Below are 57,671 nucleotides of genomic sequence, written 5' to 3'. Positions count from 1 at the left end.
GGCCACTTGTTGTCGACGATGCGCCATACAAATCCCGATTGAAACACCTTCTTACTCAGCTCTGACAGCAACTCGGCATCCGTATACTCGGCAATCTGATCCTGGGATAACACCTCAGGCAGGCGAGCGGCCAAGCCTGTTTCGCCACCTTTGCGCTCACAGGCGCGCTGGTAAATACTGTCGAACGATTCTAATCGCGCCATAGTGTAAGCAGCTCCTTAAATGCTTGTTGAATACAGATTACGTGCCATGCAGCCATGTCGATCACCCGCCAAACGGCTCGAGACGACCCCAGCCAACTTTGACATATTGGTTACCATGAACAATAAATAACCCATATATGGGTTTATTTTTACAACATTAGTAAACAATAACCAGAGATGATTGCAATTGGCTTGCACTTAGACCGGTGAGAGGCCGTTGAGGTTAATTATGGACGCATCACAACTCTATCGTATGTTGGTCTTTGCCAGTGTGGTCGAGCAGGGCTCCTTGACCCGCGCCGCAGAGTCGCTCAACATTAGCCGCTCCATGGTGAGTCAACACCTAAAGAAACTGGAGCACAGATGCCAGTCGCGTCTTTTAAACAGAACCACCCGCAGCCTTTCGCTCACCCAGGAGGGCCAATCATTTTACCGTTACTGCGCGGAGCTACTCAAACTCGCCAAGCAGGCAGAAACCTCGCTGCAGCCAGCAGATGCGGAGCTGCAAGGCAGCATCACCCTCGCCGTCCCCCAGGCGCTAGGCGATGGAGTGATAGCCCCCATCATCAAGGTGTTTCACCAGCATTATCCCAAGGTGCATCTCTCCCTACTGATTCAGGACAGACAGCTGGACCTCACCGAGCATCAGATAGATGTAGCGATTCAGATAGGCGCCGCCAGTCAGCCCAGTGTCAACGAGACCAGGCTGGACCGCTTCGATGAGTATCTGGTAGCGAGCCCAGACTATGTTGCGCACCATGGCGCACTTGTGCATCCGGACAATCTCAGCCATCATCATTGGATAGGCCTGGCGGGCGACAGGCTCCCCAGACATTGGCAGTTTGAAAACAGCGAAGGCGAGCGTGTCCGCCTGCAGCTTAGCCCTTTCATCAACTGCAACAGCCTACAGGGAACCCTGAGCCTGGTGATGCAGGGGCTGGGCGTTGCCTTGCTGCCCTCCCCCTTGATAAGCCAGCACCTTGCCAATGGCCAGCTGGTACAGCTACTGCCAGACTATCATCTGGGACGAGGCGCCCTCTACCTAGTACATCCCTATCTTGAGGTGATTCCGCCAAGAGTCAGGGCACTTATCGAACTGCTGACCGAGCGACTCACACCGACGGCATAAAACGAGCTAAAAGCAGGCCAGATGCGGGATTTCGGACTAAGATTAGCTTATTGGTTCTGGGCAAATGGGAGGTGCATTTGATGGAACTCTTCTATCATCCCCTGTCACGATATTCCCAAAAAGTCTTGATCGCCCTCTACGAGAAACAGGCCAACTTCTATCCCAGGGTGATAGAGCTGAGCGATCCCTTTTCCCGCAACGAATTTAAGCAGCAGTATCCCTTGGGGAAATTACCCCTGCTCAAGACGCGCACCGGCGAGCTCTTGCCCGAATCCAGCATCATCATCGACTATGTAGACCATGAATTTGCCACCGGCACCCGGCTGCTGCCGCAGGATTACTCTCAGCGCCTACAGGTGCGCCTGTACGATCGTCTCATCGACAACGACCTGAACAATCCCCTCTATCTACTGGAACAGATGGATGCCCGCGAAGAGGACAATCCGATTAAGGCGAGACAGTTAGAGAAGGAGATCATGCTGCTACTGAATGAGTTGAACGACAAGTTGCAGCGGCATCACTGGCTCTGCGGCGATGCCTTTACCATGGCGGATTGCGCCCTGATCCCTTGCCTGATCCACGCCAGAAATCGCTTCAAGCTGTACCAGCTGGATCCCATCGATAGATACCTGAATCAGGCCAACACCCGAGGCGCCTGGATCCAGGTACAGGAAGAGATAGAACTCACCCGCGCCGCAGTGCAGGCCGGATTCCGCCCCATCCCCTAAAAAAGTTAAGCTGGCAGGTTGCGCTCTTTCTTCAGCGTGAGGAAGGCTTTCCACTTCTCGATTTCCGGCGGTAGGCAAGGTTCGGGACCTTCGAAGCCCGCCTCCTTGAGCATCTCCTTAATCGGTACCTGCTTGCGGTTGTTCACGAACACGCCGCGCACATGCACGATACAGTGAAGGGTGTCGCCGCTGACGAAGCGCTGCTCGACATAGAAGTATTTCTCGTCCCACCCCACCACTCGACTCTGAATGTCGAATTTACACAGGGGTTTAATGTCGCGAATATAGGTGAACTCGGCGGCGTTGACGATCGGCAACCACTTGAGTTTCAAGAAGCGTTTCAGCAGCCCCATCTCGGCCAACATGTAGGTACGGGCCAGATCCATCAGGGCGGGATAGCGGGAGTTAGTCAGGTGCAGGTTAATGTCGCAATCCAGCGGCAAGGCGCGATAGCTAATGGTACTCGTGCCCAGAAAATCGATACGACGACAATGGCGTACCCGCCAAAACATCAACCAAAACAAACGAAAATAGAGGTTCATCTCACCCGGCTCCCTTAAATGAAGGGCAAAGGCTACCAGAGGTCAGACCAGGTGACAAGCAAGATCGCGCCGAGGCAAGGGCTGTTGCCAGGGCGCGATGAATAGAGAGTAGAGGCTAATCCTTGAGGGTTAACAGATGCTCGGCATATAACTTAACGTCTTCCCAGTCGGTGTAATCGATCACCGCCTTAGGATCGGTTGGGCCGTCGGTAATCTTCATGATCAGCTGGATCATCCACCTGTCATACCAACGCCAGGAGGGGTAATCCACCTTGCCGGCAATCACCTTAACGTCCTTCGGCTTCCAGGGAGAGAGCTCGATAAACTTCTGCAGATACTTGTTGTTTTCGGGGATCCGTTTCTCGGGATTACGGGCCACCACGTTGACGCTGAAGAAGCTGTTGGGCTTAGCCGCCAGCTCTACCTGATAGCGGGTGACAAATTCGAACACAGACTTATGGTAGCTGCCATAGAGCACGCAGGCGCCCACGGCAACATAGTCGTATTTTTCCCAATCGATATGCTCAAACTCGCCAATACGCAGGGCGTCGCAACTATGCCCTTGAGTGTCCAAGTGCGCCGCCATCGCCTGGGCAATCTTGGCCGTATGACCACCGCGAGAATAGTAAACAATTAGTACTGAAGCCATAAGCGACTCATCTGTATCGGAAAAGAGAGCCACATTGTTGCAGCAAAGTGCGGGAGAAACCCCAAATTGGATCACAATTTAGTTAAGGTTTTTGTGAAATACACCACCAATTGGATATTTAACTCGGGGTAAAATAACTACAAAATCATGAGCAATCCTAAAAGGACACAGGTCGGCTCCCATTGAGTTACCCAGGCTGGCTGAGTATCATTGCTTTCACTTCCCCATTTAATTAGAATAATCTAATTAATAGAATACAAGAGAGTTGCCGTATGCAAAAAGATATTGATGTAGATGCAATGGTCACCAATGCCCAGAGCGCAGCCAAGTGGCTTAAGGCAATAGCCAATCCCTATAGATTGATGATCTTGTGCCAGCTACTCGACAATGAACTGAGCGTGACACAGCTAAATGAAAACGTGCCTCTGAGCCAGTCTGCGTTGTCACAACACCTGGCGGTATTGCGCGCCGAAGATCTAGTGGCGACCCGCAAGAGCTCACAGATCGTATACTACACACTGAAAAACGAACAGGTCACCGAGGTGATCTCAATTCTCTACAAGCGTTACTGCGTATAATTCCTGCGAAGATGAAAGCCTTTAACGCTCGCTAAAGGCTTTCGCAAACTCCTGCACCTTATCCCAATCGGTAAATTCATAGGTACCCGAGGTATCTGTGGGGCCCTTAGTGATCCACATGATGAAACGGATCATGAACTTATCGAAGAAACGGTACTTGGGATAATCGATCTTACCCGCAAAGACACCCAGCTGCTGAGGCTGCCACAGCGACAGCTGCAGAAACTTCTTCATGTAAGGGTTAGTCTCGGGCGTATTCTTCTCCGGCTTTCTCGCCACCACGTTCACGGTAAAGAAGGCGTTCTTCTTGCCGTTTAACACGGCTCTGTGACGGTTCACATACTGGAACAGTTCGGGTCTGTGTTTGCCGTAACGAATGCTCGCCCCTATGATGACCTTGTCAAAATAGGAGAGATTGACAGACTGGGCCTCTTCCAGGCTGACCATGGTCACCAGCTGAGTATCCGACTTGCACTGCTCGGCAATCTGATCACAGATGGCTTTCGTCTGACCGTCTACGGTCGAATAGATAATTAGGGTACGACTCATTAATTCTTCCAAAAAGTCGGTGTAAACAACACCAATAAGGTAAACACTTCCAATCGGCCGAATAGCATGGCCACCACCAACACCCACTTCTCGCCATCGCCAATGCTGGCATAGTTACTGGCCACCTCACCTAGCCCAGGCCCCAGGTTATTCAAACAGGCCGCAGTCGCGCTGAAGGCGGTGATATTATCCATGCCCAGCGCCATCAGGATCAACATGCAAACCACAAAAACGAGGGCGTAAGCAGAGAAGAAGCCCCATACCGCATCTATGATGCGATCCGGCAGCGCCTTACCATTGATACGGATGGAGAACATGCCCCTGGGGTGCACCAGGCGTTTCAATTCACGGGAGCCCTGCAGCAGCAGCAAGATCATCCGCATCACCTTGATGCCGCCGGCGGTAGAGCCGCCACAGCCACCGATGAAGCTGGAGAAGATCAGCAGCATAGGCAGGAACAGCGGCCACATATGGAAGCTTTCGGTACCGAAGCCCGCCGTGGTGGAGATAGAGACCGCCTGGAACAGGGCGAAGTCGAAAGTCTCCTCGGCACTGTCATAGATGCCGGTATGGTACAGGGTTGCGAAACAGATCAGCGTCAGCGCCAGCTGGATCACGATAAGCGCCTTAAATTCGGCGTCTCTCAGGTAGACCTTGAGGTTGATGCCGCGGCGGGTAAAGGCCGCAAAGTGCAGGCTGAAGTTCAGCGCCGCAATCAACAAAAACACCACACACACCATGTTGATCGCCGTGCTATCGAAATAGCCCATACTGGCATCATGGGTAGAGAAGCCGCCGATGGCGATGGTTGAGAAAGAGTGACAGATGGCATCGAACACATCCATGCCGGCGACCCAGTAGGCGAAGGCACAGGCGATGGTCAGCGCCAGATAGATATACCAGAGCGCCTTGGCGGTCTCCGCGATTCGCGGCGTCATCTTACTGTCTTTCACCGGCCCGGGGATCTCCGCACGGTAGAGCTGCATCCCCCCAATCCCGAGCACGGGCAGAATGGCTACCGCCAGGACGATGATCCCCATGCCGCCGAGCCACTGCAATAGGTGGCGATAGAAGAGGATCGCCTTGGGCAGGCTATCGAGCCCCACCAGCACGGTCGCCCCTGTAGTGGTGAGCGCCGAGAAGGACTCAAAGAAGCTGTCGGTGAGCGAGAGGTCCGGCTGACTGGAGAAGATAAAAGGCACGGCACCTATGGAGCCCAGCACGCCCCAGAAGAGCACCACCAGCATGAAGCCCTCTCGGGTACGCAGGTCCTTCTTGTGGCGCCTGTTGGGATACCAGAGCACGAAGCCGAGTAACAAGCTGAGGAAGAAGGCCTGCAGAAAGGCGGTGCCCCCGCCATCTTTGTAGATCACGGCAACCAGCGCTGGCGGCAGAAGCGACAAAGAAAACAGCCCCATGAGTAGGCCTGTAATTCTTATAATGGTTCTATATTGCATTAGGGCGTTTTTATTATTCCGTTAGCGAAGACGCACTGGCGCATTCTCGCATAGTTTATCCCGGCAGTTGTATAAAATTTATTGGCGCTTTGTAACCTGAGGCAAAAAGCCCTTTGCGAACATGTTAGCCCACTCTCGCTTCCGCTTGGGCATCAGTCAGAAAACTCCGCCTTGAGGCGTCCCTGACTCAGGGTCGCGAGTTCCTGATTGAAACGCCTCTGAGTCGCCTTGGGCATCTCGAAGCTCAGGCTCACCCTGTCGGTAAACACCTTATCGACAACCAACCCCTCACAGAGCTCAAGAAAGTGCTCCACATCTTTGAGCTGATGATAGTCGCACGCCAGTCGCCCCGGATAACGGATCTGCTTTATCTCGGTCTCCAGCTGCGCCAGCCCCTGTTTGATGCCAGAGCTATAGGCGCGCACCAGGCCACCAACACCTAACTTAGTACCACCAAAATAGCGCACCACGACGGCGCCTATCTCACCAATTTCGGCACCTTGCAGGCTGGCCAGCATGGGACGCCCGGCGCTGCCGGACGGCTCACCATCATCACTGCTGCCCATGGCCACATTGTTGTCCGGTGCACCGGCGATAAAAGCGTAGCAATAGTGATTAGCCCCCGGATACTCGGCCTTAACGTTAGTAAGCGCACACTTCAGCGCATCTTCAGATGGACAGTGAAATAGAAAAGAGATAAAGCGACTATGCTTTATCTCTTCCTCTATAGTGACCGGCTTGACCGGAATGGGATAACTCTCGCTCAAAAACGCCTTACCTGTTAACCGTGCAGACCCAGATCGCGAGTCATATTCTCGTTGTGATCGCTATGGACGATCACATTGTCTTCGATACGAATACCACCGAAGGGGCGCACCTGATCCACCATCCGCCAGTTAACCCAATCGGCGCGACCATCCTGTTTCAGCTCATTGAGCAGGCTGTCGATGATGTAAAGCCCTGGCTCTATGGTCAGCACCTGGTTCGCCGCCAAGGTGCGAGTACAACGCAGGAAGGGATGCGCCTCCGGCGGCGCGATATGGGTGCCGCGCTCGTCGTGGAGGAAGCCGCCCATATCATGTACCTGTAGGCCCAACATATGCCCCAGACCATGGGGGAAGAAGGCGCTGGTGATACCCTGCTCTATTAGCCCCTGTGGATCGCCTTGCACCAGCTTGAAGTCCAGCAGCAGCTGCGCCAGCTTCTGGTGCGTCGCCAGATGCAGATCCACATACTTCACGCCCGGACGCATCATCTCTATGATGGCCAGCTGTAACTTGTCCATGGCGGCGATCAGATCGCCGAACAGGTTCTTCTCGAAAGCATAGGTACGGGTAATGTCCGAGGCATAGCCATGGAAGCTACCACCGGCATCGATAAGAAACGAGAGTCGCTGCTTGGGCGACACATGCTCCAGCGCCGTGTAGTGCAAGATTGAGGCGTTTTGATTCAGTGCGATGATGTTGCCGTAGGGCACATCGTTCTCGCCCATATCGGTCGCAGCCAGATAAGCTTGCTGGATCTCAAACTCGCTCGCGCCCGCATAGAAGGCACTCTTGGCCGCCACATGACCCCGCACACCGATCTCACTCGCCCGGCGCATGCAGGCCAACTCATAGGCAGTCTTGCTGGCTCTGTGATAATGCAGGTAGCTCATCACCGCCTCGGGGTTACGGCTACCGAAGCCCAGCACATCGGCGACATCCAGATGCTCGCCAATATAGGCCCACTCCTGCAACTTGCCCGGCAGCAGATCTGCCACCTTATCGGCCTTGGTCAGCACCTTGATCTCTATCTCGGTCGTCCAAAAATCCTCTGGAAGATCGGCTACCTTATGCCAAAAATCCACCGGACGATAGAAGATGAGTTGCGGCTTGTCGCGGCCATTGACGATCAGCCAGCAGTGGGGATTATCGATAACCGGAAGCCAGGCCTTGAAGTGCGGATTGACCTTAAAGGGGTAATCCAGATCATCGAGAAACTGACGATGGGGCTGACCCGAATGAATCACTAAGCCGGCCAACTGCTCTCTTGCGGTGATCTCGGCAACGCGCCGGTTCAGTTCAATAATATGGGCGGGATAGAGGGTGGCTAAGTTTTCCATAATAAGCTTCCTGTTATTCTTCTGTGGCCCTAGGTTGCACCCCATTCTTTTGGATGAAAAACGCGATCCCGAGGCCCTATTTTTAGCACAGCGACTATGATCTAGTGAGTCTAACATAAGGGCAAAAATCCCCCTAATCGAACAAAATTAAACAAGTGTTTAAATTGGGTGTTGAAATTTATCTGATTTAGACGCACACTGAGCAGCAACTGGTCAAATGATGGCCTGCTGTAAGATAGAGATTTTTACCTACGCTATAAGATTCTAATAGTGGGTGGCGCTCTTTAAGCAATAAGGAAGCAAGCAATGATCTACCAAAGTCCTACGATTCAAGTGGAATTACTTGAAGACAATATCGCTCGGCTCTGTTTTAACGCCGAGGGCTCAGTCAATAAGTTTGATCGAGAAACCCTCAACTCCCTTAACGACGCACTCGATGCCCTAGCACAAACCCAAGGGGTTAAGGGCCTGATGCTCACCTCAGGCAAAGATGCCTTTATCGTAGGCGCCGACATCACAGAATTCCTGGGACTTTTTGCACAAGACGACAGCGTGCTACAGGGCTGGCTGGAAGATGCCAACAAGGTGTTTAACAAGCTCGAAGATCTGCCCTTCCCAACCATCTCGGCCATCAAGGGCTTCGCCCTGGGCGGCGGCTGCGAAACCATCCTAGCCACTGACCTGCGTATCGCCGACACCTCGGCGCGCATCGGCCTGCCAGAGACTAAGCTGGGCATCATCCCTGGCTTTGGCGGTACTGTGCGACTACCTCGCGTGATAGGTGCCGACAACGCACTTGAGTGGATCACCACAGGTAAAGATCAGCGCCCAGAAGCCGCCCTCAAGGTTGGCGCCATCGACGCCGTAGTTGCTCCAGAATTGCTGGAAACGGCGGCGCGCCAGATGCTGCAAGATGCCATCAGCGAGAAGATTGACTGGCAAGCCCGTCGTCAGCGCAAGCTGTCGCCGCTGACCCTGCCTAAGCTGGAAGCCATGATGTCATTTGCCACCGCCAAGGGCATGGTATTCAAGGTTGCCGGTAAACACTATCCTGCACCTATGGCTGTTGTCGAAGTGATCGAGAAGGCGGCTACCAGCGAGCGCGTCGAGGCACTACAGGTAGAACATCAGGCCTTCATCAAGCTGGCCAAGACAGACGTAGCCAAGGCGCTTATCGGTATCTTCCTTAACGACCAACTAGTTAAAGGCAAGGCCAAGAAGGCTGCCAAACAGGCACAAGCGGTTAACTCCGCCGCCGTGCTGGGCGCAGGCATCATGGGTGGCGGTATCGCCTACCAGAGCGCCAGCAAGGGCACGCCTATCGTAATGAAAGATATCAATCAGGCGGCACTGGATCTTGGTCTCAACGAGGCAGCCAAGCTGCTCACGGCGCAGATCAATCGTGGTCGCTCGACACCGGCCAAGATGGCGGACGTGCTCAACAACATCACGGCAACTCTGGACTACAACGCGCTCAAGCAAGCCGATGTCGTGGTCGAAGCCGTGGTAGAACATCCTAAGGTGAAGGCGACCGTACTGGCAGAAGTCGAACAGGTCGTGGGCGAAGATGCCATCATAACCTCTAACACCTCCACCATCTCAATCAATCTGCTGGCCAAGAGCCTGCAGAAACCAGAGCGCTTCTGTGGCATGCACTTCTTCAACCCGGTACACAAGATGCCACTGGTTGAGGTCATTCGCGGCGAGCATAGCTCAGAAGAGACTGTTGCCTCTGTCGTGGCTTACGCCGCCAAGATGGGCAAGACGCCTATCGTGGTCAACGACTGCCCGGGCTTCTTTGTTAACCGTGTACTCTTCCCCTACTTCGCCGGTTTCAGCGGCCTGCTAGAAGATGGCGCAGACTTTGCTGCCATCGACAAGGTGATGGAAAAGCAGTTCGGTTGGCCTATGGGCCCCGCCTATCTACTTGACGTAGTTGGTCTGGACACGGGTCATCACGCCCAGGCCGTGATGGCCGAAGGCTTCCCTGACAGAATGGCGAAAGAAGGCAAAGACGCCATCGACGTCATGTTTGAGGCCGAACGTTTCGGTCAAAAGAATGGAAAAGGCTTCTACCAATATTCGGTGGATCGTCGCGGCAAGCCGAAGAAAGAGGTCGACCCGCGCAGCTATGAGCTACTGGGCAACGCCTTCGGTGAGCAGAAGGAGTTCAGCAGCGACGAGATCATCGCCCGCACAATGATCCCTATGATCATCGAAACGGTTCGTTGTCTGGAAGAAGGCATCATAGCCACGCCAGCCGAAGCCGATATGGGACTCGTTTATGGACTCGGTTTCCCTCCATTCAGAGGAGGTGTGTTCCGCTACCTGGACACCTTAGGTGTCGCTAACTTCGTCGCCCTTGCTGACCAGTACGCCCACCTGGGTGGCCTGTATCAGGTAACCGACAAGATGCGTGAACTGGCTGCCACCAACGGCAGTTACTACCCAGCCTAATCACCCGGAAGGAATAGAATAATGAAACAAGCAGTTATTGTAGATTGCATCCGTACTCCCATGGGCCGCTCTAAGGCTGGGGTATTCAGAAACGTGCGCGCCGAGTCGCTCTCTGCCGAGCTGATGAAGGCCCTGTTGGTTCGCAATCCTCAACTCGATCCTAATACCATTGAAGACGTGATCTGGGGTTGTGTACAACAGACGCTGGAACAGGGCTTCAACATCGCACGTAACGCAGCGCTACTGGCGGGCATTCCGAAGCAGGCCGGAGCGGTGACGGTAAACCGTCTATGTGGGTCTTCCATGGAAGCCATTCATCAGGCGGCTCGTGCTATCATGACTGGCATGGGCGATACCTTTATCGTCGGCGGTGTCGAACACATGGGCCACGTGCCGATGAACCATGGGGTCGACTTCCACCCAGGCCTGGCCACCAATGTTGCCAAGGCCTCGGGCATGATGGGCCTCACCGCCGAGATGCTTGGTAAGATGCACGGAATCACACGCCAACAGCAAGATGAGTTTGCGGTACGTTCACACCAACGTGCCCACGCGGCAACAGTCGAAGGCCGCTTTGCCAACGAGATCCATGCTATCGAGGGTCATGACGCCAACGGCGCACTGATCAAGGTAATGCATGATGAGGTGATTCGTCCTGAGACCTCGCTGGAGTCGCTGGCGACCCTGCGTCCGGTATTCGACCCAGCCAACGGTACTGTTACCGCTGGCACCTCTTCGGCACTGTCTGACGGCGCCTCGGCCATGTTGGTCATGGAAGAAGAGAAAGCCAAGGCCTTAGGTCTGCCAATCCGCGCACGTATCCGCTCTATGGCGGTTGCTGGTTGTGACGCCGCCATCATGGGCTATGGTCCAGTACCGGCCACCCAGAAGGCGTTGCAACGCGCAGGTCTCACCATGAACGACATCGACCTTATCGAGCTCAACGAGGCCTTCGCCGCGCAGTCATTGCCATGTGTGAAAGACCTTGGCTTAATGGATCTGGTGGATGAGAAGGTGAACCTCAACGGCGGCGCTATCGCCCTGGGTCATCCACTGGGCTGCTCGGGCGCACGTATCTCGACTACGCTGATCAACCTGATGGAAAGCAAAGATGCGACCCTAGGTCTGGCGACCATGTGTATCGGTCTGGGCCAAGGCATAGCAACCGTATTCGAACGCGCCTAACGCGTCCCTTACCGTTTTGCCTAAGAAAAGGAGCGACCCAGTCGCTCCTTTTTTGTTTCACGTGAAACACCAAGACCACACTTTCCTCAGTAGGCCTTTTACGCCTCAAGCGACTAATACCAATCACAGTAAGTAGATGGTCAGAAATAGCGCAGGGAAAACGCGTGAGAACAAGGCAGGATTTTTAGATAAGTAGTTATTCTACAATCAAAAATACTAACGCCGTTATCGCGCATTTTAACAAGCTAGAATGAACAGCTATTTACTACGATTGGTATAAGATAGTTTCTGGCTTTAACTTCGTAACCACTGCTGTAATATCAACATCAGGCGCTTGATTTAAGATGGAGGCATATGGACATTATTCGGTTGATAGATAAGCCTGAGGCCATAGGCCAAGTGGCCAGCTGGTATCATGAGGAATGGGGTCACCTGGGGCCGAATCGCAGCCAAGCGGAGTTGACCCACACCCTGAGCCAATATCTGCAATTAGACGCCATTCCCCAACTCTGGGTAGCCTTGCATAACAATGTTCCCATCGGCGCCATCCAGCTCAGATATCAGGAAAACCCTCAATATTCTGCCGATAGCGTCTGGCTCGGCGGCCTCTATGTAAGCCCCTCTCATCGAGGTCTGGGCATAGCCACAGCATTAATAACCGTTGCCGAACAATATGCCTTAGCCTTCGACGCAGATAGTCTCTATCTGCAAACGGAAGCCAAAAACCTCGCCCTCTATCACAGCTTAGGCTGGCAGCTTGTCGCTACACTTCCCTACTCAGACCTATTGTTCAGCGTGATGCGTAAATCCTTAGAAAGAGAGAATCATGACACCCGCAACTAAGATGCTCGATAAGGCCAAGATCCCCTATCGTCTCCATGAATATCAACACGACGCCAATGCCGGTGCCTATGGACTGGAGGCGGCAGAGAAACTTCAGCTGCCACTGGATTGGGTCTTTAAGACCCTGGTCGCCGAACTCGATAATGGCACCCTGGTGGTGGCCATCATCCCGGTAGACAAGAAGCTCAACCTGAAACAACTGGCGAAGGCGGCGAAAGCCAAGAAGGCTGCCATGGCCGCGCCGGAAAAGGTGCAGCGCAGCACGGGATATGTGTTAGGAGGCGTTAGCCCTATTGGGCAGAAGAAACGACTTGCCACCTTTATCGACGAGAGCGCCCAGCAGCTAGCGCAGATCTATGTCAGTGGTGGGCGCCGAGGCCTGGATATAGAACTCACCCCTGCGGATCTGCAAGATGTTACTCAGGCGCGTTTCGCCTCTTTGGTATAATCCAGGGTGTTTCACGTGAAACGTCCTTTATAGGATCACAAATCCAGGGGGCGCGACTTGGCTTAAACGCCCGGCTAGCGTAATATTAGCCCCCTCGATTTTATCCGGTCTCACTTCAATTAAGGTTTACGATATGAGCGACCCTTTTGCACAAGCACAACACCAACTCGACGCCCTGGGACTACGTTGTCCCGAGCCTGTAATGATGGTGAGAAAATCGGTGCGCAAGATGAACGAGGGAGAGACCCTGCTGATCATCGCCGACGACCCGGCGACCACACGTGACATTCCCAGCTTCTGTGAGTTTATGGATCACACCCTGATCGCCAGCCAGACCGAGTCGACACCTTATCAATATCTGATCAAGAAGGGTCTCTAATCCAACTAGAGTTCCACCGATTAAGGCAGTAGCTCTGCTCTTCTGCCTTAATCGACCCGCACCTTCCCCAGCGCCTATGCGCACTCGGCACCCAGCCGATTCCCCTTGCCAGCGGTTCGAGTCACGGTTTACACTGAGATTCGGCATTCAAAAGGATTGATAGAAATGGCAAGTTTACAAGGCATTAGCTACAAGGTAGTCAAAGGTGGACCCATGCTGGAAACCTCGGCGGCACTCGTCACCACCAGCACAGGGGTTGCACAAGATGTATTTGGAAAGCCAGGTAAACGTCAGGTCACCCTACTGTCGGCGCAGCAATGGCTCGCCGCCTGCGAGGCACTCGATACCGAACTTCCCTGGACCACCCGCAGAGCCAATTTACTCATAGATGGCATCAGCTTCAGCGAAAAAGATCTCGGCAAGGTGATTCACGTAGGCGCCTTACAACTGGAGATCACAGGCGAAACCGATCCCTGCAAGAAGATGGAGATGGCCTATGCAGGACTCGAGGAGGTCCTGCGACCAGACTGGCGCGGCGGCGTCACCTGCCGAGTACTCAACGATGCCGAGATCTGTATCGGCGATAGCGTACAGATAGCCTAATAGCTCAGGTAATCTTTTCCCCCACAGGCGGCCACCTAGGCTGCCTGCTATCAAGCATATTTCACTCCCGGTAACGCAACTTTAGCAGCAAGGTAATTACCGACTTAGCCTTCCCTTGATATATTCACTAAGGCATTCGGCCTATCTAACTTAAGCCCAATTTAAGCCGTCCAGGCTATCCTCTCCATTCACCAAATGTCACAGAATTTAGGTTTTACTGTTATCGAATTTATGCGATAACTAGGGCCTGTTGACCTTTTGAGAACAAGTTTTGTTCTAATTGAGCACGTTCAAATCGCGGCTCGAGGCTTGAGATATAGTTATTCTATATAAAAGCCGAGCAACAAAGAGTTGAACGTGCTCAAGACGAACCCTACGGGCAGCGTCTGTATCATTTTTCTACTGCGTTATCGCTCATTGATGTAGTGCACTACATTACAATCGCTCAGCCTTGTATTAAAGCGATACAGAATGCTGCAAAAGTGAACGCTAAAGATCAACAGGCCCTAGTGCTTATTGTATACAACTACCTCTCTGTAGCCACTCGAAGGCGCCCAACTAAGGATAATAATGAAACTGGGAACTCCTATGCTAAAACAAAAATTAACGCCCCTATGCACGGCAATTGCCCTCACACTTGCCCTGCCCAGCTGGGCGGCAGACAAAGATGCGCCTCCGGCCTGGCAGGTTAATGCACCGGCCAAGGCACCGCTGGAACAGGTGAAGATAGATGTCACCGAAGGCACCTGGATGAACGTCAGCGTCAGCCCAGACGGCAAACAGATAGTGTTCGACCTGCTGGGTGATATCTATCAGATGCCCATCGAAGGCGGCGAAGCTAAGCCACTGGCCCAAGGTATCGCCTGGCAGATGCAACCCGTCTATAGCCCGGATGGTAAGTACATCGCCTTCACCTCAGATGAAGATGGCGGCGACAATATTTGGGTGATGAATGCCGATGGCACAGATCCCCGCCCTGTCACTAAGGAAACCTTCCGCCTACTCAACAGCCCGGCTTGGAGCCCTGATTCTCAATATCTCATCGGCCGCAAACACTTTACCGGCAGCCGCAGCCTGGGGGCGGGCGAAGTCTGGCTATATCACGTTGCCGGCGGTACAGGCGTTAAGCTGACAGAACGCCCTAACGAGCAGAAAGACCTAGGCGAACCCGCCTACTCACCCGATGGTCGCTACGTCTACTTCAGCCAGGATGCCACCCCGGGTAAGACCTTCCATTACTCCAAGGACTCGGTGAAAGGCATCTATAAGATCAAACGCTATGACACCCAGACCGGTGACATAGAGGTATTGATCGAAGGCACTGGCGGCGCGATTCGCCCAACCCCGAGCCCGGATGGCACAAAGCTCGCCTACATCAAACGTGATGGTTTCCAATCTACCCTCTACCTATTGGATCTAAAGTCTGGCAAGAAAACCAAGCTTTACGACAAGCTAGATCGTGATATGCAGGAAACCTGGGCCATCCATGGCGTCTACCCAACCATGAGCTGGACGGCCGACAACCAGGAATTAGTCTTCTGGGCTGGCGGTAAGATCAATCGCCTAGACGTGGAGAGTAAGTCGGTCAAAGAGATCCCCTTCAAGGTGAAAACCGAACTGGCAGTGCAGCCATCGGTACGCTTCAAGCAGAATATCGATCAAGACAGCTTCGACGTGAAGATGCTGCGCATGGCGCAGGTATCACCGGACGGCGACAAGGTGGTATATGAAGCACTGGGCAAACTCTGGGTTAAGCGTCTACCCGAGGGTAAGGTTAGCCGCCTGACGGACTTGGACGACAAGGTCAGAGAACTCTATCCTCAGTGGTCTCGCGACGGTAAGAAGATTGTCTTCACTACCTGGGACGACGACCAACAGGGTAGCGTTCGTGTCATCAACGCCAGAGGCGGTCGTAGCAAGACATTGACCCAAGAACCGGGCAAATATGTAGAACCCACCTTCTCGCCCGATGGTGAACTCGTGGTTTACCGTAAGATCAAGGGCGGTTATATCACGCCACGCACCTGGTCACAGGAACCCGGCCTCTATGTTGTCGACATCAAGGGCAAAGAGAGCCGCAAGATCACACCCGATGGCTTTCAACCCCAGTTTGGTGCCGACAGCGACCGTGTTTATTTCATGGATCATGGCGAGACGCCTCAGCTCGCCTCGATCAACCTGCATGGCTTCCAGAAACGGGTGCACTACACCAGCAAGCATGCCACCGAATTCAGGGTCTCTCCAGACGGCAAGCAACTTGCCTTCGCCGAGCGCTTCAAGGTTTGGGTAACCCCATTTGCCAAGCATGGCGAGACCATAGAGATAGGTCCTAAGGCCGATAATCTCCCTGTGACTCAGCTCAGCGTGCGCGCCGGTGAAAGCATCAGCTGGAACGGCGACAGCGACCAACTTTACTGGACCCTTGGCCCTGAGCTATACCAGATGGATGTCGACACCGACTATCAGACCGACGAGAAAACGCCAGCTATCGAACCTAAGATCACTCAGATTGGCTTCGAGAAGAAAGCAGATGTTCCACGTGGAACCATAGCCTTCGTCGGCGGCCGAGTGATCACCATGGAAGATGACAAGGTGATCGAAAACGGCGTGGTGATCGTCGAGAACAACAAGATCATCGCCGTCGGCGATGCCAACACCCAGGTGCCTAAGGGCGCCCAGGTTATCGACATCAAGGGCAAGAGCATAATGCCAGGCCTGTTCGATGCCCACGCCCATGGCGCTCAAGGAGAGAATGAGATCATTCCACAGCAGAACTGGGAGCTCTACGCCAACCTGGCATTGGGTGTAACCAGTATTCACGACCCCTCTAACGACACTACAGAGATCTTCGCCGCCTCTGAGCAGCAGAAGGCCGGTAACATTGTCGGGCCGAGAATCTTCTCAACCGGGACGATTCTCTATGGGGCTAACTTACCCGGCTATACCTCTCACATCGACTCGGTAGACGACGCCAAGTTCCATCTGGAGCGCCTCAAGAAGGTTGGCGCCTTCAGTGTGAAAAGCTATAACCAGCCAAGGCGCAATCAGCGTCAGCAGGTAATCGCTGCGGCGAGAGAACTTGAGATGATGGTGGTGCCGGAAGGTGGCAGCCTGCTGCAGCATAACCTGACCATGATAGCAGACGGACACACCACGGTAGAGCATTCGCTGCCCGCCGCGGCCATCTACAGCGACATCAAACAGTTCTGGAGCCAGACCGAGGTTCACTATACGCCAACACTGGTCGTGGCCTATGGTGGTATCTCGGGTGAAAACTATTGGTACGATAAGACGGATGTCTGGTCTCACCCTCGCCTGTCTAAGTATGTGCCAAGCGATCTGCTAGACGCGCGCTCCATGCGTCGCCCTACCGCACCCGATGCTCACTATAACCATTTCAACGTTGCCAGAGTTGCCAACGAACTCAACGAGCTAGGTGTGAAGCCCAATATAGGTGCCCATGGCCAACGTGAAGGCTTAGCCGCTCATTGGGAGATGTGGATGTTCGCCCAAGGTGGCATGAGCAACATGGAGGTGCTGAAGACGGCAACCATCAACCCGGCGGAAACCTTCGGCATGGATCACCAACTCGGTTCGATCAAGACAGGTAAGCTTGCCGACCTGATCGTTATCGACGGTAATCCCCTTGAGAATATCCGTGTCACAGATAAGGTGAGTTACACCATGGTCAACGGTAAGCTGTTCGATGCCGAGTCGATGAATCAACTCAATGGTGACAAGACTAAACGTAAGCCATTTTTCTTCGAAATTTAAACGTTTTCAATTTTAAAATCTGGCAGAGATAAGCCGCAAATTTTAATTTCAGAAAAATTTAAAAACAGATCGAAAATGACCTAAAAAGCAAAAAGGGTGTTTCACGTGGAACACCCTTTTTTTATATCTTGCATTTACACTCGCCAGCAAATTAGCCTAAGCTAATCGACCAAAGCTCAATCTGGAAGAGCACAACCAAAAGGATGCTGGAAATGAAATCCCTAAAACTTCCCCTACTCATATTATTATCCGCCTCGGCCATCGCCTATTTGATGCTAGAGGCAGACCAGGCTCAGCCAAGAGATGAGCCAAAGATTCCCATCGCTCAAGCTGACCAGGACAGGAGTGCTCAACGTCAGTCTCCGGCCCACCCCCAAGCAAGCAGCAAGGTAGAAACAGAAAGCCTTGTGAGTGACACCGACAACGGTAATAAGGTCGATACAGATACACCCGAATGGAATGAGGTAGAGGTAGAGGAAGACAAGCAGACCTCGGCCAAGCTGCTGGTGGCGCAAATCATTGACGCGCAAGGGGTCGTTGATGGTGAGCAGATTAAAAAGCTATTTGATAAAGACCTGGAAGCCTATGTCGATCTCATCGAGTCCCTCGATAACCATGATGCCACCAGCCAACAGCGCCAGACGGCACTGGCGGATAGGCTAGTTCATTTGCCAGAGACCATATACAGTGAAAAATATGCCTGCGGAGACAGAATCTGCGTCCTAAGCCTTACAACAGACACTATCAGCCAACAAAGCATTGATAAATTAAGTGAATTTGATAAAAACTACGCATTTATCAAGCAGGCCCAACTCGACACGGGTGAGACACAGTTTCAGGCCATCTACCTACAGACAGATGACCCTTCCACCATGCGTTTTAAAGGTTACTAAGCACCTTAGTTAGCCTTGTCTTGGTAACAGAAACAGTCGGCGGTGTGGTCGTTCACCATGCCTACCGCCTGCATAAAGGCATAACAGATAGTTGGGCCGACAAAGTTAAACCCAAGCTTTTTCAACGCCTTTGACATGGCTTCCGACTCGGGAGTCTGCGCTGGCAGCTGATCCAGCCTTTGAAAATGATTCAGCTTGGGCTGGCCGTCGACGAAACTCCAGAGAAACTCGGAGAAGTCGTTACCCTGCTCCACGAAGGCGATGTATCCCTTGGCATTCTTGATGATGGAATTCACCTTGAGCCTGTTACGTATGATGCCGGGATTTTGTAGTAATTCCTCTACCTTTGCCTCGTCGAACTTGGCTATGACATAGGGGTCAAAACCGGCAAAGGCCGCCTCATAATTTTGCTGCTTCTTGAGTATGGTGATCCAGGAGAGACCCGCCTGTTGCCCGTCGAGACAGAGCTTGGCAAACAGCTCCCGACTGTCATACACGGGACGTCCCCAAACCTCGTCATGATACGCCTTATATAGCGGATCCTCGCCGACCCAGCCACAACGCTTTACATCCATGGTGTTTTTTCCTATTTTTCCGCCGTTAAGGTAAAAAATAACCTACATAAGCCTTTTTCAACAAGGTATAATCGAAACCATTTTCTATCACAAGCTGACAGTAGTAGACATGACGACGAAACATGACGTAAAAACATTCCAGGGTTTCATCTTAACCCTGCAGGAATACTGGGCGCAGCAAGGTTGCGCTATCGTTCAACCGCTGGACATGGAAGTAGGCGCGGGCACTTTCCACCCTATGACCTTCTTGCGTTCTCTTGGCCCTGAGCCGATGAGCAGCGCCTATGTTCAGCCATGTCGTCGTCCTACCGATGGTCGTTACGGTGAAAACCCTAACCGTCTGCAGCACTACTACCAGTTCCAGGTAGTACTTAAGCCGTCGCCAAGTAATATCCAGGAACTCTACCTGGGTTCTCTTGAGGCCTTAGGCGTCGACATGAATATCCATGACGTACGCTTCGTGGAAGACAACTGGGAATCACCTACCCTGGGTGCCTGGGGTCTGGGCTGGGAAGTGTGGCTAAACGGTATGGAAGTATCTCAGTTTACCTATTTCCAACAAGTAGGTGGCCTGGAGTGTAGTCCGGTTACCGGTGAGATCACCTATGGTCTCGAGCGTCTGGCCATGTATATCCAGGAAGTCGACAGCGTCTATGATCTGGTGTGGACCGACGGTCCTATGGGCAAGATCATGTACGGCGATGTGTTCCATCAAAACGAGGTTGAGCAATCTACCTATAACTTCGAACACGCCAACGTCGAGGTGCTATTCAAGCAGTTTGACGACTGCGAGAAGGCCTGTAACGAGCTGCTAGCACTCGAGACGCCACTGCCCTTGCCTGCCTATGAGCAGGTGATGAAAGCCTCCCACGCCTTCAACCTACTCGATGCCCGTCATGCTATTTCGGTCACCGAGCGTCAGCGCTATATCCTGCGCGTGCGCACCATGGCCAAGTCAGTGGCTGAGTCCTATTACCAAGCCCGTGAAGCACTCGGCTTCCCAATGTGTAAGTAGAGGTATATTAAGATGAAATTTGAAAACTTACTCATTGAAGTAGGCACAGAAGAGTTACCGCCAAAATCCCTGCGCAACTTAGCCGAATCTTTTCTGGCTAACTTCGAAGAAGAGCTGCAGAAGGCTGAATTAAGCTATGAGTCGGCCACCTGGTACGCGGCTCCGCGCCGTCTGGCCCTAAAGGTTAATGCCCTGGTGACCGCCCAGGCAGACAAGGTTGTCGAGAAGCGCGGTCCGGCAATCGCCCAAGCCTTCGACGCCGATGGCAACCCAACCAAGGCCGCCATGGGCTGGGCCCGTGGTAACGGCATCACGGTCGAACAGGCCGAGCGTCTTACCACAGACAAGGGCGAGTGGTTACTACACAAGGCCAAGGTCGTCGGTGTAGAAACCAAGTCACTGGTAGCCGAGATGGCCCAGCGCGCCCTGGACAAGCTGCCTATTCCTAAGCCTATGCGTTGGGGCAGCAACAAGACCCAATTTATCCGTCCGGTACACACAGTCACCATGCTGATGGGCGACGAACTGATCCCTGGCGAGCTGCTGGGCATCGAATCGGCGCGCACCATCCGCGGCCACCGCTTCATGGGTGTCGACACTCTGGAGCTGGATCATGCCGATAACTACCTCACAGCGCTGGAAACCCAGGGCAAGGTGATGGCCGACTATCAGGCGCGCATGGCCATCATCAAGGCCGATGCTCAGGCGGCAGCCGACGCCATGGGCGGCATCGCCGAGATCGATGAAGATCTACTGGAAGAAGTGACCTCTCTGGTCGAGTGGCCGGTAGTGCTCACCGCCAACTTCGAAGAAAAATTCCTCGACGTACCGGCCGAAGCCCTGGTTTACACCATGAAAGGCGATCAGAAATACTTCCCGGTATTCGACAAGGCGGGTACTCTGCTGCCGCATTTCATCTTCGTATCGAATATCGAATCAAAGGATCCGGCGCAGATCATCGCGGGTAACGAGAAGGTGGTTCGTCCACGTCTTGCCGACGCCGAATTCTTCTTCGAGACAGACAAGAAGCATAGCCTGGAATCTCGTCTCGCCAGCCTGGAAACCGTGGTATTCCAGCAGCAGCTTGGTACCATCAAAGACAGAGTCGAGCGTATCTCTGCCCTCGCCGCCTTCATCGCCCAAGGTATTGGCGCCGACAGCGAGCAGGCAGGCCGTGCAGGTTTGCTCTCTAAGTCAGATCTCATGACCAACATGGTGATGGAGTTTACCGATCTACAGGGCACAATGGGTATGCACTATGCGCGCCTGGACGGTGAAACCGAGGCGGTTGCCCTTGCCCTCGAAGAGCAGTACAAGCCTAAGTTCTCTGGCGACAGCGTGCCGACTCAGCCTATCTCTATCTCGGTCGCACTGGCGGAGAAACTCGATACCTTAGTGGGTATCTTCGGCATAGGCCAGGCGCCAAAAGGTGCGGCGGATCCTTTCGCCCTGCGCCGCGCGGCTATCGGTATCCTGCGTATCTGTGTGGAAAACAACTTGCCACTCGACCTGGTCGATCTGGTTGCCAAGGCACAGGAACTTCACGGTGCTAACCTGAGCAACGCCGACACCGCAGAGCAAGTACTGGAATTCCTGATGGGCCGCTTCCGCGCCTGGTATCAAGATCAAGGCATCAGTGTCGATGTTATCCTGGCGGTATTGGCTCGTCGTCCAACCTCGCCAGCCGATTTTGACAGCCGCATCAAGGCAGTTACCCACTTCAGAAGCCTGGAGCAGGCCGCAGCACTGGCCGCAGCCAACAAGCGTGTGTCGAACATTCTGGCCAAGGTCGAAGGCGAGATCGCCAGCGATATCGACAGCAGCCTACTACAAGAGAGCGCCGAACAGGCGCTGGCCAGCAAGCTCAATGAGCTGCAGCCACAATTGGAGCCGCTATTTGCCAACGCCGACTACCAACAGGCTCTGGCCTTACTAGCTAGCCTGCGTGAAAGCGTCGACACCTTCTTCGAAGATGTGATGGTAATGGCCGACGACGAGGCCCTCAAGCAGAACCGTCTGGCGCTGCTGTCTAAGCTCAGAGCCCAGTTCCTGCACGCCGCCGATATATCGCTGCTGCAATAAGTTACTGCTCATAAAACAAAAAACGCATCCTCAGGGGTGCGTTTTTTTATGTCCGGACATGCTATTGATGGCTATTGCGCCTCAAGCTCGTTAGACTCAAATGATGAGAGACAGTCATAGGTTTATCCCCTCTTTGCAGATCAATATCTATCCCCTGGGCGAGCGCGCCCTGGTACTCGATCCCACCCCCGATGCCGCACTCTCTTGGGCCGTGCAATCTAAGCTGTGCTGGATAGCAGAGCAGCTGCGCCAGTTACCCATAGTCGAAGAGGCTATCCCGGGCATGAACAACCTGACGATCGTCGTCAGAGAGACCAGGCAGTTAAAAGCCCTGCAGGCAAAACTCGACTCCCTTTGGCACAGCGCGCCAACTGAGGAGATCGACAGCCGCACCATAGAGATCCCGGTAAGTTATGGCGGCGACGGGGGGCCGGATCTGCTCTCTGTGGCCCAATTCCATCACCTCAGCCCAGAAGAAGTGGTCAAGCTTCACAGCCAGGCCAGTTATCAGGTGTTCTTCATCGGCTTTCAACCAGGGTTTGCCTACCTCGAAGGCCTGTCCAAGCGCTTACACACACCCAGGCTGGCGACCCCCAGATTAACCATTCCCGCAGGCAGCGTTGGCATAGGCGGCGAGCAGACGGGTATCTACCCACTGGCGAGTCCGGGTGGCTGGCAGATCATAGGCCAAACTCAGCAGACACTATTCAATCCCACCAGCGATACCCCATGCCTGCTCAAGCCAGGTGACAAGGTGCGGTTCACCCCTGTGGAGATCGCACTATGATGCGGCTAGATAGGGTAAACGGCCTGGCCAGCATTCAAGACCTTGGCAGGCAGGGACAGGGGCACCATGGCGTACCGAGCGGTGGTGCCATGGACAGATACTCGCTGATCCTCGCCAACCGCCTGCTGGGCAATGTGGATAACGCCCCTGCCATCGAGCTTGCCAGCGGCAGCTATGAGATCACCTTCGAGACTTCAAGTTGGGTCGCCCTTTGCGGCGCCACCTTCGAGGCTAGAATAGAGAGTGAGATAAAAGACAAGGCAGACGATCGCCCCCTGTGGCACGGCTGGCGCGGCCGGGTGAACCCGGGGGAACGCCTGATGCTCAAGGGACCAAGACACGGCGTGTGGGGCTACCTGGCTGTCCTCGGAGGTATAGAGATCCCCAAGGTTCTCGGCGGTCACGGCACCTTCCTGGCTGGACAGTTCGGTGGCCATCAGGGGCGACAACTCGCCTCAGGAGACATACTAAACCTGAGTTCCCATACCGAAGCAAACTTCAGTCGCCCGGTCGGTGTGGTGCACAGGGTCAACGACGGCATACTGCGCGCCCTGCCAGGGCCAGAGATGAGCCAGTTCAGCGATCAAGATCGCAAGGCCTTCTGGCATGGCCACTGGACAGTTTCGCCCCAGAATGATCGCATGGGCGCCCGGTTGACAGGCGAGTCTCTGGACTCGGCCAAACATCTAAATCTGCGCTCCCATGCCGTGCTTCCGGGCGTGGTGCAGGTGCCACCGGGTGGCCAACCTATAGTGCTACAGGCCGATGCGCAGACCAGCGGCGGCTACCCGAGAATGGCCATGGTGATCGAGGCCGACCGCTGGAAACTGGCCCAGGCCAGAGCAGGCCAAACGATCCACTTTCAGCATGTCAGCCCCAATCAGGTGGAAGATGCTAACCTTGAATGGCAACACTATTTCTATCGCTTAGCGAGGGCAATGGATGGGAGTTAAGCCGCTAAGAATCGACCTCAACGCCGACCTCGGCGAAGGAGGCCCACAAGACGAGGTGCTGCTGGCGCTGGTGACCTCGGCCAATGTCGCCTGCGGCGGTCATGCCGGCGATCGCCAGAGCATGCTGACGACGGTCAAACGCGCCAAGGCGAACCATGTGAAAGTCGGGGCTCACCCCAGCTATCCCGACAGGACCAATTTCGGCCGCCTATCTATAGCCATAGACACCGAATCACTTTTTGACTCGCTATTACAACAGATTAGTGCCTTAAAGGCCGTATGCGACGAGCTAGGCGTCGAACTCCACCACGTGAAGCCTCACGGTGCCCTGTACAATGATGCGGCTCAGGATCCCACCCTAGGCGACATTCTTATTCGGGTCATAGAGACGATCAATCCAAAGCTTAAGCTGATGATATTGGCGGGTAGCCCCTTGGTGACTCAGGCGAGACGCGCCGGCCTCGAGGTTATCGAAGAGGCCTTCGCCGATCGCCGCTACCTCGCCGATGGCCAGCTTGCCCCCCGCTCACAGCCTGGCGCGCTTATCGAAGAGACCCATAAGGTGCTCGAACAGGTTAGCTCCATAGTCGAAGAGCAGAAAGTAACGGCGGTGACGGGTGAATCGGTAATCTGCCAGGCCACCAGCCTCTGCCTGCATGGTGATACCCCGCAGGCATTGGAGTTCGCCAGGGCGATTCGCGCCAGCCTAGCGCATTAACAAGACCCGATATAGACAAGGTCTAAGACGAATTAGCGGCGGCGATAAATCAGCAGCAGATCGCCACCAACTGTTGTCATACTATCTATCTCCAACTCGGGATGACTCTGCTCATAACGGGTGACATAATTGCGAAGAAAGGTTACCGACTCATGGCTGGCCCGCAGCAGACAGCTACTCTGCTTACAATACTGATAATTCACTTCTAACTCGGTAAAGTCACCACCCCAATTGTCGCCATAGGCCTCATCAGTCTGGTTAAACTCCTCGACCTTAAGCTCTATGTATTGGTCGGTATCGTTAGCCATTAAATCATTGAGCTCAGGTGGAGATGCCAAGAAATAGGGCTCTTGCTGATTGGCAACGTAGAAGTAGGCGGTCCCCTCTCGCATGAAGGGGCCCTCGGCTGTCAGGTACAGCTCCATTAAGCTGGCAAATTCAGCCTGAGAGGGCGTTACTCGGTAAGAGGATAAAGGAGCGGTCCTTATCGAACTATTCTGCTGGTCTGCCGATGCTAAACCAGCATCAGGCTGACTGCTTGATTGGCTAATCTCTGAGTCCTGTTCTAATGGAGGCTGATTGTCTACGATAGCAGCCTTAATGTCGGCTTCATCCTGTGCTTGCAGATGTTTTACCTGCCTTTGCATCGCACCTTGCTCCACCACGTCCCCTGTATATGTATGACGAAGGAACAGGCTAAAACATAAGGCGAGTAACAAGATAGACAGCACTGCAAGATAAGCCTTTTTCATCGTCGACATCCCTTTCGCGAAACCCAGTAGATTAACCTAACTGGCGAACCTTAAGATGTAAAGCCTTGGCGCAGATACAAAAAAGCCCCGGAAGACCGGGGCTTTTAAAACTCGCTAGCCGTTATACGTCCAGGTTGGCCACGTTAAGGGCGTTAGACTCAATGAAGTCACGACGCGGCTCAACTTGATCACCCATCAGACAGGTAAACAGCTGGTCGGCGGCGATGGCATCTTCGATGGTCACCTTCAGCATGCGACGCGACTCAGGATCCATGGTGGTTTCCCACAGCTGCTCTGGGTTCATCTCACCCAATCCTTTGTAGCGCTGGATGTAGAGGCCACGCTTAGAGTCGTTCATCAGCCAATCTAAGGCTTCAACGAACGAAGAAACTTCTTTCATACGCTCGCCACGCTTCACGTAACCGCCCTCTTCGATCAGACCTTCAAGCGCTTCGGCCAGTGCAGTCATACGCTGGTAGTCGCTCGACTGCAGGAAGTCGTATGAGAACAGGTAGTGGGTATCGATACCATGCTTACGCACCGTCACCTTAGGCAGATAGACCTGACGCTCTGGGTCGAGGAAAGCCTCGGCGCTAAAGATGAAACCGCCTGATTCCGCTTCGGTCAGGGCAGCCACATAGTTGTCGCACCACTGTTTCACCTTGGCTTCGTCGGCCAGGATATCGCTGCTCAAGCCAGGCTGATACAGCATGCGCTCGGTCAACATGGTAGGGAAACGCTGCTCGAGACGATCGAAAATCGCTTCCACTTCACGGTATTGGTACACCAACTTCTCTAGCGGCGCGCCAGACATGGCCGGTGCGTCTTGAGACGGATGGATCTCACCACCGTCCAGTGCCAGGTTGGTCAGGTATTCGGTCAGTGCCGGATCATCTTTCAGGTACTGTTCCTGCTTACCCTTCTTCACCTTGTACAGTGGCGGCTGGGCGATAAAGACATAGCCACGCTCGATAAGCTCTGGCATTTGACGGAAGAAGAAGGTCAACAGCAAGGTACGAATGTGCGAGCCGTCGACGTCAGCATCGGTCATGATAACGATGTTGTGATAACGTGTCTTGTCGGGATCATACTCGTCGCGGCCGATACCACAGCCCAAGGCTGTGATCAGGGTCGCTACTTCCTGTGAAGAGAGCATCTTGTCGAAACGGGCCTTCTCAACGTTAAGGATCTTACCCTTAAGCGGCAGAATCGCCTGGTTCTTACGGTTACGACCCTGCTTGGCACTACCACCCGCAGAGTCACCCTCCACTATGTAAATTTCAGAAAGCGCAGGGTCTTTCTCTTGGCAATCCGCCAGCTTACCTGGCAGACCACCTAAATCTAATGCGCCTTTACGACGGGTCATCTCACGGGCCTTACGCGCCGCTTCACGGGCACGGGCCGCATCGATGATCTTACCGACGATAAGCTTGGCTTCGTTAGGATTCTCCAGCAGGTAGTCACCCAACTTCTCGCCCATGGTCTGCTCAACGGCCGACTTCACTTCGCTCGATACCAGCTTGTCTTTGGTCTGAGAGCTGAACTTAGGATCCGGCACCTTAACCGAGATCACCGCAGTCAGGCCTTCGCGGGCGTCATCGCCGGTGGCAGAGGTCTTGCCTTTCTTGTTAAAACCTTCCTTGTCCATGTAACTGTTGAGGTTACGGGTTAAGGCGGCACGGAAACCGGCAAGGTGAGTACCACCATCACGCTGAGGAATGTTGTTGGTGAAACAGAAGATGTTTTCCTGGAAGCCGTCGTTCCACTGCATCGCCACTTCTACTGTGATACCGTCTTCACGCTCCTGCACGAAGTGGAAGATCTCTTTGTTAACCGGGGTCTTGTTCAGGTTGAGGTAATCGACGAAGGCACTGATACCGCCTTCATACTTGAAAAACTCATCCTTGTTGTCGCGCTCGTCGATCAGGCGAATACCTACGCCCGAGTTTAGGAATGACAGCTCGCGAACACGCTTAGCCAGAATATCGAAATGGAAAAGAGTGTCCGAGAAGGTCTCGGCGCTTGGCCAGAAACGGATCTCAGTACCCGTATTGGTGGCTTCGCCTATCTCGGCGATAGGCGCATCGGGCTCACCCATGGTGTAGAACTGTTCATACAGCTTGCCGTCACGGCGAATGGTCAGCTTAAGCTTCTCAGACAGGGCGTTAACCACAGAAACACCCACGCCGTGCAGACCACCAGATACTTTATAAGAGTTATCGTCGAACTTACCGCCGGCGTGCAGTACCGTCATAATAACCTGAGCCGCCGATACCCCCTCTTCTGGGTGGATAGCAACAGGAATACCACGTCCGTCATCCTTTACCGATACCGAGCCGTCGGCATGGATAGTAATGATCACGTCATTACAGTAGCCCGCTAACGCCTCATCGATAGAGTTATCGACCACTTCGAACACCATGTGATGCAGACCCGTACCGTCGTCGGTGTCACCAATATACATCCCAGGTCTCTTCCGTACCGCATCAAGGCCCTTTAGTACCTTAATACTCGAAGAATCGTAACTATTCTCTGACATATTATTCTCTCGTCGGTTATTCAATTACCGTTACACGCCCTTGTTCCACATGGAACACCTTAACGGGTGGCGTGTTTAACGAATCCATTATTGCCGCAGGCTCGATGGCGGTGACAAAGACTTGTGCGCCCGTATCGCTTAGCTGCTGCAGCAAGAGTTGCCTGTGCCTAGCATCCAATTCCGATGGCAGATCGTCCACCAGATAAATACTGTTTTTATCTATTTGTTGTTTGAGCAACTTTCCCTGTGCAATACGCAGTGCGCATACAAGCAACTTCAATTGCCCTCGGGACAGGACATCTTGTACCGGCAAAGTCCCGACCCTTAATCTCAGGTCGGCCTTATGAGGACCACTGGCCGTGTGTCCCGCCGCTAAATCTCTGGGATATTGTGCCTGCAACAGGGTCTGATAATCAGTTTTACTATCCCAGCCTCGGGTAAAGGAAACCTTAACATCAACCTGAGGTAAAAACTCTTCGATTATACCCTTAAGTCGTTCATTTAACGAGCCTACATATCGCTTTCGTATCTCAGTCACGATTTCGGCGTAGCGCACCAATTCCTTATCCCAAAACTGAATCTGCTGATAAGGGGTTTCGCTTTTAAGCATCTGATTTCTATGCTTTAAAATTCTTCTTACATTTGCCCAGGCGGTATAGAAACTCTTGTCGGTATGGAAGGCGCCCCAGTCGATAAACTGACGACGGGATTTTGGCCCCTCAAAAAGCAGTGAAAAACTCTCCGGCGTGATCACCTGAATGGGTAAAGTTTCGGCTAAGGTGGACAGACGTTTCACCTTCTCGCCATTCATTTTGACCTCGGTTTCACCCGAGCGGTAACGCCTAAGCCCTATCTTGGTCTCTTGCTCACCCTGCTCGAGCTGGGCAAACAGGGTCAACTTGTCCTGATCATTCTGAATCACACGCTGAGACAGGTGACTGCGAAAGGAGCGCCCCATCCCCAGAAAGAAGATCGCCTCGAGAATACTGGTCTTGCCGCTGCCGTTCTGACCATAGATAAGATTCAGGCCATCGCCGAGCTGCAACTGGGCACTGGCGATATTACGAAAGGAATCGATATGAAGGCGAGATAAACTCATCTAATACTCATGACAATGGCTCAAGGGCCATCTAAGAAGATGCACGCCCTTGCGGGCGCGCATAGCTTAAGACTAGAGACGCATCGGCATCACGACGTACATAGAATCTTCTTCGACGTGATTTTCGATCAGGGCGCTGGAGTTACCATCGATCAGCGTGATGCGCACGTCATCCGATGGCAGGTTGTTGAGCACGTCCAGGAGATAGCTGACGTTGAAACCTATCTCCAAAGGCGCGTTGTCATATTCGATATCGAGGATCTCTTCCGCCTCTTCCTGCTCAGGGTTGTTGGCGGTGATCTTAATCAGATTCTGCTCCAGCTGAACGCGCACGCCGCGGAACTTCTCGTTCGAGAGAATAGAGGCACGCAGCAGCGCCTGCTTGAGGTGGTTACGGCTGGCGATAACGATCTTGTCGCCGCCCTTAGGCAACACGCGACGATAGTCGGGGAAGCGACCATCCACCAGCTTACTGGTAAACACGGCGCTCTGGGTCGTGGCACGAATGGCGTTTTCACCGATAGACAGGGTCACATCCAGATCTTCACCCTCGAACAGACGCTGCAGCTCCAACACACCTTTGCGCGGCACAATCACCTGCTTCTCAGGCAGAGAATCTTCTACCATGCGATGACTCAGAGCCAAACGATGACCGTCGGTGGCGATGGCACGTAACACATTGCCTTCGGTTTCCAGCAACAAACCGTTCAGGTAGTAACGCACATCCTGGTTAGCCATGGAGAACTGGGTCGCATCGATCAGCGACTTCAGGGTGCCCTGCTTGAGGGTAAATTCGATGTCGGCCTGGAAGGCATCCACATTGGGATACTCTTCGGCCGGCAGGGTTGCGAGCGTAAAGCGGCTGCGACCCGAGCGCAGCAATAGACGGTTATCCTGCTGCTCTATCTTGAGTTCGACTTGATCGGGAAGGGACTTAACGATATCGAGAAATTTCTTTGCCGGTACTGTGGTGCGGCCCTCTTGAACCTCACCCTGCAGCTCTGCCTGGCCGACTAATTCGACCTCTAAATCGGTACCGGTCAACTTAAGTGAGTGACCACTTACTTCAACTAAAAGGTTTGCCAGAATAGGTAAGTTATGTCGTCTCTCCACCGCCCCACTCACGAGTTGAAGCGGCTTTAATAGGGCATCCCTATCAATTGAAAATTTCATCAGTTTCAATTTCCCAGAGTTTATGAAGATAGCGTACGGATTAAGTTAGCATAATCTTCTTTAATGTCATGACTTTCTTCACGTAGCTGGGCAATTTTGCGACAGGCGTGTAGCACTGTCGTATGATCACGGCCACCAAAGGCATCGCCAATCTCGGGCAAACTCTGGTTAGTTAACTCTTTCGACAATGCCATCGCCATCTGTCTCGGTCTGGCGACGCTGCGTGAGCGGCGCTTCGACAGCATGTCGGCCATCTTGATCTTATAGTATTCAGCTACGGTTTTCTGAATGTTGTCTATAGTGACCAATTTTTCCTGCAGAGCCAAGAGATCTCTTAGGGCTTCACGCACAAAATCGATAGTGATCGGACGTCCGGTAAAGTTGGCGTTGGCAATCACCCTATTCAGCGCGCCTTCCAGCTCACGTACGTTTGATCTCAGACGCTTGGCAATAAAGAAGGCCACCTCATCCGGCAGATTGATGCCACTCTCCTGAGCCTTACGCATCAGGATCGCCACACGAGTCTCTAGCTCGGGCGGCTCGATGGCGACCGTCAGACCCCAGCCGAAGCGGGACTTGAGGCGATCTTCCACCCCGTCGATCTCCTTGGGGTAGCGATCTGAAGTCAGGATCACCTGATGATTACCCTCTAACAGGGCATTAAAGGTATGGAAGAATTCTTCCTGGGATCTGTCTTTGTTAGCAAAGAATTGAATATCATCGATAAACAAGGCATCGACGCTACGGTAGTAACGTTTGAACTCTTCGATCGCGTTGTTTTGCAGCGCCTTCACCATATCCTGCACGAAACGCTCGGAATGCATGTAGACCACCTTGGCATTCGGATTGTTCTTGATGATGCCATTGCCCACGGCGTGCAACAGGTGGGTCTTACCTAAACCCGTGCCACCGTAGAGGAACAAGGGGTTATAGGCGCCACCCGGATTTTCAGACACCTGTAAGGCGGCCGCCTTACCCAGCTGGTTAGACTTACCCTCGACGAAGTTGTCAAACTGGTAAGTGGGATTCATATTGCTTCTATGATTCGTCGTGGACGCGGGTTCGTTGCTATTAAATGACGGCTTGCTTGGGGATTTGGCCGCGGGTGCAACTGGGCTCTTGGTCGAGGCAGCCGGCGCCACCGGTTTGCTCGCCGGGCGACTACCGATGTCGAAACGCAGCTTGGGGGCATCGCTACCCATCTGTTCGGTGAAGAACTGATTGATGGTGTTGAGGTACTTATCTCTCACCCAATCGAGCACGAATCGATTCGGTGCATAGAGTACTAGTGTTTCCCCATCCATTTCGGCTTGTAACGGTCTGATCCACATGCTGAATTGCTGAGCGGAAAGCTCGTCCTGTAGTCGTCCGATACATTGCTGCCAAAGTGAAACCGCCACGTACTTATCCCCAAAAGATCATACAAAAGAGGTGTATTCTATAGCGAGATCACTAGGATCGCTATCCTTTAAATAGATTTATCCCCAGTAAGATCATCTTTATTTATTTACGCCGATCCAAAACGATCCTTAACGATCAAAATAATCTGACAAAGCAGCAAACTCAGCTTTATTAAGCGATCCGGATCGATCTATAATTGGCGACCTTCGATCTGGCGAATGATCACTAGATCCACAAGATGTAGTGGCCATTCACAGAGTTATCCACACTAGATAGTGTATAAGGATGACTTGATAAGAAGATATAGAGGCAGATTTTACCCACTTGAAGGTTTTGCTTGTTGACGGGCTTAACTAAAGTGATTACAATTCGGCCTCTTTTTTGCCCTTACCTCTTTTATAGGGATAAGGTTTATTCACCTAACAAAGACGGATTGCCATAATGAGTAAACGTACTTTTCAACCTAGCAACCTGAAGCGCAAGCGTTCTCACGGCTTCCGCGCTCGTATGGCTACTGTTGGTGGCCGTAAGGTTATCGCACGTCGTCGTGCAAAAGGTCGCGCTCGTCTTTCTGCTTAATAAGTAGAAATGCAAGTGACCAGCTATACCTTTACGCGGGAGTTACGTCTGTTAACTCCCGCGCAATTCAAATATGTATTCTCCAATCCCATCAAAGCTTCTTCAGCTGAAATAACCTTACTCGCCATCCCTAATGAGCTACAGCATCCTCGTATTGGATTAACTGTTGCAAAGCGTTATGTTAAGCGAGCCAATCAGCGCAACCGAGTTAAACGTATCATCCGCGACAGTTTTCGTTTGCACCAACACGAATTACCGCCGCTCGATATCGTCGTGCTCGTCAGAAACGGCGTATTGGAAATGGATAATGCAGCATTGCACAAACTGGTAGAGAAGTTATGGCGCAAGCTCAGTCGCCGTTACAATGGCTAGCCACTAAGCTGATCCGAGGCTACCAAATCTTTATCAGCCCTATACTGGGGCCAAAGTGCCGTTTTCACCCCACATGTTCCAATTACGCGCTCGAAGCGATTCGATTGCACGGATTTGTGAAAGGGAGTTGGTTTGCAGGGAAACGCGTATTAAAATGTCACCCTTTACATCCGGGCGGTGAAGATCCCGTCCCTCCAAAAAATAACAGGTGTAATAAATAGGCTATGGAATCTCAACGCAATATATTGCTCATCGGTCTGCTTTTTGTCAGCTTTTTGCTGTGGCAGCAATGGCAAACAGACAAAAATCCGCAACCGGTTGCCACTGAATCTTCAGTTGTAGCTTCAACCGTCACAGATGCGCACAGTGCTGACGTTCCCGATGCCGACACTGCTCTTCCTGAAGCAGTAGCCGCCTCTAAAGAACTCATTAGCGTCACGACAGACCAACTGACCCTGAAAATTAACCCAGTGGGTGGCGATATCGTCTACTCGGCGCTGGTGGGTCATAAGCTGGAGCAAGATAAGGAAGAGCCTTTCGTCCTGCTACAGCAAACCAAAGATATCTACTACATCTCTCAGAGTGGTCTGATTGGCCGTAACGGCATCGACAGCAGCGCTAAGGGCCGAGCCCACTTTAGCAGCCAGTCACAGACCTACACCCTAGCCGATGGCCAGGATAGCCTGGAGATCCCACTGACCTATGTTGCCGACAATGGCGTGACCTACACTAAGGTGTTCACCCTGCACAGAGGCAAGTTCGACGTCGGTGTTGAATATCGCATCAACAACACCTCAGCCGAACAGCTACAGGTACAGATGTATGGTCAGATCAAGCACAGCATCAAGAAAAGCGAAAGCAGCATGATGATGCCGACCTATCGCGGTGCCGCCTTCTCGACAGCAGATACCCGCTACGAGAAGTACAGCTTCGAAGATATGGCCGACAAGAACCTGGACAAGAAGACCCTAGGTGGTTGGGCAGCCATGCTGCAACACTACTTCGTATCAGCCTGGGTACCACCAGCCAACGATCAAAACACCATCTTCTCTAGCGTAAGCGCCGGCGGCCTGGCCAATATCGGTTTCCGTGGTGCCGTCTATGATGTCGCACCTGGTACACAGCAAACTATCAGTGCCCAGTTCTACGTGGGTCCTAAAGACCAAGAAGCCCTATCGGCCATCTCTGAATCGCTGAACCTGGTGGTTGATTACGGCTTCCTATGGTGGCTGGCTATCCCAATCCACTGGTTGTTGATGTTCTATCAATCATTCGTGGGTAACTGGGGTGTGGCGATTATCCTAATTACGCTAACCGTACGTGGTATGTTGTACCCGCTGACTAAGGCGCAATACACCTCGATGGCCAAGATGCGTAACCTGCAACCTAAGCTGCAGGACATGAAAGAGCGCTTCGGCGATGACCGTCAGAAGATGGGTCAGGCCATGATGGAACTGTACAAGAAAGAGAAAGTGAACCCTATGGGTGGCTGTCTGCCAATCTTGCTACAGATGCCTATCTTCATCGCCCTCTACTGGGTACTGCTGGAAAGCTATGAGCTACGTCACGCGCCATTCATGCTTTGGATCACCGACCTATCGGTACAAGATCCATACTATGTACTGCCGCTGCTGATGGGTGTTTCTATGTTCGCGATGCAGAAGATGCAGCCTATGGCGCCAACCATGGATCCTATGCAACAGAAGATGATGCAGTGGATGCCGGTTATCTTTACCGTCTTCTTCCTCTGGTTCCCAGCAGGTCTGGTGCTTTACTGGTTGGTCGGTAACTTAGTGGCCATCACCCAGCAGAAGATCATCTATGCCGGTTTGGAGAAAAAAGGGTTAAAATAACCTCTAACTCCAACTAATGAAAAAGCGGTCGGATACTTTGTATTGACCGCTTTTTGCTTTTTAATGAAGACAGCTTTTCACTCCATCAGCGCAGGAAACACAGTAATGACGACAGATACTATCGTGGCACAAGCAACCGCACCAGGCCGCGGCGGCGTAGGTATCATCAGGGTCTCTGGCAACAAGGCCAGCGACGTAGCCATGGCGGTACTCGGGCATCTGCCTAAGGTTCGTTATGCCGACTACTGTGATTTCAAGGACGCCGATGGCGCCGTTATCGACCAAGGCATCGCCCTCTACTTCAAGGGCCCTAACTCCTTCACCGGCGAAGATGTGCTCGAGCTACAGGGCCACGGCGGCCAGGTGGTGCTGGATATGCTGATCAAGCGTGTCATGGATGTCGATGGCGTGCGTATCGCCAAGCCGGGTGAATTCAGCGAGCAGGCCTTCATGAACGACAAGCTGGATCTGACCCAGGCCGAGGCGATTGCCGATCTGATCGATGCCACCAGCGAACAGGCAGCCAAGAGCGCCCTCAACTCGCTACAGGGTGAGTTCTCCACTCAGGTCCACCTGCTGGTGGATCAGGTCACCAACCTGCGTCTCTACGTGGAAGCCGCAATAGACTTTCCCGACGAGGAGGTGGACTTTCTCTCCGACGGTAAGATTGCCGCCTCACTTAGCAAGATCATCACCAAGCTCGATTCGGTGCAATCCAGTGCCAAGCAGGGCGCCATCATACGCGAAGGGATGAAGGTGGTGATCGCCGGTCGCCCCAACGCGGGCAAGTCCAGCCTGCTCAATGCCCTGGCGGGTAAAGAGTCGGCTATCGTCACCGAAATAGCCGGCACCACCCGAGACGTGCTACGAGAACATATCCATCTCGACGGCATGCCGCTACACATCATAGACACGGCCGGCCTGCGCGACACCACAGACACGGTAGAGCAGATAGGGATCGAGCGCGCCTGGGCCGAGATAGAGACCGCCGATCAGGTGCTCTTCATGGTGGATGGCACCACCACGGATGCCGTCGATCCCCATGATATCTGGCCCGATTTTATCGATCGCCTCCCTAAAAACCTGGGGGTTACCGTGGTGCGCAACAAGGCGGATCTGACTGGTGAAGCCTTAGATGCCACAGATGAACAGGGCCACAAGGTATTCCGCCTATCCGCCAAGACAGGTTCGGGCGTCGATGAACTCAAGGCACACCTTAAGTCCCTAATGGGCTATCAGAGCAATCTAGAGGGGGGCTTCCTGGCTCGTCGTCGCCACCTAGAAGCATTAGAGCTCGCCAGCAGTCATCTGGCACTGGGTCAGGAACAGTTAGAGGTCTATCAAGCGGGTGAACTCTTGGCAGAAGAGCTTCGTATGTGTCAACTGGCACTGTCGGAAATCACCGGAAAGTTCACCTCGGACGATCTCCTCGGCAAGATCTTCGGCTCATTCTGTATCGGGAAGTGAAGTAGCTCATCAATCAGAGAAACGTGGTAAAACCCTTCAAAACACATCAAAATAAATAATTGTTTTTAATGGTTATTATTCATTTTTTGTTGCGAAGCGGTTTTACTGTATTTCACATGCTTTTGCTCCGCTTTGCTAAAAATTGATCCCTATTTACTCCCAGGTTAGAATTTTGGAGTAATGGGAGCAAAAAGGAGCAGAGATGAAGGTATCAGTAAACAAGCGTAATCCTAACTCGAAAGGGCTTCAGCAACTTAGACTGGTGTACTACTACGGTGTTGTTGAAGGGGAAGATGGCAAAAAAAGACCAAAGCGCGACTACGAGCCGTTAGAGCTCTATGTCTATCAGAGCCCAAAGACTCAAGCAGAACGCCAGCATAATAAAGAGATGTTGCGTCAGGCCGAGGCTGCGCGGTCAGCCAGACTGGTTGAATCTCACGCCAACAAGTTCCAACTTGAAGACCGGGTAAAGCTTGCTTCGAGCTTTTACGAGTACTATGACAGATTGACTTCCACCAAGGAGTCAGGAAGCACCTCAAACTATTCAATTTGGGTTTCAGCGGGCAAACATCTTCGAAGCTACCATGGGAGAGCGGAACTTACTTTTGAGGAAATTGATAAAAAATTCTTGGAAGGGTTTAGGAAATATCTTCTGGAAGAACCTCTAACGAAATCTAAATCCAAACTTGCCAAAAACACTGCCTCTAGTTATTTCAACAAAGTCAGAGCCGCCCTGAATGAAGCATACCGAGAAGGCATCATCAGAGATAACCCTGTCCAGCGGGTAAAAAGTGTCAAGGCGGAAAATACGAAACGAACCTATCTCACTCTGGATGAAGTTCGGGCAATGACAAAGGCAGAGTGTCGCTATGATGTTTTGAAGCGGGCGTTTCTTTTTAGCTGCACGACAGGCTTGAGATGGAGCGACATCAATAAGCTTACTTGGAGTGAAATAGAGGAATTCGAACCCGGTCATTATCGAATTATATTTGACCAGCAAAAACTCAAGAACGGAGGCAATTCTCTTGTATATCTGGATTTGCCAGATTCAGCGGTTACACTTCTAAATATTCAAAATAGGGAAGGGCCTGATGATCGAGTCTTTGTTGGCCTAAAGTACAATAGCTATATGAATGTGGCTCTATTGCAATGGGCTATGAGAGCAGGCATAACCAAACACGTTACATTTCATGCTGGTAGGCATACCTTTGCTGTAGCCCAACTTAACCGTGGTGTTGATATTTATTCTCTCTCTCGGCTTCTTGGACACTCAGAGCTAAGAACAACTGAAATTTATGCAGATATTCTCGAAAGCCGCAGAGTAACAGCAATGAGGAGCTTTCCCGATATCTTTGAAGAACAAGCAAAAGAATTTGGATCTTGTTGCCCTCACTGTGGTCAGCAAGCAAACCCTTAGGATGCTCTGCGGCCACGACGAGAGCCTGTAATATAGGCTGCAACATCTTGATGAATTTCATCTTGGGACTTCACTCTGTTCGTTTCAAGCCACGCCTGAAGGTCTGATCGTTTAATTAGAACTCTATTCCCTCCCGGTTTAGTAAACGATACTCGTTTTTCATGAGTCAAACGGTAGATGTAGGAACGTTTGGCTCCAATGTAAGCCGCCGCCTCATCAACAGTCAGATACTCTTTATCAGACGGTGGTAAGCTCGACTTATTGCCGTCACTCCCAGCATTCTCAACAACCTGAGCTAGCAACATTTTTATCTCTGCCATCTCATTCCTCAAGTTTTGTAACAGTTCGCTTTCTTGTGCTGTCATCGCATACCTACTTCATTGGCAACCCTCTCAATAACTGCAATTTTATGGGTGCCCGTTGAGAAACCTCCGCTCTGAAAGTGCCCTTTTTGGACAACTCGGCTTACTTTCTGGAACTTTCACATGTGAAAGTTTTGCTTATTCTTTTAAAGGCCAATCAACGGGCCTGGTTGAGAGGTCTTCGGAATGAACATCCCTAGTTTTGGCGTCATCTGACTTCAAATCACCACCGGGGAGGGACGATTCTTGTTGGCCCCTGCGGGGGGCAGGTATCTGATGTACACCATGCTTAACAGCTTTGGGGGCCATAACAACCTCATCTAAGCTGATGACATTCGTTGAGCTTTCGGAGACTTCGTTGCAGATATGGCGATACTTGGCCACCGTTTGTCTGGATAGCTTGGCGAGCTTTGCTATGGCTGTTTGAGTAAGCTTCAAGCCCTGTTGCAATAACTGCCTGCAAGCAGCCCGTATCCGTGATTCCGTGGACTTCTGGCGAACCTCATGAGTACGCTTGGCCGACAATCTCTGACGTTCTCGCAGCGGTAGGGAGCTATCAAGTCGCATCATCCCCCGATGGCATCGACTGGAGCCGGTATAGCAGTCCCACGTCCATCTGGCGACGCTTTTGACAGTGGCTTTGACCTGTGCTGCTGTTAGATTCATGTCAAAGCCACGAAGCCTGAAATTGTTCTTATTAAAGGCGTAGGCTTCCAACAGCCGGTTAAAGGAACCAAAGTTCCCCTGCTCACGTTCACGGTTGACGATTGAATAAGCGTAGAAACGCAGCTCCTCGAACAACAGGCAATGCCGTGAGTGCGCCACGGCATCAAGGTTGGGGCCAGAGCTCCACAAGGGCTTAACAGCCAAATCAACGTAATCGGCCAGTTCGCCCAGATCATAGATTGAATGGTGGATCTCCCAGGTATTCCACCACGGATGCCCCGGTGTTTTTGCGACCGGACCGCTGTAGGACGGGTCAGCGCACAACCGGGCCGCCATAGCCTCGTATACGGCTTTCATGAAGGCGATAGGCTTGGAGCGGGCGTTTTCGGTTGTGCAAACAGGGGGAATGGCGTAATAAAGGTGCGAGTGACCATTCTTGCGGTTACTGACGATGATATTGGGAGCGGGGAGTCCTTCGTCCTCCCAGATTAACGGGTTGGAGTGATCGAGGTCGAAGACCAACCAGGAAACCATGCCTGGACGATTGACCTGCACATAGGGATAGCGGATGGCATACTCGCGGGGCCTGATCCTGGCAGCCGTCTTATTGTCACTGCATCGCGGTAAGTATGGTGCTTCCGATAAAATCCGGTGGAGTGCCGTACCTTGTTGAAAATACCGACCGGAATCGGCAGTGGAAACTGCTACTTTCAATGTACCCTTCCCTTCGCTTGATTCTGAGCGGCCACGGGAAGTCGAAAGTCACCTTGAACTGGAATTCCCAGCGAGCAAGGTTGCAGATAGCTAACTTATGGCGTACATTATTTATACGCATTGGCTTCCCAAGCCATGTGCTGAATGCTTTGCGGAGCGCCAACTCATCAGCATTCAACAACCGCTTACCAGACCCGGCCCAGTGCCGGGTTTGTTGTTTTAATGCTGGTTCTTCTGTATCCAGTCCCGAACTTCTGTGGCTCTGTAACGAACTTGGCGAGACACTCTTACCGGGCGAGGAAAGTCGCCTTTTTTTGAAAGGCGATTGAGGGTGACATGAGAAATCTGGAGCAAGTCAGTTACTTCTCGGATAGTAAGGAGCCGTAACTCTGCGTTGGTATGGTCTAAACCAATATTGATATTTTGTGAGCTGTTCATTCGAAATCCCCATCTTCTTGGATATTGCTAATACGATGGGGATATTCTTAATCTGTTAGGGCTTAAAGCAGAGCGCTCAAGTTGCCCTTTTGGGGTGTAAAAGTAAGAAAACTTGCCTTATCTTTCTGCCCGGAACTTTCACATGTGAAAGTTCCGGGCCCCTCCGACACAGCAAACTACTGCTTACCATCCCAGTCTGGAAAGATCTCGGACGCCAAGTCGCGCCGTGCCTTATCGACGTCAATGCCGTTCAAGCGTTCCAGTGTTCTCTCCTTGGTATTCTTACGACTACCGTCAATGTTGAAGTCGCTACCGTTGCCGGTAAGGCTGTCGAGGTTTAGCGAACTCGGGTCCGGAAACTTGCCGTTCTGTTGCAGGATGCCAAGCCACTCATCTAGGTTCACCTTGCTCCAGTCGATCTCTGCTATTTTGTCCAACGGAATGCCACCACACTGAGGGTTCTTCGGATCACCAAAGGACTGACCCAGTTGAGGCCGAACTTGCTCTTGGATGATACGAGACAAGGGCGAGTTGAAGCAGCAGTATGCCTCTCGCTTCTCGACACAAGCACCAAGAACTTTCGACTTGCAGTACGAGCCGACATAGGAGCAGTTCTTGAGAGCCCTCTTGGCGTTCATGGTGAACTCATCCTCCTCGCATTTGTAAACCATCTGGATCATGACCATCGCCACGACATAGACCGTATAGATTGTCATCGCTGTGCTCAGCCAAGTGGCAGCGCTTTCCATCATTCCTTCCTGAGCCATCTTACCAGCGCCTCCGGCAGCCGCCTCCTGAGTGGCAGCATCCTGCCCAAGTCCTTTCATGATGTCCGCCATGACCTCTTTAACCTGCTCGGTCAGTTGGTCCATCAATTCATCAATAACCTGCTCTACCGGTTGATAGAAGGAATCAACTGCGCCGGAGATATTCTCGATATAGCTGGTGAAAGGTTTGGTTATTTCGGTCCAGCCTTGTAAGACGGGCTCACGCAGGATCTGGTAAGCGCCTTTGATTGAATTACCGTTCTGTAGGCCCATCACTGCACCGTCCAGCTTTGGTACTGCCATGATCAGGTTAAGGTAGTCGGCTAGCGAAATGTTAGATGGCTTCTCGCAGCAATCAGATACACCTCCTACAGCTATTTTGCATTCACCAGCCTCCCCTGCGAATGCTGAACATACGACGTTCTCATCACCAGTTGGATTCTTGTCCCCATCTTGTCCAGTACAGCTCATATCCTGGGTCATAAACTGAGCCGCATTGAGAAGAGCAGTGGCACGGGCAAAGTCAGTGCTTTGGGTCTTTGACACATCGAGACAATCATCCCCCATGCAGCGGATAGGCCCTCCACACTGGTACTCGGTCTCCTTTTCAAGCGTTGGCACAGCCACATCGGAGCCGCAATCGTAGGTATCTTCATGCACATAGCAGGTGCCGGATGCGCCCTCGGCCCCATCCACGCACTTAGAGCTGATAAAACCGCACTGCGGGTTATTCTCGAATTCAGTACAGCTATTGAGATTACCGCCCGAGTTGACCGGGCAATGAGTTTCCCCCTGGGGATCGGTCCAACAGTCCATTTGCCCTTTGTAGAAGTCGTAGTCAGCTTTGACCCGCACCTTTTTACAGAGCTTTGGAATGCCTGGCAGGGGTGACGACTTGAGTTGTGATTCACAAACCTTGATGCCATTGATAACAGTGCAGCCGGTAGCATCGGTCGGGTTATCAATGCAGGTAATTTCCCCTTGAGCAAATCCGTCTGCTACGCCCTTGGCCGAATCCATACAGCTCTGCGGAGACCATTCATCCTTGGTAATGGCTTTGGATGGGTCATAACGGAGCTTAATGCGGCCATAGCCTTCACCTTCCCCGGTTACAGAAACTCGGATCTTGAAGGTAACGACATCACCATCTTTCACATTCTTGAAATAGGGTGTGACATCAACATTTGGGTTCCGCTCCCAGCTCGTGGAAAGCTCACATTTACCAGCAGTTTCAGGAGGGAAGTTTCCATTCGGGCCGGACCACACCTTAGCCTCTTGGCCGGATTTACCGACCCAAACCTGCATGTAGTCGTCCCACTTCACATATTCAAGCGTCGCGGAAACGATAGCGTCAGGGTTGCTTACCTGGACACGGGTGTATTCCTCATAGATTTTGCAGTTACCTGCCCAATAGTCGTCCCCGACTTTACCAATCCAGAGTTCTGTACATCCTTCGCCACAAGACTTGAGGTTGTATGGACCGTCATAGTGCTTCACTACAGAGGCATCGTAATCATGAACCACTTCGCAATCAGCGCTTTGGTCAACAACGCGCTGGCATCGCTCATACTCAGGAACATGAGCATTGATAGCGTTCTGGTTGATGGTTGTTTCGGCAGAGCAATCTCCAAACCCATCAGCAATGAGGTCCATGTCCTCGTAGGTCTTTTTGCTCAGATTTAGTATCGGGTCCTTACTGAAATCTGGACGTGAGCGGTTAGCTGCATCGAGGAGTACTTTGTAGGCAGCGCCTGAGATTGATGGATCGGCGCTATTCGCGTCGGACCAAAGAGCCCCCTTGGCGCTGTTGCCCACGTCGTCCATATCGTCGCCGGAATCGTAAATACCCTGGAGCATGTCAACATCGGGTTTGTTGGCATCCGGGAAATAGTAGCTATCGGGTTGACCGTCACCACCGCTGGTGCCAGGAAACAGGTCATTCACATTGATCTGGCTTCCACCATTCATCTGGAATTGACCGTCTTTCAGCGTCGGCATCGAGATCGTGCCGTTTTGGACCGAACCCGAGTTGGCTCTGAACGAATTGGCGAGGTCCTGCCCAAAGGACTGGGCCTCTTTCCCAACGGAGGAAATGTCCGGATTCTGACCGCCGGTGGCATATGTATGGATCGGCAGCATCGACATTGTGACCGTCAGCAGCAAAGCCACCATTCTCAAGAAGAGTGTTTGGTTTCTCATAGCATGGCTCTCAATAAAATCTTGAGAACCATGCTATTCGGCTGAAGTAATAAACCTCCTACGCCAAACTGCCCAATTGTGGAAAATCACGCGGCTTTACTCTTATCGGCGACGCAAAAAGGACACTCCACGCAGGTCCTTTGGTTGACCGAGGTAAAGTACGTGCATTCACAATTATCGCACTGCTCAAGCATTGCATCACCACATCTGAGCTCGGATGCCAAACACCAGGCATCAGTGATATCGAAAGGAGCCCATCGAGCTCCTTTCATACCAGGAACTTCCTTGCGAATAGCGTGATACATACGAAATGCCTTGTTCAAGGCTTTGATATCAATCGATCTGATTACGTCCTCACCACCAATATTGCGGTAAAGCTGCATCAGCAGTGACGCCTGAATCTTGGAGGTGTGACTGTGAATAAGCGTGGCCCCGCCACGGAATGTACGTGATCTACGCTCCAGCTCGTATCCATCGTTTTCGATGTCCTGATATAACCTGCGTACCTGTTTGTACGTCAGTCCCGTCTCGATCATGATGATTTTGGTGATGTAGCCAGCCAAGGCCATGTGGCGTGCTGCTATCCATCGGCCTAGCCACCCTGATTTATAATCCGTGCTTTTCTCCATTGTCAGGCTTCCTTGCAATTGGCGAACAAATTTCGGTATTGAATCCACAACGCTGCGATCACTGCTGGAAGAGCTGCCGCGTAAAGCCAATCGCTTCGCTCCACCCCGTCAAGCGTAATCAGCAACGCGATAAACAAGGAAAAGAGGGCGGCAACGAACCAGACCAGTTTGTTTTTCTTGGTGTTCTTCATCACATATCTCCTACGATAAAATTAGGGCTTCAATTCCTTTCTATCACGAAAGTTCAGATATGCAACGCCAAATACTGTGTTTTTTTACAGTGTCATTTTTTGATACTTTGAAGACTTGCAGTTTCAGGTAATAATGAAATATTGGTCATATAATGACCGGAGGTATTCAATATGAAACGTATATTTGGATGGAGCATAGTGCTGGCAACTTTGTTCGCTGCATACAAAATTGCTGGAAGCGGAGGGCTTATTTTGTCCTTAATTCCATTAACCATTCTTATCGCCATTTTTGCGAATAGACATCCCAGAGACGCGGGTTCACAAGTTGTCAATTTTCAGGAATCGGTTAACTTTGATTACCCGGAAGACGTTAGTCTTCCCATTCCTGATGCTTCGGATACAGGATCTGACTGGCGGGGAATCCCTTATTAAAAAGGTTGGCATTGCCAACCTTTGTTCTTATTCCATGGATAGATTAATGAATTCTCTTGCACCTCTATTTTTTAAAACTTCAAAGTTATTGGTCTCTGTAATAACCGTCCTTACTGCACCTTCATATTGATGAGTACATAAGGTTGCAAATTTCCTTGAAAGTCCCTTATTTGAATCATCTATTTTACTGAATATGCTTATGGCGAAAGACAATATATGCTCAGAAAATTCTCTATCAAACTTACCACAATTAAAAACGTAGTAAAAAGATGATGCTATACATTCAATGAGGTCTGATAGTTCGTATCCATCGACTGTGAATAAAGAGTCAACGTCAAGCAAGTCATTGTAATTTCTGAATGATTCAAATAAATAGTAGTCAATCCTTGTTTTAAATTCGTTCTCAGATTGACCTTCAAATTCTCTGTAGTCAACCATGTTTCTTATAAATTTATGATAAAATATCCAAGGCGTCCGAACCGTTCCTTGATCTCGTCGGATTATGCTGCCCTTACAAAGATCATATTTCAATAGGTTAGAAAACAAAAAAATATATAATGTAGGTAAACTGTCATTTATAAAGTAATCATTTTGGACATTGCTGGGACTTTCATTTAGTTTTATTATTGTTTCTTCACTCTTCAGAAAATTCTCAAACGCCAAACCCAACTGCTCATAAAAAGAATATTTAAAGTTTTTATTTTCATCCGTATATAAGGATATCAATAAGGGGGTGTCGTCATTGGGGATTCTTGGTGAATAACTCTGAAATAAGAAAGCAGCTTCCCACATCAAAGATGTTTTTCTAGATAAAAGCTGGGCCGAAACAAACTCATTAAACTTAATTATTGAAACATCACTGTCTGGGTACATCCTAAAAATTCTATTCAATAAAGAATAGTTATGATTTTCTAGAAAACATAAAAAACCTTCTGATAAGATTAATTTTTTAATGATGGTTTCCGTTGACTTCATTTCTCTTATCTTTGCTTTTTCGAAAAATTCAATATTACTTTCTAAAACATAGGATAGATCACCAAACGCTCCATTAACCAACAACTCATTTATGCTCTTAAATAAGGAGTTAGCTCGATGCTTCATGGTTTGACCAAAATTAACCGTCAACAAAAATGACAAAAGAATAACAATTGATGTAGCTAAAACAAGTTTGTCCTCATCAAATCCTGGTAGGAAAGTGTATGGCAAAAGCCAGCCCATCTCTTTTAAAAAATCATAGAAAAGGCAGGACAATATGACGAAAACAGAAACTATAAAGAATAAGAAATGTGGCCAGCCAAATTTATGTAAGTAGGTTACTTTTCGGCCACGCGAAAGCAGCGATAAAGCGGCAAGGATCACCGCGACTAAAGTTAAAAACCCTGATGAGTCCACCTTCATTCTCCCCAAAATAATCTTTTACTTTCAGAATAATACGATGTGATAAATATTCGTAGTCATTTACCAATAAATAGGAGTAATTTATCTCCCCGTATAGTCAATCGTGGTATGCGCTGGCCTCGACTCAACATTCCCCGTAAAAGATGTTGATTAATTGAGGTGTCCTTACTTGCAACCCTCAGAGCTTCCGCACTCGTTACCAACGAATCATCTTGTCTTTCCACAGGACCAGTGAGCCAATCCCCGTGGCCTTCCAGTATCATCAGTTTCAGTGTATTGATGACCAAGAGCGGAGTGATGGGGCCGCACGCTTCATGAGCTCCCAGCAGACTATCCATGCTTGCCCATACCTGTTCCAGTTCGTCCTGAAGCTGGCGTTCCCGAAGTTTCAGTTGGACCAGTGCCGTATTCATGAACCACCTCCTTGCTTAACTGCAAAATAGCGCGAAACTGGAGCCAGATACCCCCCGGCCTGCTCTCGTCCGGCCCCTGCGGCGGACTCAATGATATCCGCTGTTTTGTTCGCCAAGGCGTCATCGCCCATTTCACTCCGGAGTTGGGCCCGATATTCCTGTTCCTTTCCATCGCTTGCGCCCAAGATGGATGAGGCAAACAACCGTGCACCCGCATCCGAATGGAGGCCATGCTCTTGTATCGCGGTCTGCATGGCCAAATTACGAAACTCATCTCCGTACTGCTGAACAAAGGCCTCTGCATGCTCTGCACCTGCTTCGCTCGCACTAGCAAACGCTGCCGCGAAGAACATACCACGCTCGCGAACCGACATGCCCTTGGCCGCCTCGGATAGGTCCGATTTCCCGGTGAGCCATTCCTTGGCTGCATAGAAACCGGAAACTCCTGCTCCGATAATGTCCCTACCCAGGTTGGCCGCACCAGTAGCTAGGAACCCTGGAAGGCCATACTGATCTTTGATGTACTGATCTCCCTTGTGTGCGTCGACAATAAACTGATCGCGCTGCTCGGGCGTCATCCGTGCCAGTTGGTTCATCGAGTTGGCAAAGTCATTTGAGAATCCATCCATGGCCGCCCCTGAGCCGCCAACGATCTTGTCGAAGAATCGACCAGCCCCATCGGACGAGGCAAAGATATTGGATGCGGTGGATGATTCTACGTTGGAGTTCATTATCTGCGTTCTCAGTGACCCCAATCGCTCATCCTGGAACGACTCCTTTTGATTGGCATGAACGTCCTGTACTCGGCTCATATTCTTGTCATGCTGCTGGAAAACCGCCTCTTCGCCAGGCACACTGCCATAGGCTTGGGTACGCTGCCTCTCGTTCATACGACTGGGGTCTTGGAGTCGCTGGGTGTTGGAAAGGCCGGTGATTGCCGGAGCTTGCTGGACAAGCAACTGGTTCTCGTTAAACCGCCCCACACCCTGTGTGACGACACCACCAGTAGCCGCCGAGATAGCCTCAGCCGCAACAGTCTGCTCGGCTCCCTTGCTGGAGTTCAAAAGCGCGTAAATTTGCCCACCGGCTAACGCCTGCGCGGAATCCATTCCCAGTGCCTGATAGAACCGTGCTTTTTCGGCAGCGGCCTGACGAGTCTCCGGCGACGCCATACGCATCCCATTCTGTAACACGGTGATTGCGGCTGGACTACCAACGGCAGAGGCGGCCAATGCCCGCATATCCATTTGACTGGCCGTGCCTATTGAACTTTGAGCGGAGGAAAGGCGCTGATACGTATTTTGAGCGCTAACGGCTTGTGTCGCGGATTGGGAAAGTTGCTCGCGTTGTTCCTCACCCAATGAATTGGTGAACCGCTGGCCTGACTCGGTGTTGGTTTGTCGCGCCAGATCTTGGGTCAACGCTGCGGAATCATCCTTGGAAAAGCCCAAATTCTTTGTCAGCTTGTCTAGATCCGTGGTCAGTTGCTGACGCTGATCCGTCGTCCTGGACTCAGCAGACCCCGAAATATCTCCCTGTACTTTCAATGGCGCGTCTTTGCCAACTGCTCCCGACGCAGCAGCAATTCGACCTATTGGCCCTCCAATCACCGCAGCAAGCTTACCTGCATCAACAGATCCTGAAGCCTTCATAGCTATGGCACCAGCTATGGCATCAGTATGAGTTTCCGACAATCCGTACTGCCGTGCGTAATCCTGAGCCTGACCGTAAATTGCCTTAGCCTGACTCGAATCGGATGCCCTAAGGGTTTGGCCCAGCCCCTGCAACCTGGCGTAACTCTGCTCGGCCGATGCCCCGGAGAAAACCGAGTTTGATAGCTGTTCGGAGAAATTCCGCGTAGCTTGGGCAGATGCGGCCTGGCTGCTGCTAACCACTGAACTCAGGGTTTGTCCGATATTCACCTTATCGACAAGCGACTCAGCTCCTGAAGCCATGGCACCACTGAACTGGTTATACGAGAACGCTGGCTGACCTTTCATTATCGGATCTTGTTGCAGAAGATCAGGCGTTTGCATTTTCTCGTTTACGTGGTCGCCGCCGTTGATGCGCGAGGCTAGGCTGGTAAAGGCATAGGTGCTACCAGTGACGATGAATAAGGAAATGATCGGCGTAGCAGCGGCCAACATCCCACCCGTTGCGATCCAGTGTTGCAGCACGTCACCTGTCGATGACAGCGCATACATAGAGTCCAGCCCAGAGCTACTCAGGCTGGACATCTCCTTGGATGCCGCCGTGTGAACAAACAAGTTGATAATGGACAGAACTGGCATCCAAAGCTGAATCCAAAGGATGGTCTGTACATATTTGCCCGCCAGTTGGAGACCAAAACTCCCCATTACGATGATAAAGGCAATGATCGGAGTGATGGCGTAGATGAACCCTTCGAAGAAGGTCAACATTGGGCGAACCACCGTCATGAACATGGACTGTTCCGCCGCCCACTGGGTATTCCGCTGCTGAATGGCCTGGTTAATCATCAGCGCGGAGCCGTAGTCCTGTAAGTCCTGATAGCGACCAGCGGCAGCCTCGTAGTAAAGGGGTTCCAGCACGGCTGCTTTCAAATAATCGATGGATGATGTTGTCGAAGCTCCCATAGCTTGCAGTGAATCGCCGATTTTGGTGATCGCGTCATCACCGGCACTGGTATCAATTCCCAGCAAGTTGTTCAAAGCGTCAACCACCACAGGGCTATTCAAATTTGCAGTGGCGTTACTGATGGCGACCCACCCGTCAGTGCAGGTGTAATCAGCCCCATCAGGATTACCCGCAGAAAGGTAAAGGCGAGTTCCATAGAGCTGGGAGTTAAACCGAAGTGCTGTCTCGGTAGGACGATTCATAAGTTCATCCAGAGACATCAGTTTAAGGTCAACCTTGGTCAGTGTGCATTCACGGATGTAGTTGTTCCAGGACAGGCGCACATCGACATATCCACCGCCATTAGCCGCATTGAGAGCGGTGAAGACTCCGGTATCATAAGCTCTTCTGCGAACGTCATTCAGCAGCTTTAAAGTCTCCGAGAAATGGCTTTCCGTAACGTTCGGTACGATGACCCCGTATCCGGTCTCGAAGAGGTTGGTAATGGTGTATCCCACATTGGAGATCATCCCGCCCGCAAAGCCAACCAATAGCGGGACGTTGGCAACAACACGAACCTCGCCAGTATAGGCGTCTTCAATGGCAACCGTCGTGGTCGGCCCAAAGGAGCAGGCATAAATGACCCAGCCCAGCAAGACCTGCTGGAAGTTGATTTGTTTTGCTCCCTGAAAAACTGATTGGATACAGATGATGAGCACGCCGAGCAGCAGGCCAATGCTGACCATTTTCTCGAAGTCCCCGGTACCAGTGATCATGGACACCGCAATCAGGATTTGCTCCAAGAATGACGAGTCCCCGATAGAGTGAATTGTAAACATAGGCTTATTCTCCCGAAATTTGGAGATAGCCTATTCGCTCAATCCTCTTTACCACGACTCTGTAACTGCCCAATTTTGGCGTTTACCCAATTATCCCAACTTTGTACGTTCAGAACATATTTCCATTTATTTCAAGAAGATGCCTGCATGTTGTTGCGTTTTGGAGAACCTATGGCAACCTAATTCCATTGCATAGGAGAAACCTCAATGACAAAGAAACTAACCGCAATAATTCTTGCTGCCGGACTGGCCTCAGGCTGCGCAACGACGACAAACAGCTACCAATACAAGGGAGACCATAGCCGCGCCTACAACTTGGCCCAGGCCGGAGGCCTCTACGACGCAAGAGATTACGACATCCCAAGGGATCAGCGAGACGGTGTTATCAGCAAGGGATGGGATGTCTCGGGTGACGCACTGCTGTTCAATTCCGGACATGGGCTTGGATTGGACTGGGGCAAGTCATTGGGCTTGGGCGTATTGACCAGTGCCTTTGCACCAAAGGGCGTTATGGAGCGAGACAGCGTATTTGGCTGGCTTCCGGAAACAAAAGCAGGTAATGCCAGAGAAGCCTGGGAACTGATGTCGAGTACTCTGCTCGATGGTATAGAGAAGACCTTACGGAAAGCGAATGTCAAATATGTTGTCGATAACAGGAACCTGCATCAGGACTTTCCTCTAATGTCGGAGTACATTTTTTCCTCGGTACGAATTGTCGATCCCGAACATGGTTGCCCTGACTGGGAAAGTGCCAATCGAGACTATGACCAATCCTGCTACGTGGCCACGACCGTGTATGCCCCCACGGAAGAGCCACGAAAAGTGCCTGATTTCCTGATGGCCGGGCAAAATGGCTATGGCTTCTACGCAAATGATGAAGCGGATTACTCCCGCATAAAGGTGAACATCCCCAAAGGTTCCAACTTGGACAAGAACCAGTTGCTTGCAGGCATCAGCCATGAGCTTCCAGCCTGGGCATTCATCTTTGTTGCATCGCAAAAGCTGAATACTGACGGCTACACGGCACCAGTGATCCTGACAACAGGGAAGGCCGAACTATTCATCACGCCGGATCAAGGATGAGCGTGTGGCATGATGCCCTGGAGATCGGTCTGCTTCCTTTGGAGGAGACCGGCCTCTACTGTGATGGCATGACGTATGTGATCAGCCACCTGCTTCGGAAAGGCGGCATTCCCCACCGGAGCTACATAGGCTATGTAAAAGACGAGAAACATGGCGACCTAGTAGTGCCGCACTGCTGGGTAAAACTGGAGGGCGATGGTGATTGGGTTATCGATCTCCGACTACGCACTTGGCTGGGAGATGATGACGAGGTACCTCATGGTGTGTTTCAAACTACCACGTGGTCACGGTTCACCTATAAGGGAGAGCCTATGGTAGACATCAAGTTGGACGAAGAGATAGTTGATGCCATGACCGATGGAAAACTTTCACATGTGAAAGTTCCTGAACGCAACGATTACTCAGTACCGTTTTTACGGGATTTGTTATAGAGGTACAAACTTCCAAAAGTCACCACAGTAAAAAATGCCAGTAAGCTCAGCATTCCTATTGTAAAAGCGTCCATCTAGCTCTCCCAATCATTCGGTTCTATACTCTAACTTTACATCATTAAACGGTATATTCCAGTGGCAAGAACACTAGAGCAACTCCTGGAGCAGGAGAAACCCGAAGTTGTAGCCGAGGCCAAACGCAAGGCATCAGTGATGCTCCGCATCGTGGATAAGCAGACAACGGCCAAACAGGATCATAAAGCTGATTCAGACATTTCCTCTTCCCAAAAATAACGAAGGGCCAGACGAGCTGGCCCTTCGTTGTTATTAGCGATTAAATCACTAAGTACGGTTCATCGTTGTCGCTTTCAGCTATCGTCAAGTCAATAGTGAAAGTGATATCGACGCGCTCAACAGTCCGATTACACTCACAAGCGTACTCATCCTGTAAGCTTTTAAACATCTTTTCAGCCTCATCATGAGAAGAAGCCTCTACAGTTTCAACAGCTAATTCACCTTCTTTTTCGGTGTAGTTAACCCCACGGTAATACACGCGGCCACACACGTCGAATTGATGGATTTCTGTTTTAGTTTGTCCCAGCATTTTCATTCTCCAAGAGTTTAAAAGCCGGGACTTAGCCCAACCGGGCAAAGTACCCGGCAGGGTGATTTAAGATAACAAGGGCTATCGTTCTGAAAGGTTATTCACACCTTGGCCGACAAGAACTTCTTATTGGAAGCAATTGCAGCTCGCTCAGAAACCAGTTCCCCTTCAAGCGGCGCGCATTCGATAGCATCGAAAACGCCGGATTGACTGCTACCGGAGGTAGCTCTCAACCATTCTCCGTTCAATGAACTGCTGACAGTAGCCAGCGGACTGACGACCCGTACGGACCGCGTTTTTCTCAAGGACCGATATACTGCCATCGACGCCGCTTTTAATAGCTTGGCAACGATAGAAGCTCCGAAAGCAATGACGCCAACGGTAACAATCATGATCAAAACGAAAGTGGAAAAGTACATAAACACCTCCAATTAATTTGGAATTGAAGGGGCTGCACCGCGTAACCGGTGAACCCCGGTTACGGGATAGGAAAGGACTTATTGGACGGTATTGAACCAATCCACGATTGGCTCAAATTTGTCACCCCATTCCATGATTTTCACGAAGTCTTCTGAGTTATCAGCTCTCGCTAATCCGCAGTAAGTTTTCGTATTACGACCATCAAGACACCGCAATACGGTGATATGAAGTGGTTCGCCAGATTCAGTTCTAGCGGCTGTTACCCCACGCCGTTGATGAACATGCGCATCATTAAGTGGAAGAATCAGACCGTTAACTTCGATTTTTGTCATACAACACCTCAAATTTCTTTGAGGGTTCTCCCTTAACCGGAGAACCCCCGGTTAAGGGAAGGATTTAAGTTTGCTGTTTGTTTTTGGCGACCAGCTATCGCGCTTACTCAGCCAGAGGCTGAAGTTGTGAACACTGTAACAGCCAAGGCGTCAGGGGATACTCGCTGGAACTGCCCTTTTTGGGCGCATAGGTCAATATTTGAGATGCAGGAACTTTGTAGAGGAAGAAGTTGATGCGGCATCTGGCGAATATAGGGCTTCTGATTTTGTTCATCCTGGGGCTGGTTATCGCTACCCATAATCCGGGTACGGCACTTGTATTGATGGTGATCCTGGGTATCTTGCGCCTGGCTCAGGCTCGCAAGAGCGGCGTAGCTAGTAGTGGGGAGAGCAGTTATCAACGCCGAAAGAAAAAGAGGAAAGGAGGATTCCAGGACTCCTATGACTATGACCAGAGGCGTCACATCGGCACGAGTGACGATTAACCTGGCGCTCAACCATCCTTTGGCCGGGGAGGATCGCCAGCGCGACCAAGCAATTCCCACAGGAGTCGGAACGCATAGAAGTGATCACGCAATGTAGTCACACTCAGCCTCTGGTGCCTAGCGTAGTATCTGTGGATATGGGCTCTTCCTACCTGGGATGGGGATTTAACACCTTTCTCATTGGCCGCAATGTCCTCCAGAATCGCTATCAGGCGTTTCACCATCGCCCGCCTTGCGGTCTTTCCGCCGTGGCGGACATAGACATGTGATCTTTCTCTAACCCATTTTTCCATTTGTTCCTCCTGATGTTGCTTACCCCAAATAGGAGTTTGTTACGTCGATACGACCGTGGCCCAGCTCTCGCGCAACCTCCGACCGGATCTCTTGGTCCAGCATCTTGGCCTGAGCCACGGATACTCCAAGTTCCTTGGCAAGGTATTCATGGTGGGCGCGACCATGCTTTATTCCGGCTTTTACCGGGCATTCCGCGCCCAGCAGGTCCCGGTAGCGAGTTTGAGCGTAGTGGTGCCGTTCGCCGTGGAAGTTCACCGGATGGCGGCCAATCTCCCGATAGGCTTCTTGCCGGAACTCGCGATAATTCTGCTCGGCAGGGATCATGCTGCGGCCATCCTGTATGGCGGCGGCCCGCTGGAGCGCGCTAACTTGGGCATCGTTGGTGATCGGAACGGTGCGCGCCCGGCCCCCCTTAGTGCCATCCTTTATGCTCACGGAGCCGGTTTTCTCGGCCTCTCTTAGTGCCCTAGCAGCATCCAGCTTGGCCGATTCCTCGAACCGCAGACCAAAATTACGCTGCAGTTCCAGCAAAGCCCCAAGGCGCTCGGTGGTTGCTCCCAAAGCAGCATTATGGGCCGCTTCCGAAACACTCCGGTCGCCAGTGGCGATGCCTGAGCGTTTTGGAAGTCCACCCTCAGAGACGGGGTCTACACGTACCTGTCGGTCGCCCCGCGCAATCTCCATCACCCGATTCACTGCGCTCAGGTAGTTCTGCGCCGTGGATGGTGCGATTTCTCCCCGCTCATAGCGATCATTAAGGTGTGCCGCATAAGCGACCAAATGAGCCTTTTCTATATCCCGCATGTCCTTAATGCCCTGTTCGGACTTAATCCAGGCGCTAAACACGCTCCATCGGTCATGAATCGTGGCTATGGACTGGAAACTCTTCATACCTTCCTTCAGTGCGTTCAGGCCTGCCTTGCCCATATCGCGACTTCGGAGACCAAAATTCCGGGAGTCCGGATTAGTCCGCTCTGAGCGCATCGTGTGCTCCTTATGATCTTGTTAATCAACGTGTTGCTGGCCCGTCCGTACTCGGTGGTAAGTGAAACGCAGTTTTTTATTAGCTCTGCATGCTAAGGCCAACGCTGGGGATCTCGCCCAGGCACAGGGCAGATAAACCGATGCCCACGGTCATTTCATACGAGCGGTACTGCTATGGAGCGAACTACTCATTCCACTGGCTGGTCTGTTCCGACGGAACAAACTGCCAGCAGATCCGGCTGGTACTGTCGTGTCATTCTCTGGAAAGGAAGCGCGAAGCGCGCCAACCGCCGAAGGCGGTATTGTTCGCGCACATTCGTGCGCGGGGCGAAAGCCTTGAGCCGTTGAGGCGCAAGGCTTCCGTCGGGGGCTATACCCCCGTCTCTGTTTACGCCTACGGCGACAGAGACGGGGTGGAGCATCGAGTAAACCGGAAATTCAGCACTCGTTCTGACGGATGAGGGAGGCCCTCTTGTATTTGGCCGCTCGGAATTGAGCGCCAGGAACGCGACATAGCTGTCAACCAGATCGCAATATGGAAGCCTGGTCGCTTGCGGAATGCACAAACGCAGGCAGCAGCAGAACGCTGCAAGCACAGTGATGATAAACATCTGATTTTCCTCCGGGGAGATAGGTTTTAGACGGAGGAGTGCCCCTAGGGGACAGTCCCCCTGAGGGTTACGAAGTGAAGGCAAACGCCTTGGATTTGGAAAAATGCTGTTTTGGGCCAGCTACCGTTTACAACTTATATATTAATCAAGCTGATAGAGCCGTCAAGCCCATCGTAAAGTCGCTTTTCGGTGGCTTTTCAGTATCTTCTAAGCTCTGAGAAGAAGCATCCACACATCAAGAAGTAGCTTTTTGATTGGTTTTCGATGGTGGCACAGTAGCTCTCAGTTCAATTTTTAAAGTAAAGCATCCAAAAGCGACTTTTGGATGCTGTTTAGATGTTTAACCGGACCTAGCAAGAAATGGCTATACGTAGCCCAAATACTCTATTTGAGGGGTTCGTGCGGTATCCCATCTTTTATGATAATTAGCAGGTCTATCTCGCTCTTTTGCGTATGTCAGAACAAGCCGACGCTTGGCACGGGATACACCAACAAAGAAAGCACACCGATTAGCATCTTGATCACCAAAGAATATTTCGTTTTCAACGGCCATAATTATCGTTGAGTCGAACTCCAACCCTTTACTCTTATGGATAGTCAGAATACGCACAGACTGATCATCAGAGAAACGAGCCAATGCTTGCGGTAAATCAGGGGCAAGTTCAAGCAATTCTTCAATGCGCGCTTTGGTATCTCTCACAACTTCACCTAACCTGGCATGTGACTCATAGTCAGGCGAGAGAGCGACAAGAGTCTCCATTCCTATTTTCTTCAAAAAGCTACACACAGAATCCCACCATCCCGAAAACGGCTCATCCAACAGCTCGGTCATGGTGATGATTTTTCTCTGCTCCTTGAAGAAGCGTTGGAAGCTTTGCCTAGCGCTAGACTGCACCTCATCATCAGCAAAGGGAATCAATTGATTCATAAGCCGAATCCAAGCTTTGGGCTCTCGCTGGCCATAGAGGCAGGACAAATAGTCAACAATGAGCCTTGCGGCAGGTTCGACAGAAATATCCTGCATCTCCTGCTCGTTCCGGTACGGTATTCCCCTAACTTCCAATGCCGCCATCAGATGGTTGGCATAAAGATCTAGTTGTTTGGACACTAATACGGCGATTTCGGATAACGGAACTTGTTCAACTCTTACCCACCCAGCAATCAAATCGGCCAAATACTCAGCTTCCCCTTGGGCATTCTCGAATTGCCACGCGAAGACCTCTCCCTCCTCACCAGCAAGTTGGTGATCTGGCATGACGGAAGCTGGATCAAGCACACGAATTATCTCGTTCTGCATCCGAAGCAGGCGTGGTTTTGAACGAAAGTTTCGGTACATGTTTAGTGGTACGGCTGAAAAATCCTTAGCGAACGTTTGGAAAATTCCGTCCAAAGCTCCTGCCCATCCCATGATTTTCTGCTTGGTGTCACCGACAGCGGTAAGACGAATGCTTGTACTTTGGAAGGCTACCTTAACGAGTTCATATTGCTGATCCGTGCAGTCTTGGAATTCATCCAAGAAAACATCGCTGTAAGTTTGGCGTATGGCATTTCTTGCGACAGCAGAGGCCTTGAGAATTTGAATTGCTAGCGGCACAAGATCATGAAATGTAATTTGCCTTCTTGTGACTTTTCTTTCGCCAATCGAATAATCCATATCCAGAGCATCATTACCAGTAAGCAATACTCGGAAGCGATCAATAATACGCTTTGCAAACGCATGAAATGTGTAGCTATCAAAACGGGAAGCCAATTCTTGCCCACAGCGTCGCTGGATTCGCTCCTTCAAGTTTTTGCTGGCGTCAACTTTGAAAGAAATAGCGAGTATTCTCTTCGGATAACGGCAGGTTCCGGTTCGGAGGAGAAAGTCTGCTCGCTGTGCAAGCATTTCCGTCTTGCCCGCTCCCGGCCCCGCAGTCAGTGCAAGACAGCGCGCTTGTTCCTTCGCAGCCAGCAGAGCATTGGGTTCAAGTGTTAGCCCATCCGAAGGCAACCATGCATCTACAGCAATCACTCGGGAAGCTCCGCAAGCTTGGCAATCACAGCATCTGCTAGTCGTCCAAGTGATTCAGGCATATTCGCCAGTAAATCCTCGTCGCTCAGTTGAGCCAGAGCGTCTATATGCGCAGCGGGCTTGCTGCCCAGCTTAAAAAGCTTGTGATAGGAAGCAAACAGCTTCAACTCGTTTTCGCTATATTGCGATGAGTCATGATGGCTTTTCCCTAAAACCGATTTTAGTATTGCTTCATCCGGATCTTCCTCTTGAACATTGTAGGCGCGAGGATGGCTGAGGATCATTGAGAAGTCCAAGTCCATTGGATAGGAAAAAAATATTCCTCGCTGCTCTAACGCCTGTATATAACCAGGATAAAGACGCACTTTATAATCATCGGAGTTCCATGGAGGTATTCCGTGGTCTTTAGGAAGACTATTCTCGGGTCGAAAAGCTGTTATTTGGTCATTTACATACTTAAACCGTCCCCATCCACCTTGATACCTGGCCAAATCCAAGTCAAGAAGTGTCAGATAGGGAATCTGTAATGCCGTGAGTAAGCGCCAAAAATGGTTAACGTGCCTTCCTCCCAGAGGAGCAATCGTCACCGCTGATTCATCGACTGGAGCACCTTTCGCCTGAAAAAGGCGCGGTAGTACAATTTCTTCGCTATCCCCTTCACCCAATACAACCAAACGTGAGAAGTAGATCTCAGGAAATGCCTGAACAGCCTCGCGTACAAACTTGTGTGCTTCATCGGTTTTAGCGGGCAATTGGATTTTCGTAATTCTTGATTGCCGGGTTTTGGTAAGTCGAAGATATCGAATATGTTCCGGATCGACACGTCGCAACATTGACGGAGCATGCGTAGCAATTAGGGCCTGAGCATCTTGGTTGCTCGTCATTGAGTTAAGAGCGCTAACAATTCTCCCCAAATAGTGAGGTGAGAGGCTGTTCTCTGGTTCCTCAAGGGCTATTAAAGTAAAGACTGGCGGACGCAACTTTTCTGGATCAAAAGAGTCGTCCTCACCGGCAAGGACAGCACGGCCAATAGCTTGAGATGAGAGAACCAACGATAGATAGAGCATCGACTTCTGACCGTCACTGAGTCGAGAAAAATCGACAAGATTTTCATCATGTCCAGGCGAGAATGATACGGACAAATGACGAAGCAACGCCTCGATCTCAGATGCCACAAAAGTAATCTTGGGATCTGTAAAATAGCTACCTTTATGAAGGGTGCTCCATGTTTTCTTCAGGTGGGTACTAAAAGCATTGACCGATGGATTAGCAGCCAAACTCTCGCTAATCTGGTCGGTGAACCCTTTGACCTCTTCTCGTTCATTTTCCCAGTTCACGGCACGTAGCAATCGGCCAAGCAGCGCGCTCGTTCCGTATGCAATGTGGTCAGTAGGATCTCTTCTTGCGGGAAGATAGTGGACTTGTATGTGATTTCGTTCTGATCTGGGAACTGCTTCGGGATTTAGAGGT

The 57,671-nt window shown here is 51.5% G+C and carries 54 protein-coding genes (2 of these 54 cut by a window edge); 26 read left to right on the top strand and 28 right to left on the bottom strand.

What is annotated here, in order from left to right; translation table 11 throughout:
- Positions 1-203, bottom strand: partial view of a DNA-3-methyladenine glycosylase I gene (locus AYI87_RS11840; RefSeq protein ID WP_144202311.1) — the 5' end (the start) only. The gene continues 487 nt to the left of window position 1, outside the view; 203 of the gene's 690 nt are visible here — the first part of the coding sequence; its start codon is at positions 201-203; its stop codon lies beyond the left edge, outside the window.
- Between the two features lie 229 nt (positions 204-432).
- On the opposite strand from AYI87_RS11840, the gene AYI87_RS11835 reads away from it, so the two are divergent.
- The gene (locus AYI87_RS11835; RefSeq protein ID WP_144202309.1) at positions 433-1,332 is read left to right on the top strand and encodes a LysR family transcriptional regulator; all 900 of its coding nucleotides are present in this window, start codon (positions 433-435) and stop codon (positions 1,330-1,332) included.
- An 80-nt stretch (positions 1,333-1,412) separates the two neighbouring features.
- Positions 1,413-2,060, top strand: a complete 648-nt coding sequence (locus AYI87_RS11830) for a glutathione S-transferase family protein (RefSeq protein ID WP_144202307.1) — start codon at positions 1,413-1,415, stop codon at positions 2,058-2,060.
- Positions 2,061-2,065: 5 nt separating this feature from the next.
- Here the strand turns inward: AYI87_RS11830 and AYI87_RS11825 are convergent, their stop codons facing one another.
- Together AYI87_RS11825 and hemG (AYI87_RS11820) are read right to left on the bottom strand one after the other, a co-directional pair.
- Positions 2,066-2,602: a thioesterase family protein gene (locus tag AYI87_RS11825; RefSeq protein WP_144202305.1), complete on the bottom strand. Its 537-nt coding sequence runs from the start codon at positions 2,600-2,602 to the stop codon at positions 2,066-2,068.
- A 115-nt stretch (positions 2,603-2,717) separates the two neighbouring features.
- Positions 2,718-3,251 (bottom strand): menaquinone-dependent protoporphyrinogen IX dehydrogenase, encoded by a 534-nt coding sequence (gene hemG / locus AYI87_RS11820; protein WP_144202303.1) that lies wholly within the window; start codon positions 3,249-3,251, stop codon positions 2,718-2,720.
- 272 nt (positions 3,252-3,523) lie between these two features.
- On the opposite strand from hemG (AYI87_RS11820), the gene AYI87_RS11815 reads away from it, so the two are divergent.
- On the top strand, positions 3,524-3,829 hold the full coding sequence (locus AYI87_RS11815) for an ArsR/SmtB family transcription factor (protein ID WP_011863834.1): 306 nt from the start codon (positions 3,524-3,526) through the stop codon (positions 3,827-3,829).
- 21 nt (positions 3,830-3,850) lie between these two features.
- On the opposite strand, the gene hemG (AYI87_RS11810) is transcribed toward AYI87_RS11815, so the two are convergent.
- The 4 genes from hemG (AYI87_RS11810) to pepQ form a co-directional block, all read right to left on the bottom strand.
- A complete protein-coding gene (hemG, locus tag AYI87_RS11810; protein WP_144202301.1) occupies positions 3,851-4,378 on the bottom strand; it encodes a menaquinone-dependent protoporphyrinogen IX dehydrogenase in 528 nt (175 codons plus the stop codon).
- Entirely contained in the window at positions 4,378-5,835 is a 1,458-nt protein-coding gene (locus AYI87_RS11805) for a TrkH family potassium uptake protein (protein ID WP_011863832.1), read from the bottom strand. The genes hemG (AYI87_RS11810) and AYI87_RS11805 overlap by 1 nt, the downstream gene beginning before the upstream one ends.
- A 152-nt stretch (positions 5,836-5,987) precedes the next feature.
- On the bottom strand, positions 5,988-6,602 hold the full coding sequence (locus AYI87_RS11800; RefSeq protein WP_144202299.1) for a YigZ family protein: 615 nt from the start codon (positions 6,600-6,602) through the stop codon (positions 5,988-5,990).
- A gap of 14 nt (positions 6,603-6,616) precedes the next feature.
- Entirely contained in the window at positions 6,617-7,939 is a 1,323-nt protein-coding gene (pepQ, locus tag AYI87_RS11795; protein WP_144202297.1) for a Xaa-Pro dipeptidase, read from the bottom strand.
- 306 nt (positions 7,940-8,245) lie between these two features.
- Here pepQ and fadB point away from each other — a divergent pair, with 306 nt between their 5' ends.
- The 8 genes from fadB to AYI87_RS11755 all read left to right on the top strand — a co-directional run bounded on the left by fadB (position 8,246) and on the right by AYI87_RS11755 (position 18,521).
- The gene (gene fadB, locus AYI87_RS11790; RefSeq protein ID WP_144202295.1) at positions 8,246-10,396 is read left to right on the top strand and encodes a fatty acid oxidation complex subunit alpha FadB; all 2,151 of its coding nucleotides are present in this window, start codon (positions 8,246-8,248) and stop codon (positions 10,394-10,396) included.
- 21 nt (positions 10,397-10,417) lie between these two features.
- Positions 10,418-11,581 carry an acetyl-CoA C-acyltransferase FadA gene (gene fadA / locus AYI87_RS11785; protein WP_144202293.1) on the top strand — a complete coding sequence of 388 codons (1,164 nt, stop codon included), beginning with the start codon at positions 10,418-10,420 and terminating at the stop codon, positions 11,579-11,581.
- A 354-nt stretch (positions 11,582-11,935) separates the two neighbouring features.
- On the top strand, positions 11,936-12,424 hold the full coding sequence (locus AYI87_RS11780) for a GNAT family N-acetyltransferase (RefSeq protein ID WP_144202291.1): 489 nt from the start codon (positions 11,936-11,938) through the stop codon (positions 12,422-12,424).
- The gene (gene ybaK, locus AYI87_RS11775; RefSeq protein WP_144202289.1) at positions 12,408-12,872 is read left to right on the top strand and encodes a Cys-tRNA(Pro) deacylase; all 465 of its coding nucleotides are present in this window, start codon (positions 12,408-12,410) and stop codon (positions 12,870-12,872) included. Before AYI87_RS11780 ends, ybaK begins: the two co-directional genes overlap by 17 nt.
- 133 nt (positions 12,873-13,005) lie before the next feature.
- Positions 13,006-13,251: a sulfurtransferase TusA gene (tusA, locus tag AYI87_RS11770; RefSeq protein ID WP_011863825.1), complete on the top strand. Its 246-nt coding sequence runs from the start codon at positions 13,006-13,008 to the stop codon at positions 13,249-13,251.
- Between the two features lie 165 nt (positions 13,252-13,416).
- Positions 13,417-13,854 carry an MOSC domain-containing protein gene (locus AYI87_RS11765; protein ID WP_144202287.1) on the top strand — a complete coding sequence of 146 codons (438 nt, stop codon included), beginning with the start codon at positions 13,417-13,419 and terminating at the stop codon, positions 13,852-13,854.
- A 588-nt stretch (positions 13,855-14,442) separates the two neighbouring features.
- A complete protein-coding gene (locus tag AYI87_RS11760; RefSeq protein WP_144202479.1) occupies positions 14,443-17,628 on the top strand; it encodes an amidohydrolase family protein in 3,186 nt (1,061 codons plus the stop codon).
- Positions 17,629-17,840: 212 nt separating this feature from the next.
- The gene (locus AYI87_RS11755) at positions 17,841-18,521 is read left to right on the top strand and encodes a hypothetical protein (protein WP_144202285.1); all 681 of its coding nucleotides are present in this window, start codon (positions 17,841-17,843) and stop codon (positions 18,519-18,521) included.
- A gap of 5 nt (positions 18,522-18,526) precedes the next feature.
- On the opposite strand, the gene AYI87_RS11750 is transcribed toward AYI87_RS11755, so the two are convergent.
- Positions 18,527-19,096: a DNA-3-methyladenine glycosylase I gene (locus AYI87_RS11750; RefSeq protein ID WP_144202283.1), complete on the bottom strand. Its 570-nt coding sequence runs from the start codon at positions 19,094-19,096 to the stop codon at positions 18,527-18,529.
- Between the two features lie 109 nt (positions 19,097-19,205).
- Between AYI87_RS11750 and glyQ the strand changes: the two genes are divergently transcribed.
- From glyQ to pxpA, 5 genes are all read left to right on the top strand, one after another.
- A complete protein-coding gene (glyQ, locus tag AYI87_RS11745; RefSeq protein WP_011863820.1) occupies positions 19,206-20,111 on the top strand; it encodes a glycine--tRNA ligase subunit alpha in 906 nt (301 codons plus the stop codon).
- Between the two features lie 12 nt (positions 20,112-20,123).
- On the top strand, positions 20,124-22,193 hold the full coding sequence (glyS, locus tag AYI87_RS11740) for a glycine--tRNA ligase subunit beta (protein ID WP_144202281.1): 2,070 nt from the start codon (positions 20,124-20,126) through the stop codon (positions 22,191-22,193).
- Positions 22,194-22,293: 100 nt separating this feature from the next.
- Entirely contained in the window at positions 22,294-22,980 is a 687-nt protein-coding gene (gene pxpB / locus AYI87_RS11735) for a 5-oxoprolinase subunit PxpB (protein WP_144202279.1), read from the top strand.
- Entirely contained in the window at positions 22,977-23,933 is a 957-nt protein-coding gene (locus AYI87_RS11730; protein WP_144202277.1) for a biotin-dependent carboxyltransferase family protein, read from the top strand. The genes pxpB and AYI87_RS11730 overlap by 4 nt, the downstream gene beginning before the upstream one ends.
- Positions 23,923-24,651: a 5-oxoprolinase subunit PxpA gene (gene pxpA, locus AYI87_RS11725; RefSeq protein WP_144202275.1), complete on the top strand. Its 729-nt coding sequence runs from the start codon at positions 23,923-23,925 to the stop codon at positions 24,649-24,651. Before AYI87_RS11730 ends, pxpA begins: the two co-directional genes overlap by 11 nt.
- A 32-nt stretch (positions 24,652-24,683) precedes the next feature.
- On the opposite strand, the gene AYI87_RS11720 is transcribed toward pxpA, so the two are convergent.
- The 5 genes from AYI87_RS11720 to dnaA all read right to left on the bottom strand — a co-directional run bounded on the left by AYI87_RS11720 (position 24,684) and on the right by dnaA (position 31,614).
- Positions 24,684-25,403, bottom strand: a complete 720-nt coding sequence (locus AYI87_RS11720) for a hypothetical protein (protein WP_144202273.1) — start codon at positions 25,401-25,403, stop codon at positions 24,684-24,686.
- Between the two features lie 121 nt (positions 25,404-25,524).
- The gene (gene gyrB / locus AYI87_RS11715; protein ID WP_144202271.1) at positions 25,525-27,942 is read right to left on the bottom strand and encodes a DNA topoisomerase (ATP-hydrolyzing) subunit B; all 2,418 of its coding nucleotides are present in this window, start codon (positions 27,940-27,942) and stop codon (positions 25,525-25,527) included.
- 16 nt (positions 27,943-27,958) lie between these two features.
- Positions 27,959-29,041 (bottom strand): DNA replication/repair protein RecF, encoded by a 1,083-nt coding sequence (recF, locus tag AYI87_RS11710; protein ID WP_144202269.1) that lies wholly within the window; start codon positions 29,039-29,041, stop codon positions 27,959-27,961.
- A gap of 72 nt (positions 29,042-29,113) precedes the next feature.
- Complete coding sequence (gene dnaN / locus AYI87_RS11705) at positions 29,114-30,214, bottom strand: DNA polymerase III subunit beta (protein ID WP_144202267.1); 1,101 nt, start codon at positions 30,212-30,214, stop codon at positions 29,114-29,116.
- A 20-nt stretch (positions 30,215-30,234) separates the two neighbouring features.
- Positions 30,235-31,614: a chromosomal replication initiator protein DnaA gene (gene dnaA / locus AYI87_RS11700; protein ID WP_144202265.1), complete on the bottom strand. Its 1,380-nt coding sequence runs from the start codon at positions 31,612-31,614 to the stop codon at positions 30,235-30,237.
- A gap of 442 nt (positions 31,615-32,056) precedes the next feature.
- Here dnaA and rpmH point away from each other — a divergent pair, with 442 nt between their 5' ends.
- The 6 genes from rpmH (at position 32,057) to AYI87_RS11670 (ending at position 37,303) form a co-directional block, all read left to right on the top strand.
- On the top strand, positions 32,057-32,194 hold the full coding sequence (gene rpmH / locus AYI87_RS11695) for a 50S ribosomal protein L34 (protein WP_011867659.1): 138 nt from the start codon (positions 32,057-32,059) through the stop codon (positions 32,192-32,194).
- Positions 32,195-32,209: 15 nt separating this feature from the next.
- Positions 32,210-32,566: a ribonuclease P protein component gene (gene rnpA / locus AYI87_RS11690; RefSeq protein ID WP_144202477.1), complete on the top strand. Its 357-nt coding sequence runs from the start codon at positions 32,210-32,212 to the stop codon at positions 32,564-32,566.
- Entirely contained in the window at positions 32,533-32,787 is a 255-nt protein-coding gene (gene yidD / locus AYI87_RS11685) for a membrane protein insertion efficiency factor YidD (protein WP_011867657.1), read from the top strand. The genes rnpA and yidD overlap by 34 nt, the downstream gene beginning before the upstream one ends.
- A gap of 3 nt (positions 32,788-32,790) precedes the next feature.
- The gene (gene yidC / locus AYI87_RS11680; protein WP_144202263.1) at positions 32,791-34,419 is read left to right on the top strand and encodes a membrane protein insertase YidC; all 1,629 of its coding nucleotides are present in this window, start codon (positions 32,791-32,793) and stop codon (positions 34,417-34,419) included.
- Between the two features lie 105 nt (positions 34,420-34,524).
- Entirely contained in the window at positions 34,525-35,886 is a 1,362-nt protein-coding gene (gene mnmE, locus AYI87_RS11675) for a tRNA uridine-5-carboxymethylaminomethyl(34) synthesis GTPase MnmE (RefSeq protein ID WP_144202261.1), read from the top strand.
- 202 nt (positions 35,887-36,088) lie between these two features.
- Positions 36,089-37,303, top strand: coding sequence for a site-specific integrase (locus AYI87_RS11670; protein ID WP_070382527.1), 1,215 nt, complete (start codon positions 36,089-36,091; stop codon positions 37,301-37,303).
- On the opposite strand, the gene AYI87_RS11665 is transcribed toward AYI87_RS11670, so the two are convergent.
- From AYI87_RS11665 to AYI87_RS11640, 6 genes are all read right to left on the bottom strand, one after another.
- The gene (locus tag AYI87_RS11665) at positions 37,300-37,668 is read right to left on the bottom strand and encodes a helix-turn-helix domain-containing protein (RefSeq protein WP_040552116.1); all 369 of its coding nucleotides are present in this window, start codon (positions 37,666-37,668) and stop codon (positions 37,300-37,302) included. The genes AYI87_RS11670 and AYI87_RS11665 overlap by 4 nt on opposite strands.
- Before the next feature lie 135 nt (positions 37,669-37,803).
- Positions 37,804-39,045: a replication initiation protein gene (locus tag AYI87_RS11660; RefSeq protein WP_144202259.1), complete on the bottom strand. Its 1,242-nt coding sequence runs from the start codon at positions 39,043-39,045 to the stop codon at positions 37,804-37,806.
- 219 nt (positions 39,046-39,264) lie between these two features.
- On the bottom strand, positions 39,265-39,483 hold the full coding sequence (locus AYI87_RS21510; protein WP_080341940.1) for a helix-turn-helix transcriptional regulator: 219 nt from the start codon (positions 39,481-39,483) through the stop codon (positions 39,265-39,267).
- Positions 39,484-39,659: 176 nt separating this feature from the next.
- The gene (gene traN / locus AYI87_RS11650; RefSeq protein ID WP_144202257.1) at positions 39,660-42,449 is read right to left on the bottom strand and encodes a conjugal transfer mating pair stabilization protein TraN; all 2,790 of its coding nucleotides are present in this window, start codon (positions 42,447-42,449) and stop codon (positions 39,660-39,662) included.
- Positions 42,450-42,535: 86 nt separating this feature from the next.
- Complete coding sequence (locus tag AYI87_RS11645) at positions 42,536-43,078, bottom strand: FlhC family transcriptional regulator (protein WP_040552118.1); 543 nt, start codon at positions 43,076-43,078, stop codon at positions 42,536-42,538.
- A gap of 2 nt (positions 43,079-43,080) precedes the next feature.
- Positions 43,081-43,269, bottom strand: a complete 189-nt coding sequence (locus AYI87_RS11640; protein ID WP_144202255.1) for a hypothetical protein — start codon at positions 43,267-43,269, stop codon at positions 43,081-43,083.
- 171 nt (positions 43,270-43,440) lie between these two features.
- Here AYI87_RS11640 and AYI87_RS11635 point away from each other — a divergent pair, with 171 nt between their 5' ends.
- On the top strand, positions 43,441-43,701 hold the full coding sequence (locus tag AYI87_RS11635; protein WP_114735649.1) for a hypothetical protein: 261 nt from the start codon (positions 43,441-43,443) through the stop codon (positions 43,699-43,701).
- A 27-nt stretch (positions 43,702-43,728) separates the two neighbouring features.
- Here the strand turns inward: AYI87_RS11635 and AYI87_RS11630 are convergent, their stop codons facing one another.
- The 3 genes from AYI87_RS11630 to AYI87_RS11620 form a co-directional block, all read right to left on the bottom strand.
- Positions 43,729-45,093 carry a hypothetical protein gene (locus AYI87_RS11630; RefSeq protein WP_144202253.1) on the bottom strand — a complete coding sequence of 455 codons (1,365 nt, stop codon included), beginning with the start codon at positions 45,091-45,093 and terminating at the stop codon, positions 43,729-43,731.
- Between the two features lie 62 nt (positions 45,094-45,155).
- Positions 45,156-45,512: a hypothetical protein gene (locus AYI87_RS11625; protein WP_089643907.1), complete on the bottom strand. Its 357-nt coding sequence runs from the start codon at positions 45,510-45,512 to the stop codon at positions 45,156-45,158.
- Positions 45,509-48,946: a conjugal transfer protein TraG N-terminal domain-containing protein gene (locus tag AYI87_RS11620; RefSeq protein WP_144202252.1), complete on the bottom strand. Its 3,438-nt coding sequence runs from the start codon at positions 48,944-48,946 to the stop codon at positions 45,509-45,511. The genes AYI87_RS11625 and AYI87_RS11620 overlap by 4 nt, the downstream gene beginning before the upstream one ends.
- A gap of 207 nt (positions 48,947-49,153) precedes the next feature.
- On the opposite strand from AYI87_RS11620, the gene AYI87_RS11615 reads away from it, so the two are divergent.
- From AYI87_RS11615 to AYI87_RS21225, 3 genes are all read left to right on the top strand, one after another.
- Positions 49,154-50,029, top strand: coding sequence for a hypothetical protein (locus tag AYI87_RS11615; RefSeq protein ID WP_144202251.1), 876 nt, complete (start codon positions 49,154-49,156; stop codon positions 50,027-50,029).
- Positions 50,026-50,460, top strand: a complete 435-nt coding sequence (locus AYI87_RS11610; protein ID WP_144202250.1) for a hypothetical protein — start codon at positions 50,026-50,028, stop codon at positions 50,458-50,460. The genes AYI87_RS11615 and AYI87_RS11610 overlap by 4 nt, the downstream gene beginning before the upstream one ends.
- Before the next feature lie 135 nt (positions 50,461-50,595).
- Positions 50,596-50,754 carry a hypothetical protein gene (locus tag AYI87_RS21225; protein WP_186265312.1) on the top strand — a complete coding sequence of 53 codons (159 nt, stop codon included), beginning with the start codon at positions 50,596-50,598 and terminating at the stop codon, positions 50,752-50,754.
- A 40-nt stretch (positions 50,755-50,794) separates the two neighbouring features.
- Here the strand turns inward: AYI87_RS21225 and AYI87_RS11605 are convergent, their stop codons facing one another.
- The 6 genes from AYI87_RS11605 to AYI87_RS11580 form a co-directional block, all read right to left on the bottom strand.
- Positions 50,795-51,064: a hypothetical protein gene (locus tag AYI87_RS11605; protein WP_096002393.1), complete on the bottom strand. Its 270-nt coding sequence runs from the start codon at positions 51,062-51,064 to the stop codon at positions 50,795-50,797.
- Between the two features lie 101 nt (positions 51,065-51,165).
- A complete protein-coding gene (locus tag AYI87_RS11600) occupies positions 51,166-51,483 on the bottom strand; it encodes a hypothetical protein (RefSeq protein ID WP_144202249.1) in 318 nt (105 codons plus the stop codon).
- A 78-nt stretch (positions 51,484-51,561) separates the two neighbouring features.
- Positions 51,562-51,816, bottom strand: coding sequence for a hypothetical protein (locus tag AYI87_RS11595; protein ID WP_144202248.1), 255 nt, complete (start codon positions 51,814-51,816; stop codon positions 51,562-51,564).
- A 797-nt stretch (positions 51,817-52,613) separates the two neighbouring features.
- Positions 52,614-53,522 carry an integrase domain-containing protein gene (locus AYI87_RS11590; RefSeq protein WP_260865133.1) on the bottom strand — a complete coding sequence of 303 codons (909 nt, stop codon included), beginning with the start codon at positions 53,520-53,522 and terminating at the stop codon, positions 52,614-52,616.
- Between the two features lie 1,032 nt (positions 53,523-54,554).
- The gene (locus AYI87_RS11585) at positions 54,555-56,201 is read right to left on the bottom strand and encodes a UvrD-helicase domain-containing protein (RefSeq protein WP_144202247.1); all 1,647 of its coding nucleotides are present in this window, start codon (positions 56,199-56,201) and stop codon (positions 54,555-54,557) included.
- Positions 56,198-57,671, bottom strand: the 3' portion of a protein-coding gene (locus tag AYI87_RS11580) for an ATP-dependent nuclease (protein WP_144202246.1). The gene runs 431 nt beyond the window's last position; 1,474 of the gene's 1,905 nt are visible here — the last part of the coding sequence; the start codon falls outside the window, past its right edge; it ends in the stop codon at positions 56,198-56,200. Before AYI87_RS11580 ends, AYI87_RS11585 begins: the two co-directional genes overlap by 4 nt.

It is taken from the genome of Shewanella sp. KCT (genome assembly GCF_007636505.1).
GTDB classification, from domain to species: Bacteria; Pseudomonadota; Gammaproteobacteria; order Enterobacterales; family Shewanellaceae; genus Shewanella; species Shewanella halotolerans.
Note: the sequence above shows the minus strand (reverse complement) of the source record. Positions and strands in the feature narration are given on the sequence as shown.

Excerpts from the sequence above, each read along its gene's own strand:
- AYI87_RS11620 (WP_144202252.1), bottom strand. The coding sequence starts at position 48,946 with ATGTTTACAATTCACTCTATCGGGGACTCGTCATTCTTGGAGCAAATC.
- AYI87_RS11625 (WP_089643907.1), bottom strand. The coding sequence starts at position 45,512 with ATGAATACGGCACTGGTCCAACTGAAACTTCGGGAACGCCAGCTTCAG.
- hemG (WP_144202301.1), bottom strand. The coding sequence starts at position 4,378 with ATGAGTCGTACCCTAATTATCTATTCGACCGTAGACGGTCAGACGAAA.
- glyQ (WP_011863820.1), top strand. The coding sequence starts at position 19,206 with ATGACGACGAAACATGACGTAAAAACATTCCAGGGTTTCATCTTAACC.
- AYI87_RS11815 (WP_011863834.1), top strand. The coding sequence starts at position 3,524 with ATGCAAAAAGATATTGATGTAGATGCAATGGTCACCAATGCCCAGAGC.
- AYI87_RS11805 (WP_011863832.1), bottom strand. The coding sequence starts at position 5,835 with ATGCAATATAGAACCATTATAAGAATTACAGGCCTACTCATGGGGCTG.
- AYI87_RS11720 (WP_144202273.1), bottom strand. The coding sequence starts at position 25,403 with ATGAAAAAGGCTTATCTTGCAGTGCTGTCTATCTTGTTACTCGCCTTA.
- AYI87_RS11780 (WP_144202291.1), top strand. The coding sequence starts at position 11,936 with ATGGACATTATTCGGTTGATAGATAAGCCTGAGGCCATAGGCCAAGTG.
- glyS (WP_144202281.1), top strand. The coding sequence starts at position 20,124 with ATGAAATTTGAAAACTTACTCATTGAAGTAGGCACAGAAGAGTTACCG.
- ybaK (WP_144202289.1), top strand. The coding sequence starts at position 12,408 with ATGACACCCGCAACTAAGATGCTCGATAAGGCCAAGATCCCCTATCGT.
- tusA (WP_011863825.1), top strand. The coding sequence starts at position 13,006 with ATGAGCGACCCTTTTGCACAAGCACAACACCAACTCGACGCCCTGGGA.
- AYI87_RS11635 (WP_114735649.1), top strand. The coding sequence starts at position 43,441 with ATGAAACGTATATTTGGATGGAGCATAGTGCTGGCAACTTTGTTCGCT.
- rpmH (WP_011867659.1), top strand. The coding sequence starts at position 32,057 with ATGAGTAAACGTACTTTTCAACCTAGCAACCTGAAGCGCAAGCGTTCT.
- AYI87_RS11760 (WP_144202479.1), top strand. The coding sequence starts at position 14,443 with ATGCTAAAACAAAAATTAACGCCCCTATGCACGGCAATTGCCCTCACA.
- yidC (WP_144202263.1), top strand. The coding sequence starts at position 32,791 with ATGGAATCTCAACGCAATATATTGCTCATCGGTCTGCTTTTTGTCAGC.
- yidD (WP_011867657.1), top strand. The coding sequence starts at position 32,533 with ATGGCGCAAGCTCAGTCGCCGTTACAATGGCTAGCCACTAAGCTGATC.
- AYI87_RS11830 (WP_144202307.1), top strand. The coding sequence starts at position 1,413 with ATGGAACTCTTCTATCATCCCCTGTCACGATATTCCCAAAAAGTCTTG.
- AYI87_RS21510 (WP_080341940.1), bottom strand. The coding sequence starts at position 39,483 with ATGAACAGCTCACAAAATATCAATATTGGTTTAGACCATACCAACGCA.
- AYI87_RS11605 (WP_096002393.1), bottom strand. The coding sequence starts at position 51,064 with ATGCTGGGACAAACTAAAACAGAAATCCATCAATTCGACGTGTGTGGC.
- AYI87_RS11615 (WP_144202251.1), top strand. The coding sequence starts at position 49,154 with ATGACAAAGAAACTAACCGCAATAATTCTTGCTGCCGGACTGGCCTCA.
- AYI87_RS11665 (WP_040552116.1), bottom strand. The coding sequence starts at position 37,668 with ATGACAGCACAAGAAAGCGAACTGTTACAAAACTTGAGGAATGAGATG.
- gyrB (WP_144202271.1), bottom strand. The coding sequence starts at position 27,942 with ATGTCAGAGAATAGTTACGATTCTTCGAGTATTAAGGTACTAAAGGGC.
- pxpB (WP_144202279.1), top strand. The coding sequence starts at position 22,294 with ATGATGAGAGACAGTCATAGGTTTATCCCCTCTTTGCAGATCAATATC.
- AYI87_RS11835 (WP_144202309.1), top strand. The coding sequence starts at position 433 with ATGGACGCATCACAACTCTATCGTATGTTGGTCTTTGCCAGTGTGGTC.
- pxpA (WP_144202275.1), top strand. The coding sequence starts at position 23,923 with ATGGGAGTTAAGCCGCTAAGAATCGACCTCAACGCCGACCTCGGCGAA.
- hemG (WP_144202303.1), bottom strand. The coding sequence starts at position 3,251 with ATGGCTTCAGTACTAATTGTTTACTATTCTCGCGGTGGTCATACGGCC.
- AYI87_RS11610 (WP_144202250.1), top strand. The coding sequence starts at position 50,026 with ATGAGCGTGTGGCATGATGCCCTGGAGATCGGTCTGCTTCCTTTGGAG.
- AYI87_RS11590 (WP_260865133.1), bottom strand. The coding sequence starts at position 53,522 with ATGGGCAAGGCAGGCCTGAACGCACTGAAGGAAGGTATGAAGAGTTTC.
- fadB (WP_144202295.1), top strand. The coding sequence starts at position 8,246 with ATGATCTACCAAAGTCCTACGATTCAAGTGGAATTACTTGAAGACAAT.
- dnaN (WP_144202267.1), bottom strand. The coding sequence starts at position 30,214 with ATGAAATTTTCAATTGATAGGGATGCCCTATTAAAGCCGCTTCAACTC.
- AYI87_RS11670 (WP_070382527.1), top strand. The coding sequence starts at position 36,089 with ATGAAGGTATCAGTAAACAAGCGTAATCCTAACTCGAAAGGGCTTCAG.
- AYI87_RS11750 (WP_144202283.1), bottom strand. The coding sequence starts at position 19,096 with ATGGATGTAAAGCGTTGTGGCTGGGTCGGCGAGGATCCGCTATATAAG.
- AYI87_RS11825 (WP_144202305.1), bottom strand. The coding sequence starts at position 2,602 with ATGAACCTCTATTTTCGTTTGTTTTGGTTGATGTTTTGGCGGGTACGC.
- AYI87_RS11645 (WP_040552118.1), bottom strand. The coding sequence starts at position 43,078 with ATGGAGAAAAGCACGGATTATAAATCAGGGTGGCTAGGCCGATGGATA.
- traN (WP_144202257.1), bottom strand. The coding sequence starts at position 42,449 with ATGAGAAACCAAACACTCTTCTTGAGAATGGTGGCTTTGCTGCTGACG.
- mnmE (WP_144202261.1), top strand. The coding sequence starts at position 34,525 with ATGACGACAGATACTATCGTGGCACAAGCAACCGCACCAGGCCGCGGC.
- AYI87_RS11595 (WP_144202248.1), bottom strand. The coding sequence starts at position 51,816 with ATGACAAAAATCGAAGTTAACGGTCTGATTCTTCCACTTAATGATGCG.
- AYI87_RS11600 (WP_144202249.1), bottom strand. The coding sequence starts at position 51,483 with ATGTACTTTTCCACTTTCGTTTTGATCATGATTGTTACCGTTGGCGTC.
- AYI87_RS11730 (WP_144202277.1), top strand. The coding sequence starts at position 22,977 with ATGATGCGGCTAGATAGGGTAAACGGCCTGGCCAGCATTCAAGACCTT.
- AYI87_RS11765 (WP_144202287.1), top strand. The coding sequence starts at position 13,417 with ATGGCAAGTTTACAAGGCATTAGCTACAAGGTAGTCAAAGGTGGACCC.
- recF (WP_144202269.1), bottom strand. The coding sequence starts at position 29,041 with ATGAGTTTATCTCGCCTTCATATCGATTCCTTTCGTAATATCGCCAGT.
- pepQ (WP_144202297.1), bottom strand. The coding sequence starts at position 7,939 with ATGGAAAACTTAGCCACCCTCTATCCCGCCCATATTATTGAACTGAAC.
- AYI87_RS11755 (WP_144202285.1), top strand. The coding sequence starts at position 17,841 with ATGAAATCCCTAAAACTTCCCCTACTCATATTATTATCCGCCTCGGCC.
- AYI87_RS11640 (WP_144202255.1), bottom strand. The coding sequence starts at position 43,269 with ATGAAGAACACCAAGAAAAACAAACTGGTCTGGTTCGTTGCCGCCCTC.
- fadA (WP_144202293.1), top strand. The coding sequence starts at position 10,418 with ATGAAACAAGCAGTTATTGTAGATTGCATCCGTACTCCCATGGGCCGC.